At 74.5% G+C, this 41,923-nt stretch carries 41 protein-coding genes; 18 read left to right on the forward strand and 23 right to left on the reverse strand.

Going from position 1 to position 41,923, the window contains the following annotated elements; translation table 11 throughout:
• The 3 genes from OZ948_17595 to OZ948_17605 form a co-directional block, all read right to left on the reverse strand.
• A partial coding sequence (locus OZ948_17595; GenBank protein MEB2346543.1) for a multiheme c-type cytochrome occupies nucleotides 1–1,702 on the reverse strand: 1,702 nt, incomplete at its 3' end.
• Nucleotides 1,699–1,911 carry a hypothetical protein gene (locus tag OZ948_17600; protein ID MEB2346544.1) on the reverse strand — a complete coding sequence of 71 codons (213 nt, stop codon included), beginning with the start codon at nucleotides 1,909–1,911 and terminating at the stop codon, nucleotides 1,699–1,701. The genes OZ948_17600 and OZ948_17595, both read right to left, overlap by 4 nt.
• Nucleotides 1,912–1,978: 67 nt before the next feature.
• Nucleotides 1,979–2,950: a DUF4105 domain-containing protein gene (locus tag OZ948_17605; GenBank protein MEB2346545.1), complete on the reverse strand. Its 972-nt coding sequence runs from the start codon at nucleotides 2,948–2,950 to the stop codon at nucleotides 1,979–1,981.
• A 113-nt stretch (nucleotides 2,951–3,063) separates the two neighbouring features.
• Here OZ948_17605 and OZ948_17610 point away from each other — a divergent pair, with 113 nt between their 5' ends.
• Nucleotides 3,064–3,414: a hypothetical protein gene (locus OZ948_17610; protein ID MEB2346546.1), complete on the forward strand. Its 351-nt coding sequence runs from the start codon at nucleotides 3,064–3,066 to the stop codon at nucleotides 3,412–3,414.
• Nucleotides 3,415–3,450: 36 nt separating this feature from the next.
• On the opposite strand, the gene OZ948_17615 is transcribed toward OZ948_17610, so the two are convergent.
• Both OZ948_17615 and OZ948_17620 read right to left on the reverse strand, forming a co-directional pair.
• Nucleotides 3,451–4,128, reverse strand: a complete 678-nt coding sequence (locus OZ948_17615; GenBank protein MEB2346547.1) for a TetR/AcrR family transcriptional regulator — start codon at nucleotides 4,126–4,128, stop codon at nucleotides 3,451–3,453.
• A gap of 44 nt (nucleotides 4,129–4,172) precedes the next feature.
• Entirely contained in the window at nucleotides 4,173–4,316 is a 144-nt protein-coding gene (locus OZ948_17620; protein MEB2346548.1) for a hypothetical protein, read from the reverse strand.
• A gap of 53 nt (nucleotides 4,317–4,369) precedes the next feature.
• Between OZ948_17620 and OZ948_17625 the strand changes: the two genes are divergently transcribed.
• The 5 genes from OZ948_17625 to OZ948_17645 all read left to right on the forward strand — a co-directional run bounded on the left by OZ948_17625 (nucleotide 4,370) and on the right by OZ948_17645 (nucleotide 10,920).
• Nucleotides 4,370–5,203 (forward strand): TIGR03619 family F420-dependent LLM class oxidoreductase, encoded by an 834-nt coding sequence (locus OZ948_17625; GenBank protein MEB2346549.1) that lies wholly within the window; start codon nucleotides 4,370–4,372, stop codon nucleotides 5,201–5,203.
• Nucleotides 5,204–5,416: 213 nt separating this feature from the next.
• Nucleotides 5,417–6,928, forward strand: a complete 1,512-nt coding sequence (locus OZ948_17630) for a class I adenylate-forming enzyme family protein (GenBank protein MEB2346550.1) — start codon at nucleotides 5,417–5,419, stop codon at nucleotides 6,926–6,928.
• Between the two features lie 24 nt (nucleotides 6,929–6,952).
• Nucleotides 6,953–8,512 carry a M20/M25/M40 family metallo-hydrolase gene (locus OZ948_17635; GenBank protein MEB2346551.1) on the forward strand — a complete coding sequence of 520 codons (1,560 nt, stop codon included), beginning with the start codon at nucleotides 6,953–6,955 and terminating at the stop codon, nucleotides 8,510–8,512.
• 81 nt (nucleotides 8,513–8,593) lie between these two features.
• Nucleotides 8,594–10,066: a hypothetical protein gene (locus tag OZ948_17640; protein ID MEB2346552.1), complete on the forward strand. Its 1,473-nt coding sequence runs from the start codon at nucleotides 8,594–8,596 to the stop codon at nucleotides 10,064–10,066.
• A gap of 53 nt (nucleotides 10,067–10,119) precedes the next feature.
• Entirely contained in the window at nucleotides 10,120–10,920 is an 801-nt protein-coding gene (locus OZ948_17645) for a hypothetical protein (protein MEB2346553.1), read from the forward strand.
• A gap of 3 nt (nucleotides 10,921–10,923) precedes the next feature.
• Here OZ948_17645 and OZ948_17650 read toward each other — a convergent pair whose 3' ends face one another.
• The 6 genes from OZ948_17650 to OZ948_17675 all read right to left on the reverse strand — a co-directional run bounded on the left by OZ948_17650 (nucleotide 10,924) and on the right by OZ948_17675 (nucleotide 15,818).
• Nucleotides 10,924–11,931: a hypothetical protein gene (locus tag OZ948_17650; protein MEB2346554.1), complete on the reverse strand. Its 1,008-nt coding sequence runs from the start codon at nucleotides 11,929–11,931 to the stop codon at nucleotides 10,924–10,926.
• The gene (locus tag OZ948_17655; protein ID MEB2346555.1) at nucleotides 11,928–12,404 is read right to left on the reverse strand and encodes a hypothetical protein; all 477 of its coding nucleotides are present in this window, start codon (nucleotides 12,402–12,404) and stop codon (nucleotides 11,928–11,930) included. Before OZ948_17655 ends, OZ948_17650 begins: the two co-directional genes overlap by 4 nt.
• Nucleotides 12,405–12,506: 102 nt before the next feature.
• Nucleotides 12,507–13,451, reverse strand: coding sequence for a hypothetical protein (locus tag OZ948_17660; protein MEB2346556.1), 945 nt, complete (start codon nucleotides 13,449–13,451; stop codon nucleotides 12,507–12,509).
• Nucleotides 13,452–13,463: 12 nt separating this feature from the next.
• On the reverse strand, nucleotides 13,464–14,285 hold the full coding sequence (locus OZ948_17665) for a DUF6515 family protein (protein ID MEB2346557.1): 822 nt from the start codon (nucleotides 14,283–14,285) through the stop codon (nucleotides 13,464–13,466).
• Nucleotides 14,285–15,082 (reverse strand): DUF2092 domain-containing protein, encoded by a 798-nt coding sequence (locus OZ948_17670; GenBank protein MEB2346558.1) that lies wholly within the window; start codon nucleotides 15,080–15,082, stop codon nucleotides 14,285–14,287. Before OZ948_17670 ends, OZ948_17665 begins: the two co-directional genes overlap by 1 nt.
• Before the next feature lie 31 nt (nucleotides 15,083–15,113).
• On the reverse strand, nucleotides 15,114–15,818 hold the full coding sequence (locus tag OZ948_17675) for a DUF4410 domain-containing protein (GenBank protein MEB2346559.1): 705 nt from the start codon (nucleotides 15,816–15,818) through the stop codon (nucleotides 15,114–15,116).
• Nucleotides 15,819–16,050: 232 nt separating this feature from the next.
• On the opposite strand from OZ948_17675, the gene OZ948_17680 reads away from it, so the two are divergent.
• Nucleotides 16,051–17,052, forward strand: a complete 1,002-nt coding sequence (locus tag OZ948_17680) for an AraC family transcriptional regulator ligand-binding domain-containing protein (GenBank protein ID MEB2346560.1) — start codon at nucleotides 16,051–16,053, stop codon at nucleotides 17,050–17,052.
• Between the two features lie 4 nt (nucleotides 17,053–17,056).
• On the opposite strand, the gene OZ948_17685 is transcribed toward OZ948_17680, so the two are convergent.
• From OZ948_17685 to OZ948_17700, 4 genes are read right to left on the reverse strand one after another with little or no spacing between them, the layout of a single operon-like run.
• On the reverse strand, nucleotides 17,057–17,653 hold the full coding sequence (locus OZ948_17685; protein ID MEB2346561.1) for a PqiC family protein: 597 nt from the start codon (nucleotides 17,651–17,653) through the stop codon (nucleotides 17,057–17,059).
• The gene (locus OZ948_17690; GenBank protein ID MEB2346562.1) at nucleotides 17,653–19,191 is read right to left on the reverse strand and encodes an MlaD family protein; all 1,539 of its coding nucleotides are present in this window, start codon (nucleotides 19,189–19,191) and stop codon (nucleotides 17,653–17,655) included. The genes OZ948_17685 and OZ948_17690 overlap by 1 nt, the downstream gene beginning before the upstream one ends.
• Nucleotides 19,188–19,823 (reverse strand): paraquat-inducible protein A, encoded by a 636-nt coding sequence (locus tag OZ948_17695; GenBank protein MEB2346563.1) that lies wholly within the window; start codon nucleotides 19,821–19,823, stop codon nucleotides 19,188–19,190. Before OZ948_17695 ends, OZ948_17690 begins: the two co-directional genes overlap by 4 nt.
• On the reverse strand, nucleotides 19,820–20,416 hold the full coding sequence (locus tag OZ948_17700; GenBank protein MEB2346564.1) for a paraquat-inducible protein A: 597 nt from the start codon (nucleotides 20,414–20,416) through the stop codon (nucleotides 19,820–19,822). The genes OZ948_17695 and OZ948_17700 overlap by 4 nt, the downstream gene beginning before the upstream one ends.
• A 183-nt stretch (nucleotides 20,417–20,599) precedes the next feature.
• On the opposite strand from OZ948_17700, the gene OZ948_17705 reads away from it, so the two are divergent.
• Both OZ948_17705 and OZ948_17710 read left to right on the forward strand, forming a co-directional pair.
• Nucleotides 20,600–22,024, forward strand: a complete 1,425-nt coding sequence (locus OZ948_17705) for a 1-acyl-sn-glycerol-3-phosphate acyltransferase (protein ID MEB2346565.1) — start codon at nucleotides 20,600–20,602, stop codon at nucleotides 22,022–22,024.
• 72 nt (nucleotides 22,025–22,096) lie between these two features.
• Nucleotides 22,097–22,795 (forward strand): methyltransferase domain-containing protein, encoded by a 699-nt coding sequence (locus OZ948_17710; protein MEB2346566.1) that lies wholly within the window; start codon nucleotides 22,097–22,099, stop codon nucleotides 22,793–22,795.
• Here OZ948_17710 and OZ948_17715 read toward each other — a convergent pair.
• The 3 genes from OZ948_17715 to OZ948_17725 are packed head-to-tail and all read right to left on the reverse strand — an operon-like array spanning nucleotide 22,785 to nucleotide 26,937.
• Entirely contained in the window at nucleotides 22,785–23,795 is a 1,011-nt protein-coding gene (locus OZ948_17715) for a HupE/UreJ family protein (GenBank protein ID MEB2346567.1), read from the reverse strand. The genes OZ948_17710 and OZ948_17715 overlap by 11 nt on opposite strands.
• Nucleotides 23,792–24,679 (reverse strand): peptidylprolyl isomerase, encoded by an 888-nt coding sequence (locus OZ948_17720; protein ID MEB2346568.1) that lies wholly within the window; start codon nucleotides 24,677–24,679, stop codon nucleotides 23,792–23,794. The genes OZ948_17715 and OZ948_17720 overlap by 4 nt, the downstream gene beginning before the upstream one ends.
• Nucleotides 24,680–24,687: 8 nt before the next feature.
• Nucleotides 24,688–26,937 carry a DUF3604 domain-containing protein gene (locus tag OZ948_17725; protein ID MEB2346569.1) on the reverse strand — a complete coding sequence of 750 codons (2,250 nt, stop codon included), beginning with the start codon at nucleotides 26,935–26,937 and terminating at the stop codon, nucleotides 24,688–24,690.
• Nucleotides 26,938–27,177: 240 nt separating this feature from the next.
• Between OZ948_17725 and OZ948_17730 the strand changes: the two genes are divergently transcribed.
• Nucleotides 27,178–27,837 carry a hypothetical protein gene (locus OZ948_17730; GenBank protein MEB2346570.1) on the forward strand — a complete coding sequence of 220 codons (660 nt, stop codon included), beginning with the start codon at nucleotides 27,178–27,180 and terminating at the stop codon, nucleotides 27,835–27,837.
• 42 nt (nucleotides 27,838–27,879) lie between these two features.
• Here the strand turns inward: OZ948_17730 and OZ948_17735 are convergent, their stop codons facing one another.
• Nucleotides 27,880–29,640: a S8 family serine peptidase gene (locus OZ948_17735; GenBank protein ID MEB2346571.1), complete on the reverse strand. Its 1,761-nt coding sequence runs from the start codon at nucleotides 29,638–29,640 to the stop codon at nucleotides 27,880–27,882.
• Nucleotides 29,627–30,604: an SDR family oxidoreductase gene (locus OZ948_17740; protein MEB2346572.1), complete on the reverse strand. Its 978-nt coding sequence runs from the start codon at nucleotides 30,602–30,604 to the stop codon at nucleotides 29,627–29,629. The genes OZ948_17735 and OZ948_17740 overlap by 14 nt, the downstream gene beginning before the upstream one ends.
• Nucleotides 30,605–30,798: 194 nt before the next feature.
• Between OZ948_17740 and OZ948_17745 the strand changes: the two genes are divergently transcribed.
• The 7 genes from OZ948_17745 (at nucleotide 30,799) to OZ948_17775 (ending at nucleotide 38,627) form a co-directional block, all read left to right on the forward strand.
• On the forward strand, nucleotides 30,799–31,983 hold the full coding sequence (locus tag OZ948_17745) for an acyl-CoA dehydrogenase family protein (protein MEB2346573.1): 1,185 nt from the start codon (nucleotides 30,799–30,801) through the stop codon (nucleotides 31,981–31,983).
• Nucleotides 31,984–31,999: 16 nt separating this feature from the next.
• Nucleotides 32,000–33,172 carry a CaiB/BaiF CoA-transferase family protein gene (locus OZ948_17750; protein ID MEB2346574.1) on the forward strand — a complete coding sequence of 391 codons (1,173 nt, stop codon included), beginning with the start codon at nucleotides 32,000–32,002 and terminating at the stop codon, nucleotides 33,170–33,172.
• A gap of 10 nt (nucleotides 33,173–33,182) precedes the next feature.
• A complete protein-coding gene (locus OZ948_17755) occupies nucleotides 33,183–33,692 on the forward strand; it encodes a MaoC family dehydratase N-terminal domain-containing protein (GenBank protein MEB2346575.1) in 510 nt (169 codons plus the stop codon).
• The gene (locus tag OZ948_17760) at nucleotides 33,689–34,159 is read left to right on the forward strand and encodes a MaoC/PaaZ C-terminal domain-containing protein (GenBank protein MEB2346576.1); all 471 of its coding nucleotides are present in this window, start codon (nucleotides 33,689–33,691) and stop codon (nucleotides 34,157–34,159) included. The genes OZ948_17755 and OZ948_17760 overlap by 4 nt, the downstream gene beginning before the upstream one ends.
• A 1-nt stretch (nucleotide 34,160) precedes the next feature.
• Nucleotides 34,161–35,312 carry an acyl-CoA/acyl-ACP dehydrogenase gene (locus OZ948_17765; protein ID MEB2346577.1) on the forward strand — a complete coding sequence of 384 codons (1,152 nt, stop codon included), beginning with the start codon at nucleotides 34,161–34,163 and terminating at the stop codon, nucleotides 35,310–35,312.
• A 2-nt stretch (nucleotides 35,313–35,314) separates the two neighbouring features.
• Nucleotides 35,315–36,550 (forward strand): CoA transferase, encoded by a 1,236-nt coding sequence (locus OZ948_17770; GenBank protein MEB2346578.1) that lies wholly within the window; start codon nucleotides 35,315–35,317, stop codon nucleotides 36,548–36,550.
• A 163-nt stretch (nucleotides 36,551–36,713) separates the two neighbouring features.
• Nucleotides 36,714–38,627, forward strand: a complete 1,914-nt coding sequence (locus OZ948_17775) for a pseudouridine synthase (GenBank protein ID MEB2346579.1) — start codon at nucleotides 36,714–36,716, stop codon at nucleotides 38,625–38,627.
• Nucleotides 38,628–38,650: 23 nt separating this feature from the next.
• Here OZ948_17775 and OZ948_17780 read toward each other — a convergent pair whose 3' ends face one another.
• Genes OZ948_17780 through OZ948_17790 form a run of 3 tightly spaced genes read right to left on the reverse strand, consistent with a single transcriptional unit; the run spans nucleotide 38,651 to nucleotide 41,449 of the window.
• Entirely contained in the window at nucleotides 38,651–39,901 is a 1,251-nt protein-coding gene (locus tag OZ948_17780) for a pyridoxal phosphate-dependent aminotransferase (protein MEB2346580.1), read from the reverse strand.
• A complete protein-coding gene (locus OZ948_17785; GenBank protein MEB2346581.1) occupies nucleotides 39,898–40,518 on the reverse strand; it encodes a glutathione S-transferase family protein in 621 nt (206 codons plus the stop codon). Before OZ948_17785 ends, OZ948_17780 begins: the two co-directional genes overlap by 4 nt.
• 49 nt (nucleotides 40,519–40,567) lie before the next feature.
• Nucleotides 40,568–41,449 (reverse strand): GGDEF domain-containing protein, encoded by an 882-nt coding sequence (locus tag OZ948_17790; GenBank protein MEB2346582.1) that lies wholly within the window; start codon nucleotides 41,447–41,449, stop codon nucleotides 40,568–40,570.
• 279 nt (nucleotides 41,450–41,728) lie between these two features.
• On the opposite strand from OZ948_17790, the gene OZ948_17795 reads away from it, so the two are divergent.
• Nucleotides 41,729–41,923: a hypothetical protein gene (locus OZ948_17795; protein MEB2346583.1), complete on the forward strand. Its 195-nt coding sequence runs from the start codon at nucleotides 41,729–41,731 to the stop codon at nucleotides 41,921–41,923.

Genomic DNA, 41,923 nt, shown 5'->3' on the forward strand with positions numbered 1-41,923 from the left:
CGTCCGCGAGGGCGCGCCCCGCCTCGCTCCGCACCGCGAGCCGCGGATCGCGCAGGCGCGGCTGCAGGGCGCCGAGCCGCTCGGCCGGCGCCGCGCGCGCCGCGGCCTCGAGCGCGCCGAGCCGCACGAGCGGGTCGGGGTCGGCAGCGGCGCGGCGGAGCGCCGCGGCGCCCGGGCGCTCGAGCAGCGAGAGCGCCGTCGCGCGCGCGATCGCGGGCACCGACGGATCGCCGGCGAGCGCCGTGAGCCGGGCGTCGGCGCCGGGCAGGCCGGCGCGGCCCGCGGCGAGCGCCTCGCCGTAGTGCGGCGTCCCGCGCCGGCCGGCCGGGAACCAGCGCGCGACGGCCTCGGCCGCCCACGCAGGGCTGCGCTCGGCATGGCAGTCGTTGCAGGTGTTCGGCGTCCCGATCGCGGCCGAGAGGTCCGGGCGCGGCACGCGGAAGGAGTGGTCGTGGCGCACGTCGACGACCATGTAGGTGCGCGCCGGCATGTGGCACGCGACGCAGCGGGCCCCCGGCGAGCCGGCGGCGTGGTGGTGGTGCGCCGGCACGTCGAAGACCTCGGCGCGATGGCAGCCGCCGCAGAGCGCGTTGCCCTCGGCGCGGCGGCGCAGCGAGTGCGGGTCGTGGCAGTCGCTGCAGGTGACGCCGGCCGCGTGCATGCGGCTCTGCAGGAAGGAGCCGTAGACGTAGACCTCGTCGCGCATCTGGCCGTCGGCCTCGTAGAGCCCTTCCTCGAGCAGCGCCGGGCGGAAGGCGTCGAGGAAGGGCTCGCCCGGGCGGCTGCCCTCGCGCAGGCGCGTGCGGCGCGCGTGGCAGGGCGCGCAGGTCTCGAGCTCCGTGCGCTCGCCGCGCGGCGCGCGCAGGCGCGCGATCGGCGCGCCGGGATCGAGGACCCAGTCGCCGGGTCGCACGGGCGGGAAGCGCGCCGGGAGGCTGCGGCCCGCACCGCCCGGCTCGCCGCGGCCGGCCGCCTCCGCCCAGGCGACGTGGGCCGCGCCCGGGCCGTGGCAGGCCTCGCAGGCCACGTCGAGCTCGGCCCAGGTGGTGTCGTAGCGATCGCGGGCCAGATCGTAGCCGCGACGCAGATCGGTGGAGTGGCAGTCGGCGCACTGGCGGTTCCAGCGCAGGGCCGGCCCGGTCCAGTGCAGCACGTCGCCGGGGGGGATGTGCTCGTCCGGATGGAGCGCGAACCAGCGCTGGCCCCCGGCCTCGCGCGGGCGCGCGTCCCAGGCGACGTCGAGCGCCTGCACGCCGCCGCCCGGGACGCGCACCAGGTACTGCTGGAGGGGATCCACGCCGAAGGTCCAGGCCACTTCGAAGGTGGCGGGCTCGCCGCCGGCGCCCTCGGTCTCCACCCGGTAGCGGCCGTCGCGCCGGAAGAAGCGCGAGACGACGCCGGCGCGCGCGAAGGTGGCATCGTCGAAGTCGCCTTCGACGCTGGCCTCGCTGGCCTCCTCCATCGCGCGGTCGTGGTGCGAGCCGCGCCAGGCCGCGGCCTCGGCGGCATGGCAGCCGGCGCAGCGGGCCGCGCCCGCGTAGGCCGGCTCCGGCGGGGGGACTGCTCGGGACGGGTCCGCCGGAGCGGCGAGCGCGGGCACCGGCGCGGAACGGGGCGCGCCGGCAGCGCCGGGGCTGCGCTCCTCGCCGCAGCTCGCGAGCAGCGCGAACGCGAGCAGGGCGCCGAGCGCGAGCCGCTTCACCGCGCCGGCTGCGGGGCGGCCGCCCGCGTCCCGCCGCCCGAGAAGGCCAGGGTCACCATCAGGTCGTCGCGCCGGTCGGGTGCCCGCAGCAGCTTCGGCCGGCCGGGCTCCCAGCGCGCGAGCGGGAGGCCCTCGGGAAAGCGGGCCCCACGGCGCGCGAGCCCGAGCAGGAGGAGCGCGATCGGGGCGCGGGTGGCCGGCTGCGGCATGGGCCTTCCATGGGCCGCGGAGCATGCCACGGTCGCCGTGACGAGGGCACGCCCGGGGTGCGCCTCGTCATGGCAGGGAGCCCGGGAGCCCTTCCCGGATCCGCAGCGAGAAGGCCGGATCGTCCTGCGCCGCACGGGCCCGCGCCGTGACGTCGCTGCGCGCGCGCAGCGTGGCGAAGGGAAGGCTCGTGTCGACGGCGCCCCGCTCGTACATCCGCTCCTCGAGGAAGCCGTTCACGAGGATCTTCCAGCTCCAGGGACTCTGGCGTCCCGCGAGCTGCACGTGCTGGCGGATCGAGGTCGTGCAGTTGTGGGTGAGCGCGTTGTACCAGCGCGGCCGCTCGGCGAGCTCGTTCAGCTCGCGCAGGTAGTCGAGCAGGATCGCGCGCGCCTCGGGGAGCGGCATCCGGACGTGATGGAGCCGCACCTGCTCGCCGCGCGGGCCGGCCCGCAGCGCGATCACGTCGCGCTCGTCCGCCACCACGTAGTAGAGCTCGAACTGCCGGAAGAAGCCCCGCACGGCCGAGTAGGTCTCACCGCGCTCCTTGCGCGTCTCGATCGAGATCGCGAGCGGCGGCGCATCGGAGAAGGTCCAGCTCACGATCGTGTGCAGGATGTAGGGGGAGTCCCATTGCGAGAAGAAGACGTCGGCGCCGGTGAGCCGGGCCAGGTTCCAGCTCCGGGTCTCCCAGTGCTCGTCGAAGTCGGTCTCGCTGCGCCAGCGGAAGGCGCGCACGTTCTCGATCGTGAGGTGATCGCCGGCGACCGTGGCACGCGCCGTGCGAGCCACCTCGGGAAGCCAGTCGCGGTCGTTGCGCGGGGGGATGCGCAGCCACCAGACGGCGACGGCGCCGGCCAGCACGAGGACCACCAGCGCGGCACGCCGGGCGGGACGCACGCGCGCCGCGCTCACGACGCAGGCCAGCGCGAACGCCGCGGCGAGGCTGCCGGCCAGCCCGCGCGAGGCCGGCCCGTCCACCCAGAGCGCAGCGGCGGCCAGGACGGCCGCCAGCGCGGTGGCGACCGCGATCGCCGACACCGCTGCGGTTCGGAGCCCGGCCGACCACGCCCCCATCCGACGCCTCCCCTGCTCGCGCAGTCTACCCCCGCCCGCCTCTCAAGGGTCGGATCCGGCGCTCCGATCCAGGGGCCATGTCGTCCCGGCGCTCCCTGCTGGCCGCGATCCTCCTGCTCGCCGCCCCCGCGGCGTCCGAGGAGATCGGCGGCCACGACGAGGGCTGGTGGCGCGACGAGCACGAGGCACGGGTCGCGGGGCTCACCCTCTCCGAGGCGCGCGCCCGGGAGTGCGAGGAGACCGAGGCGCCGCGCGTGTACGACGGTATCGGAGGCTACACCGTCAGAGGTCGCGATGGCCGCGTCCGGTGGGTCGCGATCAAGCGCTGCGACGAGCAGCGTGCCGCGCGCGAGGCGGCGCGCGGCGACCTCGAGCGCTTCGAGGAGCGCGCGCGCCGCGCCGGTGTGCCGCCCGGCTGGCTGCGCTGAGAGCGGGGCCCGGCTGCGCGGAGAGCGGGGCCCGGGTCAGTCCCCGCTCAGGCCCGCCAGGAAGAAGTGCGTCGTCTGGGCGGCGATCGCCTCGACGCTGCGCGTCTCGAGCAGCCGCCCGAGCATCCCGGGGGCGGTGAGCGCGAACCAGACGCCGACCGCGTGCTCGAGGTCGACGTCCTCGCGGAAGTGGCCCTGCTGGATGCCGCGCTGGATCAGCGCGCGAAAGAACGCCTCGAGCGCGGGGCGCTCGAACAGGTCGCCGTACTCCGGCGGGTGGATGCCGCCGAACAGCTCGATCGCGAGCTGGCCGTAGTCGCGCAGGTTGCGGAAGCCGAGCTCCATGGTGCGGGCGATGCACTCCCGCGCGTCGCCGTACTTGGAGGCGATCTCGAAGAACTCGCGGCGGGTGCGGTCCACCATCTCGTTCGCCACGGCGCGGTAGAGCGCCTCCTTGCTGCTGAAGTGGCGGTAGACGGTCCCGGCGCCGACCCCGGCCCGCGCGATCACCTCGTGGATGTCGACCTCCAGGCCCTTCTCCGTGAGGGCCTGCTTCGCGGCGGCGAAGACGCGCGATCTTGTCGTCGCGGCGCTGCCGTTCGGGACGGCCTGCGCATCCGTTCGTCGTTGCTCGCTCAGATGTCGTCCCTCACGCGAAGCGCCGGCTCCAGGGTGGCGCGGAGGCTGCGGCGGGGCGGGCGCATCATGCCACAAAGCGCGGGCCGCCGGGGGGGCGATCGCGGGCCGCGGCGGTCTCGTCAGCGGCGGAGCTCGGCGAGGAGCTCCCGCTGGCGGGCCTGCGCCTCCTCCAGGTGACGCTCCTTCACGGGGCCGAAGCCCCGGATCCATTCCGGAACGGACTCGATCCGGAGCGCGACCTCGGGGGTGTCGGGGCCGCTCACGGGCATGGTCGCCCTCGCGCGACCCGGTACCGTGTCCCGCCCGGAGGAGGACGATGGAGCTCGGCGTCACGATCTTCGCGACCGATCGCTCGATCGCGCCGGCCGAGCTCGCGCGCGAGGCCGAGGCGCGCGGCTTCGCCTCGCTCTTCGTCCCCGAGCACACCCACATCCCGGTGAGCCGCGAGACGCCCCCGCCCACCGGTGAGCGGGAGCTCGCCGACGAGTACCGCCGCACGCTCGATCCGTGGGTGGGGCTCGCGACGGCGGCGGCCGTGACCTCGCGCATCCGGCTCGGCAGCGGCATTGCGCTGGTGGCGCAGCGCGACCCGATCGCGCTCGCCAAGACGATCGCCACGCTCGACCACCTCTCGGGCGGGCGGGTCGTCGTGGGGGTCGGCTTCGGCTGGAACCGCGAGGAGATGCGCGACCACGGCGTGGCGTTCGAGCGTCGCCGCGAGCACGTTCGCGAGGTGATGCTCGCAATGCAGGCGCTCTGGTCGGAGGACGTAGCGGGCTTCGCGGGCGAGCACCTTCGCTTCGCACCGAGCTGGCAGTGGCCGAAGCCGGTGCAGCAGCCGCGGCCGCGCATCCTGCTCGGCGGCGGCGCAGGCCCGAAGCTCTTCGCGCATCTGGCCGAGTGGGCCGACGGCTGGATGCCGATCGGCGGCGCCGGCCTGCGCGAGGCGCTCCCCGCACTGCGCCGCGCCCTCACCGCACGCGGCCGCGATCCGTCGGCGCTGCACGTGGTCCCGATGGGCGTCCTGCCCGAGCGCGCGAAGCTCGACTACTACGCCTCGCTCGGAGTCACGGAGGCCGTGCTGCGCCTGCCCTCCGCCCCGCGCGAGCAGGTCCTCCCCGTCCTCGACCACTACGCCCGGTTCCTCTGAAGAGGGGACAGTCCCGGCGATCCGGCGATCCGGCGATTCGGGGACTGTCCCCGGCGATTCGAGTCCCGGCGATTCGGGGTGGTCGGCTGGACGGGGGGGGCTATTTTGATACGTTCCGTCTCGTAATAGGGGAGAGCCTGGAATGGGGCTGCTGGACGGCCACGCCGTCGTCCTGACCGCTGGCGACCCCGCGCCGCGGAGGCTGATCGCGCGATGAACCTCATGATGCTGCTCGAGATGGCGGCCTCGCAGGCGGGCGACCGCGTCGCGGTCACGCACGGCGAGGATCGGCTGACCTACGCCGAGCTGTTCCAGGCTGCGGGCGCGGCCGGCGCGCGGGCGCGGGCTGCGGGGGTCCGCAGCTTCGCGATGCTCGACGAGAGCAGCCTCGCCTTTCCGATCGCGCTCTTCGGGGCCGCCTGGTCCGGGCTCCCCTTCGTCCCGCTCAACTACCGGCTCACCGACCAGGAGCTGCCCGCGCTGCTGGCGCGCGTCGAGCCCGCGCTCGTCCTCTCCGCACCCGAGCGCGAGGGCGCGCTCCCGCAGCGGCCCGGCGTCCAGGCGCTCCCGCGGCAGGACTTCCTGCGCCACGCGCGCAGCGCCGGCGCGGAGCGGCTCGCCCCCGAGTGGGGGATGGATCCCGAGGAGGTGGCGCTCCTGCTCTTCACGAGCGGGACGACCGGCGCGCCGAAGGCCGCCGTCCTGCGCCACGGCCACCTGGTGTCCTACATCCTCGGCACGGTCGAGTTCCTGGGCGCGGCCGAGGACGCAGCGCAGCTCGTCTGCGTTCCGCCCTACCACATCGCGGGCGTGGCGTCGCTCGCGAGCAGCATCTACTCGGGGCGGCGCATCGTGCTGCTCCCCTCGTTCACGGCCGAGGCCTGGCTCGCCGCCGCGCGCCGCGAGAAGGTCACCCACGCGATGGTGGTCCCGACCATGCTCGCGCGCATCGTGGACGCGCTCGCCGGCCAGTCGAGCGCCGGCCTTCCCCACCTGCGCGCGCTCTCCTACGGCGGCGGCCGGATGCCCCAGCCCGTGATCGAGCGCGCCATGGAGCTCCTGCCCGGGACCGACTTCACGAACGCCTACGGCCTCACCGAGACCAGCTCGACGATCGCGATCCTCGGCCCCGAGGACCACCGCGAGGCGGCGGCGAGCGACGACCCGGCCGTGCGCCGGCGGATCACCTCCGTGGGCAGGCCCATCCCTTCGGTGCGCGTCGAGATCCGCGACGCCGAGGGCCGGGTCCTCCCGCCCGGCGAGCGCGGCGAGGTCCACGTGGCCGGCGAGCAGGTGTCGGGGGAGTACCTGGGCGCCGGCAGCCGGCTCCTCGGCGACGGCTTCTTCCCGACCCGCGACGCCGGCCACCTCGACGCGGACGGCTACCTCTTCCTCGAAGGCCGCATCGACGACGTGATCGTGCGGGGGGCCGAGAACCTCTCGCCCGGCGAGATCGAGGACGTCCTGCGCGAGCACGAGGCCGTGGCCGACGCCGCCGTCGTCGGCGTCCCCGACCTCCAGTGGGGCGAGGCGGTGGCGGCCGCGATCGTGCTGAAGCCCGGATGCGACGCGCGCGCCGCCGAGATCCAGCAGTGGGTGAAGGAGCGCCTGCGCTCCTCGCGCACGCCGGAGCACGTCGCGTTCGTGGACGCGCTCCCCTACAACGAGACCGGCAAGCTCCTGCGCCGCAAGGTGCGCGAGCGCTTCGCCGAGCGGGCGGGCTAGCCTTCCGGCCCGAAAGGGGTCGCCGTGAGCCGCTCCCTGCTTCTCGCCGCAGGCCTCCCGGCCCTGCTCCTCGCGCCCGCACCGGCCGCGCCCTTCGAGCCCTCCGAGGTCGAGGCCGCCGCGGCCGTGGCGCGCGCCGTCGAGCCCACCGTGCGCTGGCTCGCGACCCAGGACTTCCTGATCGACGAGCTCGACCCGATCGCCGACGGGCTGATGAGCGGGCTCGAGGGGCGCGCGGCCTTCCTCCAGCAGTTCACGAACCCCGAGGAGTTCGGCGAGCTGGTGCTCGCGAACGTCGTCGCCCTGATCCCGGGCGGCGACCTCGCCGGCGAGTACGTGGTGGTGGGTGGCCACTACGACCACCTGTCGCCGGCCGATTGTCGCTCACTCGACGGCGACGACCTCTGCAACGGCGCCGCCGACAACGCCTCCGGCACGGCCGCGGTGCTCGCGATCGCGCGCGCCATCGCCGCGCTGCCCGCACCGCCGCGCCGCTCGATCGTCGTCGCGCTCTGGGACGCCGAGGAGGCCTGGCTGATCGGCTCCAAGTGGTTCACCGATCATCCGCCGATCCCGCTCGCGAACGTGTCGGCCTACGTGAACCTCGACCTGATCGGCTCGAACCTCGCGCCGAGCGTGCGGCGCACGAGCTTCGCCGTGGGCGCCGAGTCGGGCGGTGCGCTCCTCGAGCAGATGACCGCCGACGCGATCGCGGCGGGCGACCTCGGGATCCGCCCGCTCTCCCAGATCTTCGGCCAGGGCCGCAGCGACTACGCCTATTTCCTCTCCGCCCACGTCCCGATCGTCTACTTCGGGGACTCGACGAACGCCTGCTATCACAGCGGCGCCGACGAGGTCGACGTCGTCGACTTCCGCAAGCTCGCCGACCAGGCCGAGGTGGCCTTCCGCCTGGTCCTCGCGCTCGCCGAGTCGGAGGCGCGCCCGACCTTCGTGCCCTGGGCGCCGCCCTACCTGGAGCTCGACTACTACGAGGACCTCGTGGTGGTCTCCGAGCTGCTCACGGGCGCGCTCGCCGACCTCGAGCACTTCGCCGAGGAGGAGCGCGACGACCTGATCGCCCTCGAGGAGCTGGCACGCGAGCGCGTCGCACTGGGCCCGGAGGCGTACGAGCTCGGTTGGGCGGCCGAGATCGGCAGCACGGCGGTCGACCTCGCCTACCGCGGCCTCCCCTGCGACCCGGAGCTGCTGCCGGAGCCGGGGGCGACGGCCGGCGCTGCCGCCCTCGCGACGATTGCGCTCCTCGGCCGGCGGCGGCGGAGCCGGAGCCGCGCGCAGCTCCGCCAAGCTGCGCGCATGCCGCGCCCCGCCCGCCTCCTGCTGGCTGCGCTCGCCGCCCTCCCCCTGCCCGCCTGCCGGATCACGCCCGACGAGATCCAGCGCATCGAGACCGAGAACGATCTCCTGCGCGAGCAGATCCAGGCGATGCGCCTCGAGTGCGAGCAGTACCGCAAGATCGACATCGGGGTGGAGAAGCCTGCGTCTCCGGCCCCGGCGCCCTCCCCCGCAGCGGCGCCCGAGACACCGGCAGCCGAGACGCCAGCTCCCCAGACGCCCGCTCCCTGAGGCCGGCGCGCGGCACGGCGCAGCCCGGTATGCTGGTGCGCGCCGGTGTCGAAACGAAGCTCCAGACCCCGCGGCGTCCGGGTGGCCCTCGCGATCGGCGCGATCGGGGTCGCGATCGGGGTCGCGCAGATGGTCGCGCGCCGGCCCGCGCCGTCGGGCCCGATCCGGATCACCGGCGGGCCGGCCGGAACCTCGCGGAACCTGATCGTGCAAGGCCTCGCCCGGCGCCTCCGGGCGACCGGGCTCCCGGCGGAAGCCCACCCGGTGGTCGGCGACGAGCTCGAGCAGGTGGATCGGCGCGCGATCGACCTCGCGCTCGTGTCGGCCGCGCTGCGCACGAAGCCCTATCCGGAGGTCCGCGAGGTGGCGCCGCTCCACGCCGAGGCGCTGCACGTGCTCGTGAAGCCGGGGCTCGCCGGCGCCGTCGGCGAGACGCTCGCCGGCCTGCGCGGGCGGCGGATCGACGTCGGACCCGCGGGCTCGGCGGGCGCGGAGCTCGCGCAGGCGGTGCTGGTCTTCGCGGGCCTCGACTCCGAGGAGGCGCGGCAGGCGGGCACGATCGTCGAGAGCGTCGACCTCCCGGAGCTCGAGAGCCGGATCGCCAGCGGCGAGCGCGACGCGCTCCCCGACGTGGTCTTCCACCTCGCGACGGTGCCCTCGCTCCTCGCGATGCCCCTCGTCCGGAAGGCGGGCTTCGAGCTCGTGCCGCTCCCCTTCGCGCCCGCCCTGCGCCTGCGCACGCTGCTCACCCAGGCCGAGCGCGGCACCGCCGACGCGGGCAAGCTCGATCTCGGCGACGTCCACGACGCCGAGATCCCCGCCTACATGTACCGGACGAACCCCCCGGTGCCGCCCGCGGCGATCCCGACGCTCGGTGCGACCCTGCTGCTGGTGGCGCACGCGGACGTGCCGGTCGAGGTCGTCGAGCACGTGCTCGAGATCGTCTACGGCTCCCGCTTCGCGCGCCTCGCGCACCCTCCGCTCGATCGCAAGGCGCTCGCCGGGCGGCCGCGCATGCTGCTCCACGCGGGAAGCCAGGCCTTCCTGGCGCGCGGCGAGCCGATCCTGAGCGCCGGCGACGTGGACAAGCTCAACAACTCGCTGGGGGTGGCCGGCGCGCTGCTCGGCGGTGCGCTCTTCCTCTGGCAGGCCCTGCGCCAGGCCCGTGCCGCGCGTCGCGATCGGCTCTACGCAGGCCACATGCTGCGGGTGGCCGCCGTCGAGCAGCGGCTGGTCGACCACGAGCTCGCCTCGGAGCTCGACCTCGAGCGCCTGATCGGGCTCCAGCGCGAGCTGCTCGAGCTCAAGCGCGAGACCCTGGGACGCTTTGCGAGCGGAGAGATCGAGGACCACCGCGCGCTCGCCGAGCTGCTGGCCCCCGTCGACGTGGCGCGGGACCACGTGGCCGCGCTGCTGCTCCACGTGCGCGAGCGCGTCGCCGAGCGCGCCGACGCCGAGGGCAAGTCGGCCGCGGCGGTCTGGACCGAGGAGGCGCAAGGGGAGCCCGGGGGGCCTGCGCCGGATGAGCCGGGGTCGCCTGCTGGCGCCGGATGACAGGCGCCCTGCGCGCCCGGCGGGCAGGGTCCGCCCTTACTGGAGGTTCCGTGATGCGATCGTCCTGCCTCGCCCTGTCGCTCGCCCCGATCCTGCTCGCCGCCGCCGCCCAGGCGGAGCCGCCGCCGCCCCGGGACTGGGAGCTCGAGCTCATGCCCTACGGCTGGGTGCCCGCCCTCGACGCGTCGGTCGAGACCCGCAACGGCCGCGAGCACTTCGACGTCGACATGGGCGACGTCATCGAGAACCTCGACCTCGCCGCGATGGGCCGCGTCACGGGGCGCTGGCACCGCTTCGTCGGGGTGCTCGACGTCGCCTGGTCCCAGCTCGAGGAGGAGAGCGCCTTCGAGCGGGAGGTGCTCCAGGTGCACGCCGACGCGCGCCAGACCATGACCTTCGTGCAGCTCCTCGGAGGCTACCGGCTCTACGCGCGGCCCGGAGGGCTCTTCGGGACCGCGACGGCCGGCGACGAGCGGGTCTTCGGCCTCGATGCGCTGGCGGGGGTCAACTACACCTACCTCTCGGCGAGCCTCGAGCTCGACCCGAGCCCGATCGGCCGGTTTCCGGGCAACCAGCGCAACTTCGGCGGCAACAGCGACTGGTTCGCGCCCGCCGTCGGGCTCCGGGTGCAGAACGACTTCACCTCCCGCCTGCAGCTCGAGACGCTCGCGAGCGTCGGCGGCTTCGGCGTCGGCGACGCGCCGGACTTCTCGTGGATGGTGACGACGCTGCTCTCGTACCGCTTCACGGACCACTGGGTCGCGGCGCTCGGCCACCGCACGATCGCGGCCGACAACGACGACAACGAGATCCGGATGCACGGGCCGATGATCGGGATCGGCTACCGCTTCTAGCGCTCACTTCGCCGCGGCGCGCGCCTTCTCGAACATCGTCTCGAGCTGCGAGGCCAGGATCTTGCTGCCGAGCGAGCGCTTGGTGCCCCCGCCGAAGCCGGTGATCTGGTCGGTCGAGGTGCGGTTGCCGTAGACCACGACCGTCCCCCCGTCCTTCGCGGGCAGGAAGGCCGCGAGCGCCTGCTCGGCGTTGTAGCCCGTGCTCACGTAGAACTGCCGCTGCGCGAGGAGGTAGGCGTCGCCGTCGGGCACGATCAGCACGTGGGTGAGGGCGATCGTGGGGGTGCCGTGCGCGTCGAACTGCGACCAGCGGAGGATCTCCTCGGTGCCCGGCGGCTTGCCGTTCGGGTAGTCCTGGAGGAGCTGGAAGGCGGCCGGCGCGTACTGCTCGAGCTTCTTCGAGGCGTTCGTTGCGGTGCGGATCTCCTCGGCGGGGGAGCGGGTCTTGCCGCCGGCGAGCGCGTAGGGCGCGATGCCGGCCAGGCCCTTCGTGCGGTAGGCCTGCACGCGGGCGAGGAGCGCCGCGCGCACCTGCGCTTCGACGGCCGCGGGCGAGGCGCCGCTCCCGAGCCCCTGGAAGGCCGCGATCTCCTCGGCGGAGAGGTTCAGGTTCCCACCCGGCTGCGCGCTCGTGTACTGCGCCGCGCGCGTCGCCGCACCCGGCTCGAGCGTGAGCTTCGCGAAGGCGGCGAGGCTTCCGGGTGCGGGGACGGCGCCATAGCCGATCAGGTTGGGATCGACGCGGTCGAGCAGGTCCTGCTTCGAGTTCGCCACGAGCTGCGCGGGCGGGAGCGGAACGTGGAAGGCGAGCCCGGCCGTGAGCTCGCGCTCGGAAGCGGGCGCCACGTCGTGGCGGACGAGCTGGCCGGCCTCCACCTGGGCGACCTCGCCGGGCGAGAGGCCCAGGCTGGCGAGCAGGGCGCCCGCCTCGGGCAGCTCGGCGCCGGCGGGCGCTGCCAGACACAGGAGAGAGGCGACCGCCGCACCGGCGCGAGCGGCGCGCGCGGTCACGGCGCCGTCTCCGCGTCCGCCTTCGGATCGTAGTAGGGCGCGATCTGCCGCTGCAGGTCGACGACCTTCGCCCAGGCGTCCATCGTGGGCTCGTCGAGCTCGGCGCGCTGCGCGAGCTCGTCGCTGTCGTCGACCAGCTCCTTCACGTCGCGGTAGTAGTTGCGGGTCTTGTCGTAGCCCTCGCCCTTCGCGAGGTGCCCGGCCAGGGCGCGGGTCTGGACGTGCAGCGCCTCGGCCTTCTGGCCGAGCCCGAACGCCTGCTCCGCGTCGCCCGAGCCGATCTGGCCGCCCGGCTGGTCGCGGAGGGCCTGCTGCCAGGCGTCCGCGGCATCGGCCCACTGGCCGGCGATCGCGGTGACGCGTGCCTGGTCCCAGGCCGCCAGCTCGGCGGCGGCCGGGGCCGCCGCGACGACGCTGCCGAGCGCCAGGGCACCGAGGAGCTTCCGCGCTGTCGAAGGGCTTGCTGCGCTCATCGTGGTCTCCTTCGTCCCGCCGGGCGGGCCGGAGTCGTTGCGGGCGACCGGCGCCCGGGCGGCCATTCTACGCGACTTCGGGCGCGGCGTTCGCGCGAAAGCTCATCCCCCCGGCTCGAGACCGAAGCGCAGGCTGGACGGCTCGGAGAGCTGGCCGTGGACCAGCTTCGGGAGGACCGGGGCCACGGTGACCTGGACGTTCCACCGCTGGCCGTACTCGTCGGGGCTGACGACCATGTACTGCCCCGCGAGCCCGAGCCGCACCGGCAGCCGGCCGAGCTTCACCACCTTGGCGACGCTCAGCCCGAGCGGAACGGTCCAGACGTCGCCCAGCCGGTTGGCCTTCCAGTTGGCGAGCACGTTGCCGGAGTAGCCCACGCTCCAGCCGTCCGGCAGGAAGTACGCGAAGAAGGGCTGGAGGTTCATCGAGTGGGCGTCGTCACGGCCGTTCGAGCCGGCGAAGGACCACCAGTTCTGGAACAGGGCTCCGGCGATCCACTTCTCCGAGAGGTAGCCCGCGACCGCCGCCGGCCCGACCTGCCAGCGTCCGCTCCCGGTGTAGTCGGACCCCGCGGTGGGGAAGACCCACGTGGGGCCCACTCCGAGCAGCCACTTGCCGACGAGCTTCGAAGTGGGCGAGGCGAGCTGCAGGAAGGCGGTGTCGCCGAAGGCCGTCGAGCGGTTGGCATGGAACGGGTCCTCTTCGTCCGGGTGCGGCTGGGAGGCGAAGAGCGGGATCACCGGGCGGGTGATCAGGTTCCAGTCCTCCGAGATCGAGACCGGGAGGACCGGCTGGAACAGCAGGTTCGAGCTCCAGCGGTCGCCGTGCTCGGGCGTCTCGTAGCCGAGCAGGAAGTTGTTCTGCTGGAACGTGATCGACCACAGGTCGCTCACCGGGTTGCTGAGCTGCTTGTTGATCTCGGTGGCGCTGCGGGCCCCGGCCCCTGCGGCCGGCGCCACCGGCGCGGGGTCCGCGGCGGCGGCGGGCCCCGCGGCCAGCAGCGCGAGGAGCACGGACGAAGCAGCGATCGGTGTCAGGCGGCGCACGGATCGTCCGGACTAGCTCGAGGGCGGAGGAACGACCTGGTAGATCGCGCTGCTGCCGTTGTAGAAGGGCTTGTAGAAGCTCCCGTCGGCGTAGTAGTAGGTCGTGCCGCCGATGTCCTGCCGCACGGCGCCCTGCGGCAGCTTCGCGACGGCGGCGCCTTGCGGCGGCTTCACGACCTGGTAGCCCGAGCCCTGCGGCGCGTAGTAGTGGCTGCCGTCGTAGTAGTACGGGCTGCCGGCCACGTACACCGTCGTGGTGCGGGGCGGCAGGCTCGCGACGCTGGCCCCGACGGCCAGGCCCGCGAGGGCGCCCACGGCTGCCGCGCCCGCCTCGCTGCCCCCGCCGCAGCCGTAGCAGGCGCCGCCGTAGTAGCCGGCGTTGTGGTCGTAGTAGCCGTCCCAGTGGTCGTAGGCGTTCTTCTGCATCGTCTGGGCCGTCGACTCCCGGCTCTGCTGCATGCTCTCGCCCGTGGACTGGCGGCTCGACTGCATGCTCTCGGCGGTCGCCTGGCGGTTCGCCTGGTTGCCGGACGACCAGGACTGGCGTTGCGACTGGCGGTCCTGGGCGTTGCCCTGGCCGCCCTCGAGGGAGCGCGTCCCGCCCTCCCCGCCGAGCCGGCCCGAAGCGCCGACGCTGCCGAGCCCGCCGCCACCGAAGTGGCCCTGGCCGAAGCCCCCGCCACCGCCGAATCCCCCACCGCCGAGACGGCCGCCGCCCCCGAAGCCGCCACCGCCGCGCCCCGCGAAGCCACCGCCGCCGAAGCCGCGCGCCTGACCGGCGAGCGGTGCGAGCAGCAGGCCCGCCGCCAGCGCGATCGCGAATGTCCTCCGCATCACCGGGCCTCCGCCTTCTTCATCGCCGCGACGAAGTCGATGCGCGCGGCGTCGGGCGGGAGCATCGGCTCGAAGCGGACGTCCGCGAGGCGCGCCCCGAGATCCCAGTCCGAGAAGGTGGCCGCGAAGCGGGGCTCGCCGGGGAGCCGGCTGTAGGTGATCACGACCTTGCACGGGACGAGCTGGGTCCCGTCCTGGATCCAGATCTGCCAGTCGATCGCCTTGTCGACGAAGGCCAGGTGATGGCAGCGCACGCCCTCGACCGAGGTCTCGCCGAGGTAGAGCCCGAACTGCGCGCGCGCGCGCAGGACCCGGTAGGGATCGCTGTACAGGAAGTCGGAGAGCGGCGCCGAGAAGCCGTACTGGCCGATCAGGCGGTCGATGGCCTGGTCGATCTTCCCGGGCATCGGCGCTGCGGCGTAGAGGTTCTCCTCACCGTCGAGCACGGTGATCTGCCGGCCGTCGTACCACAGCCGGTTGGCGCCGGCGTCACCTTCGTACTCGACGTACACGCGGTCGGGGCGGCGCACGGCCACGTCCTGGAGCGCGCCGAGCTCGACCTTCTGCCCGCTCGGCAGCACCTGGTCGTACTCGATGCGGGCGCGGAAGCTGAACTGGCTCGCAGCGGCGAGGACGTCGCCCATGGCGCGCAGCAGCCGGTCGGCGCGCGGGTCCACGATCGGCGGCCGCGACGGGTCGGCCTCCTCCTCGGCGCCGATCGCCGGAGGCGCCGCCAGCGCCGCGACGGCCAGCGCGAAGGCGACGGCGCAAGCGCCTGCCCGGAAGCCACCCCTCATCGCCGTCCTCGCCCGCCGGGCGCGATCCCGCTCACGGGATCCAGCCCTGCTCCCGGAACTTCGGCTCGAGCTGCTCGGCGATCACCTTTGCCGTCTGCCGCCCCCGGCCCGCGATCGTGCTGCGGCCGCTCGCCTCGCCCTCCACCTTGACCGCGCTCGACACGATCAGGCCGATCGGGTTCGCCGTCGCGATGGCGACGGCCGCCGGGACGGCGGCGCCGGGGCCCTTGGCGCCACCGGTCGCCACCGAGGCGGAGCCGAGCTTGCGCAGGCCCTCGGGCGTCATCTCGAAGCCCTCCACGACCGTGGTGAGCTTGGAGGCGCCGGCCCCGAAGCCGACCACCATGCGCTCGGCGGCGCTGCCCTCGTGGATCGACGTGAAGTACCCGTGGATCACGATGTCGTCGATCCGCGGCGTCGTGCCCGGCACCGGGACGGCGGCCGGCAGGCCCATGCGCTGGATCTCGTCGGCCAGGGCGCTCGCCACCTCGGCGCCCAGCTCGCGGCCCTCGGCCAGCTCGTCGGCGCTCATCGGCGCCGCGTCGACCCGGCCGGCCGCTGCCGACGCGCCCGGGACGTCCGCGGGCGTGACCCCGAACGGGTACACCCAGATGGTGTCGGGCCGGGGGAGCCGGCCGCTCACCTGGCTCTCGCGGTCGCTCACCTGGCTCGAGGCGCAGGCGACCGCGAGCGCCAGGGCGAGGTAGATCCCGGCAAGGGTTCGTGCGGCGTTCATCGTCGGCCTCCCGGTCGGGGTCGGCGCTCGGCACCCCCGACCGGCCACGATGTAGCCCGCCGCCGCGCGTCCACCTGTCATCACGCGCCAGCCGGCCGAGGCCGGTCGATGTTGCGTCTTCACCCCAGGGACCTGTCATGGGGTTCGGGTCGTCCGGGAGGCGACACGACTTGGCCTGGAGCGTATCCTGCTCCGGACTGGGGCCGAGAGGCAGGAGCGGCGGCGCGAGACGATGCAGGCGATCCCCCTGGTCCGTGCGAGCAGCCTGCGCCCGTTCTTCGAGTTCGTGACGAACGGCGGGGGCCAGCTCCACGGGCTGCGCGATCGGATCGGCCCGGTCTTCCGCGAGGCCGGCGGGCTCGTCCCGGTCGCCTACGGCGGCCTGCTGATCGAGGAGGCGGCCCGCGCGACCGGGCTCGACGATCTCGGGCTGCGGATCGGCCGCTCCGTGGTCATCGACGGCTTCGGCGAATGGGGCGCGTTGATCGCGCGCTCGGCGACGGTCGGCGCCTTCCTGCAGGCGGCGCTGGCGAGCTACCGGACCTTCAACACCGGCTATCGCCTGTGGGTCGCGGCGCGGGGCGACGAGGCGTGGCTGCACCTCGCCTACTGCAGGGCGCTGCGGGCCGGGCGCGCCCACGTGCTCGACTACAGCCTCCTTACCTGGCTCGCCGCCTTCCGGGCGATGCTCGGGCCCACCTGGAGGCCCCGCGAGATCCACCTCGAAGGCGAGCCGCCGCGGCACGCCGGGGAGATCGCGGCCCTGGCGACGCAGCGTCTCCGCTACCGCCAGCCGACGATGGCGCTCGGGTTCCCGCGCGCCACGCTCGCCCGGCGCGTCGAAGGGGTGCGGCCGGTCCCTGCGCCGGCGGCCGGCGAGCCCGCGCCGCCGGCCGACTTCGTGGGCTCCGTGCACCGGACGGTGTCGGCCCTGCTCCAGCTCGGGGCGGCGGAGCTGCACGTTGCCGCGGAGGCTGCCGGCATGAGCGAGCGCTCCTTCCAGCGCCGGCTCGGTGCGCAGGGGCTGACCTTCAGCGACGTCCTCGAGGCGGCCCGCTTCGAGGCCGCGCGCCGGATGCTGGCCGACCCCGCCGTGAGGGTGATCGACGTCTCCACCGAGCTCGGCTACAGCGACTCGGCGAACTTCACGCGCGCCTTCCGGCGCTGGACCGGCGTCCCGCCCCGGACCTTCCGGCGCACGGCCGCTCGCGCGCCCGCCCCCGCGAGCGGCTGAGTTCTCAGCGGGCGCCCGGCAGCGTCGCGATCCCGCCGGCGATCTCACCGGCCAGGCGCGAGAGCGCGCTGGCGTGCGCCGACACGAGGCCCGGGTAGCCCGGCGCCGCCACCGGCTCCTCGACGCGCGACTCCTCGGTGAGCAGCGCCCGCCCGTCGCCTCCGGCGACGAGCCAGCGCGCGCGCAGGGTGACGCTCTCGCCGGGCGCGCCCTCGAAGGCGAGCACGTCGACGAGCACCCGGTAGTCGACGCGGAAGCGCGGCTCGCTCGGGTAGAGGGCCACGCGCGAGGTGCCGAGCCGCCGGCCGAGCTCGTCGGCGAGCACGCGCGAGAAGTCGTCGCGCAGCGAGCCGGCCCAGCGCTGGTCGTTGGCGAAGACGAGCTCCTGCGCGCCGTCACGGGTCGCGATCTCGGGCCGCTCGAGGTAGCGCGGGAACCCGTTGGGGCCGACCGCGAGGCCCAGCTCGGATCGCGCGGCGGGCACGGGACCCGCCTCGCCCGCCGCCAGCCGGTAGTACTGCGGCCCGGGGCCGCGCGCGCAGGCGGCGAGCAGGGCCGCGCCGGCGAGCACGGCGGCGAAGCAGGGGGATCGCCGTCGCATCACTCCCTCCCCTTCCCGAAGAGCAGCGAGTTCGGATCGCGCTCGATCTGGTCGGCCGCGAGGCCGAGCGAGCGCGACGCCTCGGTCAGCTCGACGAGCGCGCGGCGCAGCTCCTGGTTCACCGCCGAGTCGGGCCCGACCAGCGCCTGGGTCGAGGCCATCGTCCGTTCGGCCTGGCCGAGGGCGGCGTGCGCGGCAGCCAGCGCCCCGCGCAGATCCGCGCCGATCTGGTCGAAGGGGATCTTCTCGAGCCGCTTCACGAGCTGGGTCAGGCTGTCGGTGATCTCCTCGAGCTGCGTCGGGACGGTCGGGAGCTCGGGATAGGGCTCCTGCCAGACGATCGCGGCCGGCGGCGCGTCCGGGTGCGTGTCGAGCGACACCACGAGCTGACCCGTCAGGAGGTTCCCGCGCCCGAGCTGTGCGCGCAGCCCGCGCGCGACGAGCGCGTCCATCGCCGCGTGGCGCTGCTCGGGCGCCGGCAGGTGGCCGATGCGCTCCGGCTCGATCTCGATCACGACCGGGATCCGGAAGCCCTGCCCCGACGGGTCGATCTCCAGCCGGACGTCCACCACCTGGCCGATCCGGATCCCGCGGAACTCGACCGGCGAGCCGGGCACCAGACCCCGCACCGACTGGTGGAAGTAGAGCACGTAGCGGGTCCGGACCGTGTACATCCGCTCGCGCGTCGCCGCGCGGTTCTCGTAGAGCGGGAACACCGTCTCCGCAGCGGCAGGCTCGGAGCCGCCGTCCGCCGGCGTGTCGAAGGCGATGCCGCCGATCAGCAGGCTCATGACCGAGTCGGTGTCGATGCGCACGCCGTCGGCACCGACCGACACGTCGAGGCCGCTGGCGTTCCAGAACTGCGTACCGCTGCGGACGCGCTCGTCCCAGGGCGCCCGCACGAACACCCGGACCGTCACGAACTCGCCGCTCGGGTCGAGCTCGGAGGCCACGACCTCGCCGACCTGGACCCGGCGGAAGTAGACCGGCGAGCCGACGTCCACGGAGCCGGCGCGATAGGAATGCAGGACGAAGGAGCGGCCCGGCTCGTCGGAGGTGACCACCGGCGGCACGTCGAGCGCCTGGAAGGTGCGGGCCGGGGGTCCCTCGAGCACCGGGTCCATGCCGACGTAGGCGCCCGAGAAGAGCGTGCCGAGCCCCGACACCTGGCCGCCCGAGACGCGCGCCTTCACGACCCAGAAGCGCGTCCCCTCGCGCAGGTAGCGCTCCGCGCCGTGCACCATGCGCGCGCGCACGGTCACCCGCCCGAGGTCCTCGGCGAGCGCCACCTCCTCGACGAGCCCCACCTCGACGTTCTTGTAGCGGACCTTGGTCTTGCCGGCCTCGAGTCCCTCGGCGCTCGCGAGCGTGATCGTGATCGCGGGCCCGCGTTCGGCGAAGGTGCGCCAGGCGACGAAGGCGCCCACCAGTGCCGCCACCAGCGGGATCAGCCACACGATCGAGGGACGCCGCCGCGTGTCGACCACGGCCTCCGCCGCGCCCTCGAAGCCGCCTTCCCGGGGTTCGCGCTCGCTCATGCCTCGGCCTCCTCGCAGCCGTCCCAGATCAGGCGCGGGTCGAAGGACTCGGCGGCGATCATGGTCAACACGACCACCGCTCCGAAGAACACCGCGCCCGAACGCGCCTCGATGGTGGCCAGCGCGCCGAGCCGCACCAGCGCGACCAGGATCGTGACCACGAAGATGTCCACCATCGACCAGCGGCCGATCGCCTCGGTGACGCGATAGAGCCGGGTCCGCTCGGCCGGCCGCCAGCGCGAGCGGCGCCGCACCGAGACCAGCAGGAACACCAGGATCACGAGCTTCAGGATGGGGACGAAGATGCTCGCCACGAAGACCACCAGCGCCAGCGGCCACATCCCGTGGTGCAGGAGGTAGACCACGCCGCTCATGATCGTGTCGGACTGCGCCTTGCCGAGCGAGGTGACGGTCATGATCGGGAGCAGGTTCGCGGGCAGGTAGCAGAGGGCGGCGGCGATCACGAGCGCCCAGGTGCGCTCGAGGCTACCCGGCTTGCGCGCGTGGAGGGGAGCGCCGCAGCGCGGGCAGCGCGCAGCGTGGGCGGCGCCCGCCGGCACCCGGCACAGGAGCCGGCAGTCGTGGCAGGTCCAGCACGAGGCGGCCCGGCCCGTGCGCGGCGCGCCGCTCACGAGCGCACCCCGAGCCGCTCCCAGACCTCCTGCGGGTCGAGCGAGGACATCGCCCCCGCCAGCACCACGATCAGCAGCGCAAACGCCCACAGCGAGAGCCCCGGCACCACCTCGGCCATGCCCGCGAGCTTGGTGACGGCCACCAGGATCCCGACCAGGAACACCTCCATCATGCTCCACGGCTGGACGTGCCGCAGCAGCCGGAAGGCGCGCGCCATCTGCCACGGCACGCGTCCGGCGTGGACCGGGAGCAGCACGTAGAGCAGGAGCGAGATCTGGAGCAGCGGCGCCAGCACGGAGGTGGCGAGGACGAGCGCCGCGATCTCGGGCATGTCCTGGCGCCAGAGGTCGAGGACGCCGGTCACGAGCGTGGTCTGGGTGACCTGCCCCTTCATGTCGAAGGACAGGAACGGGAACGCGTTGGCGACCGCGAAGAGCACGGCGGCCGCGAGCGCGAGCGCCACCGTGCGCTCGATGCCGTTGCGCCGCCGGCGGCGCAGCAGGCCGCCGCAGCGCCGGCAGCGCGCGGTCGCCCCTTCGGCGATCACCCCCAGGTGGTGCAGGAGATCGCAATCGTGGCAGGCGACCAGCACGGCCCGGACGCTACCGGATCGCGACGCCCCGGACAGCGGCGCGCCCGCCCGGGGTGACACAAGCCGACGGACCGGGCGGGCTGCCCCAGGTCCCGTCGCCGGCCGCCCGCAGCGGTGCCGGCGGCACCTGCTCTACGCTTGCCCCGGCATGCGGACCCGCCTCCTCCACCGCACCCGCCGCGGATGACGGCGCCGTCCGCGATCCCGGTCCACCCCGAGGCCGACCGGCTCTACCGCTTCGCGCGGGTGCTGATCGCGCTCGCGATGCGGGCGTTCTTCCGGCGCACGACCCTGCGCGGGGCCGAACACGTACCGGAGACGGGCCCGCTGATCCTCGCGGCGAACCACCCGAGCAGCATCGTCGACGCCTTCTCGATCGGCCTCGCCACACGCCGCAAGGTGCACTTCCTGGCGCGCTCCACGATGTTCGACTCGCCCTGGCGGGCGCGCCTGCTCTCGCGGCTCGGGGTGATCCCGATCCACCGCAAGCTCGACGCTGCCGAGCGCATGGGCGGCAACCCCGAGATCTTCCGCCACTGCCATGCACTGCTCGAAGCCGGCGGCGTGATCGGGATCTTTCCCGAGGGCATCAGCCACGTCGACCCGCAGGTGAAGGAGATGCGCACCGGCGCGATCCGGATCGGCCTCGAGGCGGAGGCGCGGCGCGGCTTCGCGCTCGGCGTGCGCGTCGTCCCGATCGGGCTCAACTTCGCGCGCCCGGACGTGCGCCACCGCGGCGAGCTCACGCTCCGGGTGGGCGCGCCGATCCCCCTCGCCCGCCATGCCGCCGCCTACCGCGCCGACCCGGCCGCCACGGTGGCCTCGCTCACGGCCGAGCTGCGCGAGCGCATCGAGGCGCTGGTGGTCCACCTCGACGACCTCGGGAAGGCGCCGATCGTGAAGGCGGCCAACGAGCTCTTCGGCCCGGACTTCGTCGCCGACCCGCTCGTGCTGCCCGAGATCGGCGACGAGGCCACGCGCCGGATCGAGGTCGAGCAGGGCATCGCCGACGCGATCGAGTACTACTCGCGCTTCCAGCCCGCCTGGGCGCAGGGCCTCGAGCTGCGCATCGGCGCCTACCTGGCCGCGCGCGAGCGGGTGCGCGTCACCGAGGACGGGCTGCGCCGCCGGGTGGGCGCGCTGCCGCTCCTGCGCGACACGCTGCCGGCCGCCGTGATCGGCGTCCTCGGCGCGCCGCTCGCGGGCTTCGGCTGGCTGCTGAACGCGCTGCCCCGCCGCGTCACCGGCTGGATCGCGAAGCGCGTGATCCGCGAGCCGAGCCAGCTCGCCACCTACGAGCTGTGGATCGGACTCCAGGCCTTCGCCGTGGTCTACGCCGCGGGCGTGCTGCTGCTCCGGCAGGTCACGAGCTTCGGGCGGCTCGAGCTGGCGCTCGCGGTGCTGCTGTTCCCGCTCGTCGGCTACCTCTCGAGCCGCTACTTCGCCCTCATGGCGCACTACGCCGAGAGCCTGCGCCTCACCTCGCTCCAGGCGCTGCGCCGCGGCCGCCTCGAGCAGATCCGCTTCTGGCGCCAGCAGCTCGCCCGCGACCAGGACAAGATGCGCCGCTTCCTGCTCGGCGACCGCGAGGCCGGGAGCGAGGACTGACCGGCAGCCGGGCGCTCGCCCGCTGCCCCGATCCGCGCGAAGCTCGCGGCGCGAGCGCGCCCCGGAGGACCCATGCACCCGCCCGACTCGCCCCGCTCCGGCCCGGACCGCCGACCCGACTTCCTCCCGGCCGCCGGCGCCGACTGGCTGCTGCCGCTCTACGACCCGCTCACCCGCCTGTTCGGCACGCAGCGCCAGCGCGAGCGGCTGCTCGACGCCGCGGCGATCCGCGCGGGTGACCGCGTGCTCGACCTCGGCTGCGGCACCGGCGCGCTGTCGCTCCAGCTCTGGCGGCGCCAGCGCGACGCCCACGTGACCGGGCTCGACCCGGATCCGAAGGCGCTGGCACGCGCCCGGACGAAGGCCGCGCGCGAGGGCGCGGCGATCGAGTGGCGGCAGGGCTTCGGGGACGCGCTTCCCTTCCCCGACGCCTGCTTCGAGCGCGTCCTCTCCTCGCTGATGTTCCACCATCTGCCGCACGAGGGACGCCGATCCACCCTCGCCGGGATCGCGCGCGTCCTCGTCCCCGGCGGCCGGCTCCTCGTGCTCGACTTCGGGCCGGCCCAGGGCGCGCTCACCCACCTGCTCCTGCGCGCCTCCCACCGCGGCGACCGGCTCGCGGACAACCTCGAGGGGCGCATCCCCGCGCTGATGGCGGAGGCAGGCCTCGCGGAGCCGCACGAGCGCGCGCGGATGGGCTCCCCCTTCGGGAGCCTGTCGATCTGGGAGGCGTCCCGGGCCCGGGACGGGCGGAGCGATCTCAGCTCGTGAAGCCGGCCAGTCGCTCGAAGAACCAGAAGGCGGCGAGGATGCCGATCCCGTAGCTCGCGAGCGAGCGTGCCCGGACGATCCGCGCCGGGCCGAGCGCGGCGCGGATCGCGACGCCGATCGGGAGGACGGCCGCGAGGAAGAGGAGCTGGCCGAGCTCGACGCCGACGTTGAAGCAGAGCAGCGCCAGCGGGACGTCGCTCGCCGGGAGCCCGACCTGGGTGAGCGCACCGGCGAAGCCCAGGCCGTGGAGCAGGCCGAAGGCGAAGGCGACCAGCCAGGGGCGCTCCGCGGTGAGACTCGGCTCCCCCCGCGCCGAGCGGATCAGCTCGGTCGCCAGCAGCGCGATCGAGAGCGCGATCAGGGCCTCGACCGGTGGCCCCGGCACGCGGACCACGCCGAGGGTGGCGAGCGCGAGCGTGATCGAGTGCGCGACCGTGAACGCGGTGATCGTCCACAGGAGCACGCGGCGGCTCGGCACGATGAGCACGAGCGCGAGCACGAACAGCAGGTGGTCGAAGCCCTGCAGGATGTGCTGCACGCCGTGCACGAGATAGGCGCCCGCCACCGCGAGCGCGCCCCGCGAGGCGTCGATCTCGACCCAGGGTCGCGACGGGCGCACCAGGGTGGTCGAGTGCGTGCCGTCGAGCATCTGCACGCGCACGAGCACGTCGGTGATGGTGGCCTGCAGACCGACGAACCCGATGCGCTGCCCGGCGAGCCCGCCGGCGGCCGCTTCGACGACCCGGCGCTCGACGAGCGAGTCGGGGAGCGCGCGCACGCGCGGCTCGGAGACGTCACGCACCGAGTCGGGAAGCTCGAGCGCCACCGGGAGCGGCATTCCCGAGAACACCGGGGTCCGCCACAGCAGGTCGTAGCGGCCGGGCGCGATCTCCTGGATCTGCAGGTAGGCGGGCCGCGCGTCGTGCGCGCGCGCCGGCCCTCCGTGGGCGAGCGCGGCGGCGGCCAGCAGGCCGAGGGCCACCCCCCTCCAGGGCCTCATCGCCCGCCCGCGCCGGCGGCCACCAGGGGCGCGGGCGTGAGGTCGTCGGGAAGGACGATCTGGTAGCGCGCCTTCATCGTCTCGTAGGCCTGGCGTTCGAAGGCGTCGCGCTGCTCCTCGACCCACGCCGTCTCGACCGCCTCCGCGACCTCCGCGAAGTCGGGCACCCGCGCCGGCTCGAGCGACTCGAGGAAGACCAGGTGCCAGCCGAAGCCCGACTCGATCGGGCCCCGCCAGGCGCCGGGCTCCTGCCCGAAGAGCGCCTCGGCGAAGCCCGGACCGAAGTCCTTCGCGATCTGGTCCGGCGTGCGCTCCGGGTAGTAGCGCTGGAGCACGAAGGGGTCACCGAGCGACGTGGCGTCCGCCGGGTCCACGCTCCCGCCCGCGAGCTGGACGAGGGCCTCCTCGGCGCCCGCGCGCGCCCCCGCGCCGCGGCGGTCGGGCGAGAAGTAGAGCTGGCGGAAGCTCGCCCGCGGCGGCAGCGTGAAGCGCGCGGCGTGCTCGGCGAACCAGGCCTCGAGCTCGGCGCGCGTGGGCTCGCGCAGGTCCGAGAGGTCGTCGGCGAGGAACGCCATCTTCTGGACCATGCGGCGCTTCACGATGGTGTCGCCCTGGTCGAGCCCGAGGGCCAGCGCTTCCCGGTACAGGACCTCGTCGTGGACCCAGTGCTCGACCAGGCTCCGCATCTCGCCGGGCGTCGGCGGCGGCCGTCCCTGCGCGAGCCACGTGAGGCTCATCTGGCGCAGGTCGTCCTGCGTCACGACGATGCGGTCCTCCGCCTCGCCGCCCTCCGGCGCCGGGTGCAGCACGCGATAGGCGCCGAACAGCAGCCCCCCGACCAGCAGGAAGTGGAGCAGCGGCTCGCGCCCGAGACGCCCGAGCATCGACGGCCCTACTGGAGCTGGAACTGGACTTCGCTGCCCAGCTGGCTCGGCGCCGGGATGATCTCGTAGTTGGCGTAGCCGAACTCGTTGCTGCGCGCGCCGTAGTACTTGTCGCCGAGCTGGTAGACCGCCAGCGAGAACGGCGCATTGCCGAGGCTCGTCACGATCTTCCCGCCCGCGATCCGGTAGCCGGACGAGAGCCCGAGGTAGGCGTCGCCCGCCACGTCGCCGACCTCGCTCGGCTGCGGGACCCGGGGGTTCGCGTACTTGAGGTTGCGCTGCCCGTCCACGTTCCAGTTGGCCAGGAAGCGCCCGCCCGTGACGGCGTTCTGGAGCCAGGTGGACTTGCCGACGACCAAGGCCTTCAGGGCCGCGTCGTCGAGCGGCGTCGCGCCCTGCTTCTGGAGGTCCGCAACGGTGGTCCCCGGCTTCGCCGTCTTGCGCGCCGCGGCGCTCGGCGTGTACCAGATCGGCGACGACCAGGCGCGCTCCTGCACCGTCGCCGGCACCTCCTGCGGCGGCGGGATGCCGAGCTCGGCAGCCTGGATCGTGGTCCAGCGCGGGGTCGGGATCTCGAGCACGCGCGCGTAGTAGAAGGCGTCGAGCGACGGATCGAAGTCGGGGTCCGTCCAGGTCGTCGCGAGCTCCACCGCGCCGATCGAGTTGGTGTAGGTCGCCTTCGCGAGGTCGACCGTGCTGCCGATCGCGGGGACCTTGCCGCTGATCGCGTCGGGCTTGCGGTCGCCCGCCCAGACGACGTCGTACACCTTCTCGAAGCTCTGGCCGCTGGCGGACCAGCCCTTCACGATCTGGATGCGGTCGAGGTTTCCGGAGCTGGGGTCCTTCAGCGCCCACACCAGGAACGTGGGCGCCTTTGCGGCGGCGGGCGGGAGGTCGCCGCCCATCGGGACGCCCTTCGCGTAGCCGGTCCCGACCCAGTCGCTCGCGGAGGTCGCGTCGGCACCGTACTCCCAGCCGCCGAAGAAGCGGACCTTGAGCTGCGGGCCGCTGGTTCCGAAGGTCTCCTTGCGCCACATGGCGTCGAAGAGCGACGCGCGCGTGTTCTCCTCGGCCCAGACCCCCGTGAGGCCGGCGGGGTTCTCGAAGCGCACGTCCATGCCGGCAAAGACGTGCCCGGCCATGCGCTCCTTGATGTCGCCGTCGTTCCTCCCGTGCCCGCCGAAGAAGTTGCTCTGCCGGTACGGCACCGCCGTGTCGTGGGAGTCGGAGCCGCCGACGACCCCCGTCTTGTACGGGTTGTAGCCGCGCGCCTGCTGCATCGCGATCCCGTCCTTCAGGCCCTGGCGCACGTAGCTGCCGGGGATCGTCGGGAAGCGGCCCTCCGGGAAGCCGAGCAGGTAGTTCAGGATCTCGTAGTTCGCGAACTCGTCGTTGGGCGAGAGCAGCGGATGGGTCTCCGACTGCCCCTTGATCTGCTTGATCTCCGTGAGCCGCTCGTTGCGGTCGCGCGTCGCCGCCCAGGCGGCGTCGATCGGCCGGCCCTTCTCGTCCACGTCGATCGGGAACATGTGGCCGTCCGAGAGGTTCGCGTTGTGCGAGATCGCGATCAGCTCGTTGCCCGCCTTGCGCTGGCCGTCCATCCACGCCCACAGGTCGGTCGGATCCACCGACTCGAGCGAGCTGAACGGCAGCTCGGGGACCTTCGCGCAGTCCTCGAAGAACACGTTGCGGTGCATGTTCCGGTTGTCGGGGGTCGAGGTCCACTCGTAGGAGCAGAAGGCGGTGAACTTGCCCGGCTCGTTGGCGGCGTCGGCCATCGCGTTGTTGCGCTTCCAGACGGTGCCCGCGACCTCCGGGCTGACCAGCTCCGGGATCGGCTTCTGCTCGATCATGGTCTCGCCGAGGAAGAGGTAGATGCGCTGGATGTCCGCGGGGGTCTTGACGATCAGCTTCTTCGCGATCGGCAGCTTGCCGAGCGCGGAGGTCGGGTCGTTGGCGAGCTGGACGACGCCCGCGTACTCGGAGTGGTCGGTGACGCCCATCCAGTCGAGCGGCGTCTCGATCTTCACCGGGTAGCCCATCGGATGCGGAATGGGCTCGCCCTTCGCGTACTTGTAGGCGTCCGCGGGGGTGGTCTTGGTGTTGCCGAAGATGTAGGCGTCGAACGACCAGCTCGTGTGGACGTGGCTCTCGCCGAAGTAGGCATGCCGCTCCGGAGCCTCCTGCGCCGAAGCCACCAGAGGTCCCGCGGCCAGGATCGCCGCCACCGCCCCGCCCCACACGCGCGCCGAGATCATCGCTCCCCTCCTCAGCGGACTCGTGTACCCGTCATGGCTGATCAGGTCCTGTCATCTCGCGCCGGTATCTCCCGCGCCCGGAGCGGGTGCTTCGGACCACAGCCGCCCCGCACGGCCTGCGCGCACGCCCTCGTCCCGCCCGGGGTGCTATCGATCCGGGCGACCGGCGTTCGTCCGGCTCGCGGCGTGGACCTGCGCAGGGGGTCCCATGGGCCGACCCGGGGGCAGGAGGGGAACAGGATGGGTACCACCAGGGCGAGGATCGGGAGTGGGATCCGGGCAGCGGGCCTGGTCGTGCTGGGCATCGGCGTGGGGCCGGAACTCGCCGCGGCCGACGTCGGATTCCCGTTCGCGGGGGAGGTGACGGGGGTGTCCGGCAGCTACGCCTGGTTCCTCTCGGACGCCGAGCGGGTGAACGGATTGCTCGTCTTCGACGACGGTGTCGCCGACGCCGATGCCGATCCGGACCACGGCCTCCATCCGAGCGCGCTGGTGTCGCTCGGCACGAGCCTCGAGGGTGCCGGCTTCGTCTGGAGCGCGAGCGCCGGCACGCTCCAGACGTCCGCCGATACGCCCTTAGGAGACCAATTTGCAGCCGACAGCGAGCTGGGCGCGGCGGCCGGCCATCCGGTCAACGGCTACGCGATCCGCAGCCTCGGCGTCCTCTTCTTCGGGCCCGACGCGCTGGAGGGCGACGCCCTGCCGAGCTCCGACGCCGGGTTCACGACCGGCAACCTGTTCGTCAGCTTCCACGACGACTTCGGCACCCTCAAGGGGCAGGCGACCGTCTACTTCACCCTTCCCGAGCCGAGCGGCGCGGGCGCGGCGTTCGCCGCGGGGATGGGCCTCGCGCTCGCGGGCCGGCACCGGCGGGCGAACCCGCTGCGCGGGCGCCGCTGAGGGTCCGGTCGCGCCGCGGGGGTGCGAGCCGCGCCCCTGGCGTCAGCCGCGGCGCCGGCGCGCGCGCAGGGCCGCGAGGAGCAGGGCCAGCTCCGCGCCGAGCCCGCAGCTCGCCGCCTTCTCCCTGGCGGCCCACGCCTGGGGGCACTGCGGATCGGCGCTGGCGATCGGTGTGCCGCCGTTGCGCGAAGCGCCGCCGTCGAAGTCGACGGCACCGTCGAGGTCGTTGTCCGCGCCGTCCTGGCAGTCGGGGTCCTCGTCGCCGGCGGCCGGGGCGAAGCAGCCGGGATCCTGGGCGGCGTCGGTGAAGCCGTCCCCGTCGTTGTCGAGCCCGTCGTCGCACGCGGAGCTTCCGAGCTCGCCGTCGTCGGCCGGGCCGCTGCAGCCGGGATCGTCGAGATCCGCCAGTCCGTCGCCGTCGTCGTCGAGGCCGTTCGCGCAGGCGATCGTGAGCGCGTCGAGCGCCGCGCGGACCCGGATGCGGCTGGTGTAGGGCATCGGCGCACCGGTCGCCTGGAGCGCTGCCAGGATCTCGCCCACCTCCGCGTCCGGAGCCACGCCGCGCAGGATCGCCCAGGCGCCCGCGACGTGGGGCGCCGCCATCGAGGTGCCGCTCGCGTTGGCGTAGCCCGTCCCCCCGTAGTAGGGCGCGCGGATCGAGACGCCCGGCGCCCAGAGCGAGAGGAACGGGGCCTGGTTCGTGAAGCTCGCCACCCCGTCGGCATCGTTGCTCGCGCCGACGCTCACCGCCGAGGAGATGCAGGCGGGCTCGGCGATCCCGTTCGCGACGCCGTCGTTGCCCGCCGCGATCACGGTGGCGATGCCGACCGAGCGCAGATTGTCGATCGCGGCCTTGTAGGCGGCGTTGCTCGCGTCACAGGCCGGCTGCGAGGTCCAGACGGCCCCGCCGAGGCTCACGTTCACGGCTGCGATCGGCCAGGTGAAGCGGAGCTCGTCGTGGACCTCCTCGAGCGCGGCGATCAGGTCGGACTCGTAGGAGCGCGCGCAGGGGGCGGGGCTCGGGCTGCAGGCGCCCGCGTCGCTGATCTCGGAGGCCACCTGGATCGCGATCAGGCCGGCGCCCGGCGCGACGCCGTCGTAGCTCGGCCCCTCGCCGGCGGCGATGCCGGCGACGTGGGTGCCGTGGAAGCACTCGTTCGAGAAGCTGCAGGCGGCGGCGGCGCCGGGGCCGCTCTGGGTCCCGCTGCCGTCCGGGCAGTCGCCCGCGGGTCCGGGCGCGCCGGACGCGAAGCAGGCCTCGGCCACGACCTTGCCCGCCAGGTTCGGGTGCGCCGCGTCCACGCCCGTGTCGAGGATCACGAGCGCCTGGCCGGTGCCGTCCGCGCCGAGGGCCGCGCTCTGGTCCGCCTCGACGAGCGGCACGCTCACGTCGAGCAGGGGAGCGTGCAGCTCGTCCGGCGTCACCCGCACGACGAGTGGGGAGCGGGCCAGGGCGTCGAGGGCGCCGGCCCCGACCTCGAGCGCCACGGCGGGCAGCGAGCGGAAGACGCGCGCGACCCGGTGCGGGCGCCCCGCGAGCGCCGCGGCGAGCCCCGCCTGGGCGCTCGCGATCGCGCCTCGCTGCTCCCCGCGCCGCGCCGGCGCGAGCCGGCCCTCCGCCGCGAAGGGCACCTCGAGCTCGACGAGCACGCGCACGCTCCCGCCCGCCGCCGCCTGCGCCGCGACCTCGGCGGCGATCCGCGGCTGCGCGGACGCCGGCCCTGCGAGCACGAAGGCCCCGATCGCCCACCCGGCCGCCGAGGCCGCGAGGGCGCTGCGCAGCGCGCGCCTAGCCCCCGACACGCAGGGCCCCGAACACGCCGCGGCGGCGCAGCTCCTCCAGGAACGACTCGTCGTAGGCGCGCGTCGGATCGCCGCGCACCATCCGGTCGAGCTCCTGCGCGTCCTCCCCGACCAGGATCCGCCACTCGCCCCGGCGCACGCCGTCGAGGATGATCGTGGCGGCAGCGGCCGCGCTGAGCGGGGCCTTGTCGCGGAAGTCGTCGGCCATCTGCTGGAGGCCGGCGCGGAGCAGGTCGTCGGGGATCCCGTCGGCGGGCAGGCCCTGGCGCTTCAGCCGCTCGCGGATCGGGACCAGGTCCTCGGCGGTCATCTCCTTCGGGCTCGGCCGGCCCAACACCGCGGCGCTGTTGCTGACGATCGAGGTGCCGATGTGGCCGGGCATCACGACCGAGACCTTCACGTGGGGGGCGTTCACGCGCAGGTCCGTGATCAGCGCCTCCGAGAAGCCCTTCACCGCGAACTTCGCGGCGCTGTAGGCGGTGTGCGGGATCCCGAGCCCGAGGCTCGCCCAGAAGCCGTTGACGGAGCTCGTGTTGACCAGGTGCGCCCCGGGGCTCGCGACGAGCGCGGGCAGGAAGGCGCGCGTGCAGTGGTAGACGCCGCCCCAGCACACCGCGAAGGTCTTGTCCCACTCGGCGCGGTCGTCGGTGACGAGGCTGCCGCCGCCCCCGATGCCGGCGTTGTTGAAGAGCAGGTGGACGTGGCCGGTCGCGTGCGCCGCGAGCGCCGCGTCGCGGAAGGCCAGCACCTGCCGCTCGTCCGAGACGTCGCAGGGATGGGCCGTCACGCGGGTGCCGGCGGGTGCGGCGCGCTCGCACTGCGCCTTCGTCTCGCCCATGTGCTCGGCCGACACGTCGCAGATCGCCACGTGGCAGCCCTCGGCGGCGAGCTGCTTCGCGAGCTCGCGGCCCATCCCGGAGCCGCCCCCCGTCACGACGGCGATCCGGTCGCGGAACTCCTGCATCGCGAAGTCCTCCCGTCCGCCCCGCGCGGGGCGCGGCAGACCGGCGGCATCGTAGGATCCCTCACCCGCGGCCGCCGCGTTGCCGCTCATCCATGGTTGGAGGGCGATCCAGACTTCCCCCGGACGAGAGCTCGGGTGATTTACAATACGGATCGTCTCGTATATCCTGGACCCGCCTGTGAGGAGACGATCCCTTGGACTTCCAGTTCTCTCCCGAGGAGCGGGCCTTCGCCGCCGAGGTCGAGCGCTTCCTCGACGAGCACGCGACGCCCGACGTCGCCGACGTGACCCGCGAGAACATGGCGCAGATCGTGGACACCCCGCCGCGGCGCGCCTTCATGAAGAAGCTCGCCGCGCGCGGCTGGCTCGGCATGACCTGGCCCCGGGAGTACGGCGGCCAGGAGCGGCCCGGCGTCTACGAGTACATCCTGAACGAGGCGCTCGCGCGGCGCGGCTGCCCCCAGATCGGCAAGGGCGTCGGCATCATCGGCAAGACCCTGATCCGGCACGGCTCGGAGAAGCTGAAGCGCGAGTTCCTGCCCCAGATCATCCGCGGCGAGATCGAGTTCGCGGTGGGCTACAGCGAGCCGCAGGCCGGCTCCGACGCGGCCAACATGCAGCTCCGCGCGGTGCGGGACGGCGCAGGCTGGCGGCTCGACGGCCAGAAGATCTGGACCACCTCCGCGCACTTCGCCGACTGGTACTGGCTCGGCGCGCGCACGAACCCCGAGGCGCCCAAGCACGACGGGATCAGCCTCTTCCTGATCCCGATGAAGCACCCGGGCCTCACCGTCCAGCCGATGCCGACGATCGGCGACGAGATCACCAACACGGTCTTCTTCGACGACGTCTTCGTGCACGACGACTACCGGGTGGGCGAGCTCGGCGCGGGCTTCCGCTACATCTCCGAGGCGCTCGACCTGGAGCGCTTCACGATGTTCACCTTCTCGCCGACCGAGCAGCGCCTCGAGGAGCTGGTGGACTGGGTGCGCGGGGCCGTGCGTGACGGCGAGCCGCTGCGCCGCGACCCGCACCTGCGCAGCCGCATCGCGCGGCTCGCCACCGAGTGCGAGGTGGCACGCGTGCTCGGCCTGCGCTTCCTGGCCGCCGCGCGCAGCGTGAAGGGCAAGCCGCCCACCGTCGAGGCGAGCGAGTACAAGCTCTTCGCGACCCAGCTCTCGCAGCGCGTCGGCAACGCGATGCTGGACCTCGCCGGACCGGGCGCGCAGCTGCGCGTCCACACGGCCGAGGCGCCGATGCGGGGCCGCCCCGAGATGTCGTACCGCTACTCGGTGATCGACACGATCGGCGGCGGCGCGTCCGAGATCCAGAAGAACATCATCGCCCGGCGCAAGCTCGGCCTGCCCCGGAACTTCTGAGGCCGGCACGAAGTCGATGACCCCCCAGCCCCCCGCGCTCGACGGCACGACGGTGCTCGACCTCTCGACGGTCGGGCCGGCCGCGCGCTGCGCGCGGATCCTCGCCGACTACGGAGCGCGCGTCGTCAAGATCGGGACGCCGCCGCGGCGCGCCGGCGTGCAGATCGAGCCCGCCTGGTGGGCCTACGGGGCCGGGCGCGGGATGCTGCGCGCCCGCATCGACCTGAAGGCGCCCGCGGGCCGCGCGGCCTTCCTCGCGCTGGCCGAGCGCGCCGACGTGGTGCTCGAGAGCTTCCGGCCCGGCGTCGTGGACCGGCTCGGAATCGGCTACCGCGCGCTCGCCGAGCGCAACCCGCGGCTCGTCCTCTGCTCGACCAGCGGCTACGGCCAGACCGGCCCCTACGCGGGCTGGGCCGGCCACGATCTCGACTACCTGGCGGTTGCCGGCTACCTCGACTGCTCGGGCCGGCGCGCCGACGGCGGCCCCGCGCTGCCGGGCGCCACGATCGCGGACTCCGCGGCCGGCGGCATGCACGCGGCGCTCGCGATCCTGGCGGCCCTCCTGCGCCGCACCCGCACGGGCCGCGGCGAACACCTCGACGTGTCGGTCGCCGACGGCGTGCTCTCGCTGATGGCGCTCCACGCGGACCAGCACCTGGCGACCGGCGCGGAGCCGGGCCCCGGCAGCGACCTCCTGACCGGCCGCTACGCCTGCTACGACGTCTACCGCTGCCGCGACGGGCGCTGGCTCGCGGTCGGCGCGATCGAGCCCCGGTTCTTCGCGAACCTCGCCAAGGCGCTCGGCCTCGAACGCTGGATCCCGCACCAGATGGACGACGCGCGCCAGGACGCGCTGCGCGCGGACCTCGCCGCGGCCTTCGCCACCCGCGACCGCGACGCCTGGGTGGCCGAGCTCGGGCCCGGCGACGCCTGCGTCGCGCCGGTCTCGAGCGTCGCCGAGGCCGCCCGCGACCCGCACTTCGCGGCGCGCGGCGTCTGGGCCACGGCCGAGCACCCGGCGCACGGGAGCGTGCGCCAGGTGGGCCCCGTGCTCGCCGGCCAGACCCCGCTCGCCGGCCCGACGCGTGCCCGCGACGCGTCCGACACCGACACGGATCGCCTGCTGCGCGAGGCCGGCCTCGCGCCCGAGGCGATCGAGACCCTGCGCCGCGACGGCGTCGTCGCGTGAAGGAGGCGCCATGTCCGAGCTGCCGGAGGAAGTGGCGGGCTGGATCGGCCAGAAGCGCTACGAGCAGCCCGGCGAGTTCGACGTCGAGCGCGGCTACGTGGCCACGACCTGCGCGTCGGTCGAGAACGGCAACCCGCTCTACTGGGACGAGGCCGTGGCCCGGGAGCTGACCGGCGGCTGGATCGCGCCGCCGACCATGCTCTCGGTCTGGTTCCGGCCGCACTACTGGGCGCCCCACCGGAGCGGCACCGCCCAGCCGCTCCAGGTCCACTTCGACCTGAAGGAGAAGCTGGACCTCCCCGAGGCCGTGATGACCGACAACACGATCGTGTTCGGCGAGCCGGTGCGCCCCGGCGACCGGCTCACGACCTGGCAGGTGCTGCGCTCGGTCTCCGAGCCGAAGCAGACCAAGCTCGGCCAGGGCCGCTTCTGGGTCATCGACGTCGAGTACCAGAACCAGCGCGGCGAGTGGGTCGGCACCGAGACCTACACCGGCTTCGGGTACCGGAGGGAGTCGTGAGCCTCACGATCGGCGACGTGAAGCCGGGCCTCGCGCTGCCCGAGCTGGCGGTGGACGTGAGCGCCACGACCGTGGTGCTCGGCGCGCTCGCGAGCCGCGACTGGCGGCCGATGCACCACGACCGGGACTTCGCGCAGCAGCGCAACGGCGTGCGCGACATCTTCCTGAACACGCCGAACCTGGCGGCCTGGTACGAGCGCTACCTCGGCGACTGGTGCGGCCCCACCGGCCGGCTCGGCCGCGTTCGCTTCCGGATCCGCGACTCGATCTTCCCGGGCGACCGGATGGTCTTCCGCGGCACCGTCGAGAAGGTGGAGACCGACGACGCCGGCTGCGCCTGGGTCGAGGTGGCCGTGCGGGTGAGCGTCGGCGAGCGCGCCTGCGGCGAGTGCACGGCGCGAATCGCGCTCCCGAGCGCGCCCGGCGACAACCCCTGGCGGCGCAAGGGCGCGGAGTGGAGGCCCTGAGATGGATCTCGATCTCACCGAGGAACAGGAGCTGCTGCGCGAGACCGTGCGCCGCGTGTGCGCGGAGCACGCGCCGCTCGAGGTCGTCCGCAAGCTGGAGGACGACCCGACCGGCTACCCGCCGGCCTTCTGGAAGCAGCTCGCGGAGACCGGCGTCACGGGCGTCCTGATCCCGGAGTCGTTCGGGGGCTCGGGGCTCGGCCTGCTCGACGCCGCGATCGTGTACGAGGAGCTCGGCCGAGCACTCTCGCCCTCGCCCCACTTCGCGAGCGCGGTGATGGGCGCGGGCGTCCTGCAGGCAGCCGGCAGCGAGGCACAGCAGCGCGAGTGGCTGCCGCGCGTCGCCGCGGGCGAGGCGATCCTGACCCCCGCGTGGATGGAGCCCGACGGCGGCTTCGGCCCGCGCGGCGTCCAGCTCGCCGCGCGCGCGGAGGGCGACGGCTTCGTGCTCGCGGGCCTGAAGCGCCACGTGCCCTTCGCGAGCGCCGCGAGCCGCCTCGTGGTGCTCGCGCGCACGGGCGCCGCCGACACGGCCGTGGACCTGTTCCTGGTCGACCCGCGGGCGCCCGGCGTCACGCTGACCCAGCAGAAGAGCCTCGCGGCCGACACCCAGTACCAGGTGCGCTTCGACGCCGTGCGCGTGCCGGCATCGGCGCGGCTCGGCGCCGCCGGCTCCGGCTGGGCCGCCTGGGAGCGCGTGATGCACGACGGCATCGTGCTGCTCGCGGCCCTCGCGATGGGCGGCGCCGAGCGCGCCCTCGAGATCACCGTGCAGTACGCGAAGGACCGCCAGCAGTTCGACAAGCCGCTCGGCGCCTTCCAGGCGATCTCGCACTACCTGGCCGATGCCGCCACCGCGGTGGACGGGGGCAAGACCCTCGTCTACGAGGCCGCCTGGGCGCGCGACCACGGCCGCTCGACGGCGCGCCTCGCGCCGATGGCGAAGCTCTTCGCCTGCCAGACCTGGCGCGATCTCACCGCGATGTGCCAGCAGGTCTGGGGCGGCGTCGGCTTCACGATCGAGTACGACATCCAGCTCTACTTCCGGCGCGCGAAGCAGCTCCAGATCACCTGGTGGGACCCGCGCCATCTCGAGGACCTGGTGGCGGCCGACGTGCTGGACGGCGACGCGCCGTTCCGCTCGGGACTCTGAGGGTGGGGGCCCAGCGTCCGCCCCTCGCCGGGCTGCGCGTGATCGAGTCCTCGCTGCTCGGGCCGGGCGCCATCACGACCCACCTGGCCGATCTCGGCGCGGACGTGATCAAGGTGGAGTCGCCCGCCGGCGACTACATCCGCGAGATGACCTGGCCGATCGTCGAGGGCGTGTCGCTGCTCCACCTGCACGTGCACCGCGGCAAGCGCTCGCTCGTGCTCGACCTGCGCAAGCCCGAGGCGGTCGAGGTGTACAAGGACCTGGCGCGCGGCGCCGACGTGGTGGTCGAGGCCATGCGGCCGGGCTCGCTCGCGCGGCGCGGGCTCGGCTACGAGGAGCTGCGCGCGCTCCACCCGAAGCTCGTCTTCTGCAACATCTCCGGCTACGGGAGCAGCGGGCCCTACCAGGAGCTTCCCGCCCACGGCATCGCCTTCGACACCTGGGCCGGCGTCGTCGGCGTGGCGCGCGACGACGAGGGCTTCACCTACATCCCCGAGCACGCCTCGATCGGGATGCACGCCGGTCCGCTCTTCGGCGCGCTCGGGATCCTGGCCGCCGTGCTGCGCGCGCGCGAGACCGGCCAGGGCTGCCAGCTCGAGCTCGGGCAGAGCGACGCCGCAGCCTACATGGACTGGTACCGGATCGAGAGCTGGCGCGCGTACGAGCGCCCCGCCGACGTGGTCACGGGCAACCAGGCCGACGGCTACGAGCGCCGCGCGCCCGGCACCGCCGGGATGCGCGAGGGCGTCCGCTACCAGATCTACGAGTCCCGGGACGGGCACGTGCTCTTCATGGCCAGCGAGCAGGCCTTCTGGAAGCATTTCTGCGAAGCCGTCGGCCGGCCCGAGCTCTTCGAGCGCTGGCCCGGCTCCCGCTACGCCGACCACGCGCGGGGCAACCGCGCGCTCCAGCGCGAGCTGCGCGAGATCTTCCGCACCCGCACGAGCGCGGAGTGGCTGCGCCTCGGCGCCGAGAAGAACTTCCCGGTGGCGCCCGTCAACACGCCGAAGACGATCGCCGGCGACCCGCAGTTCCAGGCGCGCTTCCCCTGGTACCCCCACGAGCAGCACGGAGCCGACATGCTGCCCTTCCCGGTCCACTTCGCGGGCGAGGAGCTGCCGGCCCCGACGCGCGCCCCGACGGTGGGCCAGCACACCGACGAGGTCCTCTCGCAGGTGCTCGGCTACGGCCCCGATCGCATCGCGCGGCTGCGCGAGCAGGGAGTGCTCGGGGAGTAGGCCGCCCGCGAGGCAAGGAGGAGCCGCAGGGCGAGCGGGGGCCCGCGCGCAGCCGGAGCGGTGCGTTGGCGGGTTCTGGAGTACGAGGGCCACCGCGCGCGGAGAGCGAGCACGGACCCCCTCTCGCCCGGAGGCTCCGGCGCTGCAACGGACCAACCTCGCGGTGCACGGCGTCGCGCGGCAACCTGCGCGCGTGGAGCGCTTCGCGCCGGTCGACTGCCCGCACGCCTCGAGCTGCCCCGGCTGCCCGCTGATCCTGCTCGCGCCGGAGGCGCAGCTCGCGGCGAAGGCGGCGCGGCTCGGCCAGGCGCTCGCGCCCTACGCCGTTCTGCGCGACGTGGCGGCCGAGCCCGTGCGCGCGGCGCCCTCCGTCACCGACTACCGGACGCGCGCGAAGCTGGTGGTTGCGCCCGGCCCCCGCGTCGGCCTGTATCGGCGCGGCGGCCACGAGGTCCTCGACCTGCCGGGCTGCCGCGTGCTGGCACCCGCCGTCGCGGCGGGCGCAGCCGCCCTGCGCGTCCTGCTCGCCGATCCTCCGCGCGCCGCCGGCCCGCTGCTGCGCGCCGAAGGCGATGGCCCGGGCCGGCTGCGCGCCGTCGACCTGCGCGAGCTGCGCGACGAGCGCGAGCCCTCTGGATCCTCGGGCCGCGGCGAGGGCCTGCTCGTGACGCTCGTCGTGCGCACGCCGCCCGCGCCCGATCGCGCCGCGCTGGCCGCAGCGGCCGCCGCGCTCGCCGAGCGCCTGCCCAGCCTGCGCGGCGTCGCCGTGAGCGAGCACACGGGCCGCTCGCCCCAGCTCCTCGGCGGCACGCCGCGCACGATCCTGGGCCCGGCCCGGCACCGCGGCCAGCCCTCCGGCGCGGGCGCGCCCTGGGTCCTCGCCGCGGCCGGCGGCTTCGCGCAGGCGCACCGCGAGCAGGCCGCCGCGATCCGGGCCGAGATCGAGAGCGCGCTCGCCCCGGCGCCGGGGCGCCGGCTGCTCGACGTCTGCGCGGGCAACGGCGCGCTCGCGCTGTCCCTCGCGGCGGCCGGTGCACGCGTCGTCGCCGTCGAGAGCTTCGCGCCGGCGGCCGAGGCGGCGGCCGCGGCCGCGACCGCGCAGGGGATCGCGGGCCTCCGCGTACGCGCCGAGCCCGCCGAGTCCGCCCTGCCCCGCCTCGCCGCCGAGGGCGAGCGCTTCGACGGCGCGGTCGTGAACCCGCCGCGGCGCGGGCTCGCGCCGCGCGCGCGGAGCGCGCTCGCCTCGCTCTGTGCCGGGCCGCTGGCCTACGTCGCGTGCGAGCCGCGCACGCTCGCGCGCGACCTCGCGCACCTGGCCTGGCTCGGCCTGCGCGCCCGCCGCCTCGTCCCCTTCGACCTGATGCCGCTCACCGCCGAGGTGGAGTGCGTGGCGCTGCTCGCGCCGGGCGCGCCGCCAGAGGTTCCGGTGCTCTACGAGGACGACACGCTCCTCGCCGTCGACAAGCCGCCGCACCTGCCGACCGTCCCGCACCCCGAGCGCCCGGGCTCGCTCCTCGAGCGCGTGCGCGCCCTGCCGGGGGCCGGGGCCGCCGTCCCCGCCCACCGGCTCGACGCCGAGACCAGCGGCGTGTGCCTCTTCGCGCGCTCGGCGGCAGAGGTCGCCCGCGTCCAGGCCGCCCTCGCGGATCCGGCGGTCGGCAAGCGCTACCTCGCGCTCGTGCGCGGCGTCGGCCGCGCGCGCGGGCGGATCGCCCGGCCGATCGTCGAGGAGGGCCGCGCGCGGCCCGCCGCGACCCGCTACCGCCGTCTCTCCGTGGTGTCGGGCCACGCGCTCCTCGCGGTCGAGCCCGAGACCGGCCGCACCCACCAGATCCGGCGCCACCTCGCGGGCGTGGGCCAGCCGGTCCTCGGCGACGAGCGCTACGGGCACGCGCCCTCGAACCGCCACCTGGCCGAGCGCGCGGGCCTCGACCGCCCCTTCCTGCACTGCGCCGCGCTCGCGCTGCCGTCGCTCGGGCTGCGGCTCGAGGTGCCGCTCGCGCCCGACCTGGCCGCCGTCCTCGAGTGCCTCGGCGGTGCCACCCCGGAGCCGGCGGGCGGCAGCCGCACCCCCTGACCTCGATCGCGTCCTCGGCACCCTCAGGAGGAGCGCGGCGCGCGCCGCTCCGCGAGGAAGGCGGCCAGCGCGCCGGCGGCGCTTGCGAAGCGCCCAGACTCGAGGAGGAGAGCCACGACGAGATGGGCGCAGGGCGCGCCGGCGGGGTCCTCGGGCTCGAGATCGAAGAGGAAGCCGGGCTGCACGAGGAGGCCCGGGCCGTCGAGCAGGCCGAGCGCGAGCGCCTCCTCGTCGCGGGCGCCCGGGACGCGCACGATCGCCGCCCAGCCCGCCTCGGCCGGCAGCACGTGCGCGCCGACGCCTTCGAGCGTCGCGACGAGCCGGGTGCGGTTGGCGGCGACACGCGCGCGCAGTGCGGCGCCGATCGCCTCGCGCTGACCGAGCAGGCCCGGGAGCGCGGCCGCCAGCAGGGGGGACACCGAGAGGTAGGCGTCGGCCGCGAACTCGAGGCGCGCGAGCGCCTCGTCGCGCGCCGCCGCCGGGCCGGCCACCACGATCCAGGCGACCTTGAGCTGCGGGAGCGCCAGCAGCTTGGAGGCGCCCGAGAGCACGAAGTGCAGCGGCCCCCCGCCGTCGGCGGCGCCGGCCAGCGCGCCCGCGGGCGCGTCCGGCGTGAGCGCGGAATCCGCGAAGACCTCGTCGGAGACGAGCGCGAGGCGGCGCGCCGCCGCGAGGGCGCGCAGCGCCGCCAGGTCGGCGGGGTCGACGAAGCTGCCGGTCGGGTTGTGGGGATGGATCAGGACGATCGCGCGGCTGCGCGGCTCGATCGCCGCGGCGAGCGCCGCAACGTCGATCCGCCAGCGCGCGCCGCCGCCCGCGGGCTCGCGCAGCGGGTAGCGATGCGCGTCCACGCCCTCGAGCGCGGCCAGGTGCTCGAAGAGCGGATAGCCCGGGGCCGGCAGGTGGACGAGGTCGCCCGGGTCCGCGAGCACCCGGAACAGGTGCGCGTAGCCCTCGCTGGTGCCGGCGGTGAGCAGCACCTGCCCGGGCCCGACCGCGGCTCCGTCGCAGGCGTGCAGGGCAGCGATCGCCGCGCGCGCCGCGAGCGGCCCGCGCGGGTCCGGCTCGTAACGGGCCGAGCGCGGATCGCGCGCCGCTGCGGCCAGCGCCCCGGCGAGCGCTGCGGCGGGCTCCCGGAAGCCCGCGCGGGTCGGGTTCGCATCGGCGAGGTCGAGGACCGGCTGGCCGCGCGCGCGGCGCTCCGCCGCCCGCGCGGCCAGGGGGCCGGGCGTCAGGTCCCAGGCGGCGCGCCGCGCAAAGCGCGGCCCGCTCAAGCCTTGCTCGACTCCGCGCTCGGCCGCGCCGCCACGCGCTCGAACCAGCGCGGGATCCAGGCGAGCTTCGCGTCGAGCGGCTGGCCGACCGTGCGGCCGAAGTCGAGGAAGCCGAACAGGAAGAGGTCGGCGAGCGTGAAGCGCGCACCCGCGATCCACTCGTTGCCGGCCATCAGCCCGTCGAGCCACGCGAGCTTCTCGCGCGCGATCGCCTTCAGGTCGTCGGCGGCCTGCGGGATCACGTGCATGCGGTCCTTGAAGAGCGCGAGCCCTTCGGCGTAGCGGAAGCCGTTCGCCAGCGGCTCGACGATGTTGAGGTCGATGCGGCGCAGCCACATGCGGGTCCGGGCGCGCTCCTCGGGCGTCGCGCCGACCAGGACCGGCTGCGGGTGCTTCTCCTCGAGGTACTCGCAGATCGGCAGGATCTCGGAGAGGAAGCTGCCGTCGTCGAGCTCGAGACAGGGCATCTGGCCGGACGGGTTGCGGCGCAGGTGCGGCTCGCGGCGGTTGTCGCCCTTCATCAGGTCGACGGGCTCGCGCGGGATCACGACGCCCTTCTCGGCCAGGAACATGCGCACGATGCGCGGGTTGGGTCCGATCGAGTCGTAGAGCTTCACGGGGGTCCTCCGCTCGGATGGAGCGCGGAGGATACTCCTGCGGCCCGGCTCAGCCCATGGCGCGGTTGCGCCCGGCGACCTTGGCCTCGAGCAGGCGGGCGTCGGCCGCCGAGATCAGGTCCTCGGGCGCGATCACCTCCGGCCCGAGGGCGGCGACGCCGGCCGAGATCGTGACCGGGAGGCGCTGGCCGTGCCAGTGGAACTCGTGGAGCTCGACGCGGCCGCGCATGCGCTCGGCCACGATGCGCGCACCGGCGAGGCTCGTCTCGGGCATCACGATCACGAACTCGTCGCCCCCGTAGCGCGCCAGGCACTCCTCGCGGCGCACCCCCTCGCGAGCCACCTCGACGGCGCTGCGCAGGAGGTGGTCGCCCGCGGCGTGCCCGAAGCCGTCGTTGATCGTCTTGAAGCGGTCGACGTCGAAGAGCAGGACCGAGAGCGGCCGCGCGTGGCGGCGGCAGCGCGAGATCTCGCGCGCCACGAAGTCCATCAGGTAGCGGCGGTTGAAGGCGCGCGTGAGCCCGTCCACGATCGTGAGCTGGTAGATCTCCTCGTGGTACTGCGACTCGACGTCGCCGCCGGCGAGGAACTTGAAGACCACGCCGACGAGCTCGATGCGGTCCCCGCTCGTGAGGCGCACGGGCCGATCGGCGGGGACCGGGCGGCCGTTGAGCCAGGTGCCGTTGGTCGAGCCGAGGTCGCGCAGCCAGACGCCGTCGGCGAGCTCCACGCGGCAGTGCGCCCGCGAGATGCCGTCGACCGGAACGACCACGTCGGCCTCCGTCTCGCGGCCGATCACGAGCGTCGGGTCCTCGAGCGGGATCCTGCGCCCGAGGTCCGGGCCGCAGATCACGACCAGGCAGGGCGCGAGCGCGCTCTCACCGGGCAGCTTGCCGAGCCAATGGACGGGCCGCAGGCGCGTGGTGTCCATCGGGCCTCCTCCGATCCGTCCCATCCCTTCGGAAGCCGCGGGAAGCGCTGAAGGCCTCCCCGCGAATGGGGCCCGGCACCCCCGCCTGGGAGATCGGCTCCGGCTGGGCTATCCACCTGCCAGGAGCTCTCCCGGTCGACGTCGACTCCGGGCTCGGCCCTTCCTCCCCGTCTCCGCAAGAGTCCTGCGGCATCCGCCTCCGGAGCATCGTGCTCGAGCGGCGCCGCGATTCCGAGCTCGGGCCCGCGGCCGGTCGCCGGGGGCTCACGAGGCAACCCGATGGCGAGCAAGCGACCGTCCGTCCTGAAGCGCGAACGCGAGAAGAAGCAGGCCGAGCGCTCGGCCCAGAAGCGAGAGGAGCGCTCGCGCCGGAGCAGCTCGCGCTCCGAGGGCGGCGCCCCGATCGCCACCTCCGACGAGCTCGCCGACTACGGGATCGTCCAGCCGGCACCACGCGACCACGACGCCCGCTGA

It is taken from the genome of Deltaproteobacteria bacterium, assembly GCA_035063765.1.
GTDB lineage: Bacteria > Myxococcota_A > UBA9160 > UBA9160 > PR03 > CAADGG01.

What these genes read in the sequence shown, in the direction of transcription:
- OZ948_17600 (MEB2346544.1), bottom strand. Translation starts at nt 1,911, where the DNA reads ATGCCGCAGCCGGCCACCCGCGCCCCGATCGCGCTCCTCCTGCTCGGG.
- OZ948_17610 (MEB2346546.1), top strand. Translation starts at nt 3,064, where the DNA reads ATGTCGTCCCGGCGCTCCCTGCTGGCCGCGATCCTCCTGCTCGCCGCC.
- OZ948_17625 (MEB2346549.1), top strand. Translation starts at nt 4,370, where the DNA reads ATGGAGCTCGGCGTCACGATCTTCGCGACCGATCGCTCGATCGCGCCG.
- OZ948_17630 (MEB2346550.1), top strand. Translation starts at nt 5,417, where the DNA reads ATGAACCTCATGATGCTGCTCGAGATGGCGGCCTCGCAGGCGGGCGAC.
- OZ948_17645 (MEB2346553.1), top strand. Translation starts at nt 10,120, where the DNA reads ATGCGATCGTCCTGCCTCGCCCTGTCGCTCGCCCCGATCCTGCTCGCC.
- OZ948_17655 (MEB2346555.1), bottom strand. Translation starts at nt 12,404, where the DNA reads ATGAGCGCAGCAAGCCCTTCGACAGCGCGGAAGCTCCTCGGTGCCCTG.
- OZ948_17665 (MEB2346557.1), bottom strand. Translation starts at nt 14,285, where the DNA reads ATGCGGAGGACATTCGCGATCGCGCTGGCGGCGGGCCTGCTGCTCGCA.
- OZ948_17670 (MEB2346558.1), bottom strand. Translation starts at nt 15,082, where the DNA reads ATGAGGGGTGGCTTCCGGGCAGGCGCTTGCGCCGTCGCCTTCGCGCTG.
- OZ948_17675 (MEB2346559.1), bottom strand. Translation starts at nt 15,818, where the DNA reads ATGAACGCCGCACGAACCCTTGCCGGGATCTACCTCGCCCTGGCGCTC.
- OZ948_17680 (MEB2346560.1), top strand. Translation starts at nt 16,051, where the DNA reads ATGCAGGCGATCCCCCTGGTCCGTGCGAGCAGCCTGCGCCCGTTCTTC.
- OZ948_17685 (MEB2346561.1), bottom strand. Translation starts at nt 17,653, where the DNA reads ATGCGACGGCGATCCCCCTGCTTCGCCGCCGTGCTCGCCGGCGCGGCC.
- OZ948_17690 (MEB2346562.1), bottom strand. Translation starts at nt 19,191, where the DNA reads ATGAGCGAGCGCGAACCCCGGGAAGGCGGCTTCGAGGGCGCGGCGGAG.
- OZ948_17705 (MEB2346565.1), top strand. Translation starts at nt 20,600, where the DNA reads ATGACGGCGCCGTCCGCGATCCCGGTCCACCCCGAGGCCGACCGGCTC.
- OZ948_17710 (MEB2346566.1), top strand. Translation starts at nt 22,097, where the DNA reads ATGCACCCGCCCGACTCGCCCCGCTCCGGCCCGGACCGCCGACCCGAC.
- OZ948_17715 (MEB2346567.1), bottom strand. Translation starts at nt 23,795, where the DNA reads ATGAGGCCCTGGAGGGGGGTGGCCCTCGGCCTGCTGGCCGCCGCCGCG.
- OZ948_17720 (MEB2346568.1), bottom strand. Translation starts at nt 24,679, where the DNA reads ATGCTCGGGCGTCTCGGGCGCGAGCCGCTGCTCCACTTCCTGCTGGTC.
- OZ948_17725 (MEB2346569.1), bottom strand. Translation starts at nt 26,937, where the DNA reads ATGATCTCGGCGCGCGTGTGGGGCGGGGCGGTGGCGGCGATCCTGGCC.
- OZ948_17730 (MEB2346570.1), top strand. Translation starts at nt 27,178, where the DNA reads ATGGGTACCACCAGGGCGAGGATCGGGAGTGGGATCCGGGCAGCGGGC.
- OZ948_17740 (MEB2346572.1), bottom strand. Translation starts at nt 30,604, where the DNA reads ATGCAGGAGTTCCGCGACCGGATCGCCGTCGTGACGGGGGGCGGCTCC.
- OZ948_17750 (MEB2346574.1), top strand. Translation starts at nt 32,000, where the DNA reads ATGACCCCCCAGCCCCCCGCGCTCGACGGCACGACGGTGCTCGACCTC.
- OZ948_17755 (MEB2346575.1), top strand. Translation starts at nt 33,183, where the DNA reads ATGTCCGAGCTGCCGGAGGAAGTGGCGGGCTGGATCGGCCAGAAGCGC.
- OZ948_17765 (MEB2346577.1), top strand. Translation starts at nt 34,161, where the DNA reads ATGGATCTCGATCTCACCGAGGAACAGGAGCTGCTGCGCGAGACCGTG.
- OZ948_17790 (MEB2346582.1), bottom strand. Translation starts at nt 41,449, where the DNA reads ATGGACACCACGCGCCTGCGGCCCGTCCATTGGCTCGGCAAGCTGCCC.
- OZ948_17795 (MEB2346583.1), top strand. Translation starts at nt 41,729, where the DNA reads ATGGCGAGCAAGCGACCGTCCGTCCTGAAGCGCGAACGCGAGAAGAAG.